The organism is Microbacterium sp. 20-116, from assembly GCF_041079415.1.
GTDB lineage: Bacteria > Actinomycetota > Actinomycetes > Actinomycetales > Microbacteriaceae > Microbacterium.
In genome coordinates, this window is the sequence record NZ_JBFYGP010000002.1 from 562,352 (window position 1) to 617,751 (window position 55,400).

54 protein-coding genes and 1 tRNA gene (2 of these 55 running past the window's edge) are annotated in these 55,400 nt (G+C 68.5%); 23 read left to right on the top strand and 32 right to left on the bottom strand.

The genetic code is table 11. The features are described 5' to 3' along the window. Positions 1-241 carry the 3' portion of a hypothetical protein gene (locus AB6V29_RS06720; RefSeq protein WP_369357676.1) on the top strand. It extends 479 nt beyond the left edge of the window, so the window shows 241 of its 720 coding nt (coding positions 480-720); its start codon lies off the left edge, out of view; the stop codon is at positions 239-241. Positions 242-389: 148 nt separating this feature from the next. On the opposite strand, the gene AB6V29_RS06725 is transcribed toward AB6V29_RS06720, so the two are convergent. Beyond that, entirely contained in the window at positions 390-674 is a 285-nt protein-coding gene (locus tag AB6V29_RS06725) for a Fe-S cluster assembly protein HesB (protein WP_103206273.1), read from the bottom strand. 115 nt (positions 675-789) lie between these two features. Further along, positions 790-1,641, bottom strand: a complete 852-nt coding sequence (locus AB6V29_RS06730) for a response regulator transcription factor (protein WP_369357678.1) — start codon at positions 1,639-1,641, stop codon at positions 790-792. Positions 1,642-1,781: 140 nt separating this feature from the next. Between AB6V29_RS06730 and AB6V29_RS06735 the strand changes: the two genes are divergently transcribed. Next, entirely contained in the window at positions 1,782-2,135 is a 354-nt protein-coding gene (locus tag AB6V29_RS06735) for a DUF485 domain-containing protein (protein WP_210073882.1), read from the top strand. Continuing rightward, positions 2,132-3,748, top strand: coding sequence for a cation acetate symporter (locus AB6V29_RS06740; RefSeq protein ID WP_369357680.1), 1,617 nt, complete (start codon positions 2,132-2,134; stop codon positions 3,746-3,748). The genes AB6V29_RS06735 and AB6V29_RS06740 overlap by 4 nt, the downstream gene beginning before the upstream one ends. A gap of 71 nt (positions 3,749-3,819) precedes the next feature. Here AB6V29_RS06740 and AB6V29_RS06745 read toward each other — a convergent pair whose 3' ends face one another. Continuing rightward, a complete protein-coding gene (locus AB6V29_RS06745) occupies positions 3,820-4,353 on the bottom strand; it encodes a methylated-DNA--[protein]-cysteine S-methyltransferase (RefSeq protein ID WP_369357681.1) in 534 nt (177 codons plus the stop codon). A gap of 202 nt (positions 4,354-4,555) precedes the next feature. Here AB6V29_RS06745 and AB6V29_RS06750 point away from each other — a divergent pair, with 202 nt between their 5' ends. Next, on the top strand, positions 4,556-8,260 hold the full coding sequence (locus tag AB6V29_RS06750; protein ID WP_369357683.1) for an AAA family ATPase: 3,705 nt from the start codon (positions 4,556-4,558) through the stop codon (positions 8,258-8,260). 7 nt (positions 8,261-8,267) lie between these two features. Next, positions 8,268-8,504, top strand: a complete 237-nt coding sequence (locus tag AB6V29_RS06755; protein WP_369357684.1) for a hypothetical protein — start codon at positions 8,268-8,270, stop codon at positions 8,502-8,504. Between the two features lie 82 nt (positions 8,505-8,586). Here the strand turns inward: AB6V29_RS06755 and mscL are convergent, their stop codons facing one another. The 3 genes from mscL to AB6V29_RS06770 are packed head-to-tail and all read right to left on the bottom strand — an operon-like array spanning position 8,587 to position 9,924. Next, entirely contained in the window at positions 8,587-9,006 is a 420-nt protein-coding gene (gene mscL / locus AB6V29_RS06760; protein ID WP_369357686.1) for a large conductance mechanosensitive channel protein MscL, read from the bottom strand. Between the two features lie 34 nt (positions 9,007-9,040). Then, positions 9,041-9,310, bottom strand: coding sequence for an FmdB family zinc ribbon protein (locus AB6V29_RS06765; RefSeq protein ID WP_210073893.1), 270 nt, complete (start codon positions 9,308-9,310; stop codon positions 9,041-9,043). Between the two features lie 17 nt (positions 9,311-9,327). Then, on the bottom strand, positions 9,328-9,924 hold the full coding sequence (locus AB6V29_RS06770) for a 5-formyltetrahydrofolate cyclo-ligase (RefSeq protein ID WP_210073895.1): 597 nt from the start codon (positions 9,922-9,924) through the stop codon (positions 9,328-9,330). 62 nt (positions 9,925-9,986) lie between these two features. On the opposite strand from AB6V29_RS06770, the gene galU reads away from it, so the two are divergent. The 4 genes from galU (at position 9,987) to AB6V29_RS06790 (ending at position 12,916) form a co-directional block, all read left to right on the top strand. Then, positions 9,987-10,880: a UTP--glucose-1-phosphate uridylyltransferase GalU gene (gene galU / locus AB6V29_RS06775; protein WP_210073896.1), complete on the top strand. Its 894-nt coding sequence runs from the start codon at positions 9,987-9,989 to the stop codon at positions 10,878-10,880. A 14-nt stretch (positions 10,881-10,894) separates the two neighbouring features. Next, positions 10,895-11,518, top strand: a complete 624-nt coding sequence (locus AB6V29_RS06780) for a GNAT family N-acetyltransferase (protein WP_103206281.1) — start codon at positions 10,895-10,897, stop codon at positions 11,516-11,518. Positions 11,519-11,618: 100 nt separating this feature from the next. Further along, complete coding sequence (locus AB6V29_RS06785; protein WP_369357689.1) at positions 11,619-12,680, top strand: large exoprotein; 1,062 nt, start codon at positions 11,619-11,621, stop codon at positions 12,678-12,680. A gap of 160 nt (positions 12,681-12,840) precedes the next feature. Next, positions 12,841-12,916 (top strand) — tRNA-Ala (locus AB6V29_RS06790). A gap of 531 nt (positions 12,917-13,447) precedes the next feature. Here the strand turns inward: AB6V29_RS06790 and AB6V29_RS06795 are convergent. Then, on the bottom strand, positions 13,448-14,311 hold the full coding sequence (locus AB6V29_RS06795; RefSeq protein ID WP_369357691.1) for an HNH endonuclease: 864 nt from the start codon (positions 14,309-14,311) through the stop codon (positions 13,448-13,450). After that, positions 14,304-15,782 (bottom strand): AAA family ATPase, encoded by a 1,479-nt coding sequence (locus tag AB6V29_RS06800; RefSeq protein ID WP_369357693.1) that lies wholly within the window; start codon positions 15,780-15,782, stop codon positions 14,304-14,306. The genes AB6V29_RS06795 and AB6V29_RS06800 overlap by 8 nt, the downstream gene beginning before the upstream one ends. A 483-nt stretch (positions 15,783-16,265) precedes the next feature. Between AB6V29_RS06800 and AB6V29_RS06805 the strand changes: the two genes are divergently transcribed. Further along, the gene (locus tag AB6V29_RS06805; protein WP_369357694.1) at positions 16,266-18,341 is read left to right on the top strand and encodes a P-loop NTPase fold protein; all 2,076 of its coding nucleotides are present in this window, start codon (positions 16,266-16,268) and stop codon (positions 18,339-18,341) included. A 109-nt stretch (positions 18,342-18,450) separates the two neighbouring features. On the opposite strand, the gene AB6V29_RS06810 is transcribed toward AB6V29_RS06805, so the two are convergent. The 3 genes from AB6V29_RS06810 to AB6V29_RS06820 form a co-directional block, all read right to left on the bottom strand. Then, positions 18,451-18,747, bottom strand: a complete 297-nt coding sequence (locus AB6V29_RS06810) for a hypothetical protein (protein WP_369357696.1) — start codon at positions 18,745-18,747, stop codon at positions 18,451-18,453. Positions 18,748-19,098: 351 nt separating this feature from the next. Beyond that, positions 19,099-19,488, bottom strand: a complete 390-nt coding sequence (locus AB6V29_RS06815; RefSeq protein ID WP_369357698.1) for a VOC family protein — start codon at positions 19,486-19,488, stop codon at positions 19,099-19,101. Beyond that, a complete protein-coding gene (locus tag AB6V29_RS06820; protein WP_369357700.1) occupies positions 19,485-19,925 on the bottom strand; it encodes a VOC family protein in 441 nt (146 codons plus the stop codon). Before AB6V29_RS06820 ends, AB6V29_RS06815 begins: the two co-directional genes overlap by 4 nt. A 142-nt stretch (positions 19,926-20,067) precedes the next feature. Here AB6V29_RS06820 and AB6V29_RS06825 point away from each other — a divergent pair, with 142 nt between their 5' ends. Next, on the top strand, positions 20,068-20,652 hold the full coding sequence (locus tag AB6V29_RS06825; protein ID WP_369357701.1) for a LysM peptidoglycan-binding domain-containing protein: 585 nt from the start codon (positions 20,068-20,070) through the stop codon (positions 20,650-20,652). A gap of 33 nt (positions 20,653-20,685) precedes the next feature. On the opposite strand, the gene AB6V29_RS06830 is transcribed toward AB6V29_RS06825, so the two are convergent. The 7 genes from AB6V29_RS06830 to AB6V29_RS06860 all read right to left on the bottom strand — a co-directional run bounded on the left by AB6V29_RS06830 (position 20,686) and on the right by AB6V29_RS06860 (position 28,759). Then, a complete protein-coding gene (locus AB6V29_RS06830) occupies positions 20,686-22,272 on the bottom strand; it encodes a hypothetical protein (protein WP_369357703.1) in 1,587 nt (528 codons plus the stop codon). Continuing rightward, complete coding sequence (locus tag AB6V29_RS06835; protein ID WP_103206462.1) at positions 22,254-22,997, bottom strand: ABC transporter ATP-binding protein; 744 nt, start codon at positions 22,995-22,997, stop codon at positions 22,254-22,256. Before AB6V29_RS06835 ends, AB6V29_RS06830 begins: the two co-directional genes overlap by 19 nt. A gap of 147 nt (positions 22,998-23,144) precedes the next feature. Next, positions 23,145-24,437, bottom strand: a complete 1,293-nt coding sequence (locus AB6V29_RS06840) for an ABC transporter permease (RefSeq protein WP_210073906.1) — start codon at positions 24,435-24,437, stop codon at positions 23,145-23,147. Continuing rightward, the gene (locus AB6V29_RS06845) at positions 24,437-25,237 is read right to left on the bottom strand and encodes an ABC transporter ATP-binding protein (protein ID WP_210073908.1); all 801 of its coding nucleotides are present in this window, start codon (positions 25,235-25,237) and stop codon (positions 24,437-24,439) included. Before AB6V29_RS06845 ends, AB6V29_RS06840 begins: the two co-directional genes overlap by 1 nt. After that, a complete protein-coding gene (locus AB6V29_RS06850) occupies positions 25,234-26,283 on the bottom strand; it encodes a hypothetical protein (RefSeq protein WP_115920970.1) in 1,050 nt (349 codons plus the stop codon). Before AB6V29_RS06850 ends, AB6V29_RS06845 begins: the two co-directional genes overlap by 4 nt. Before the next feature lie 83 nt (positions 26,284-26,366). Continuing rightward, positions 26,367-27,122, bottom strand: coding sequence for an SDR family oxidoreductase (locus AB6V29_RS06855; protein ID WP_369357705.1), 756 nt, complete (start codon positions 27,120-27,122; stop codon positions 26,367-26,369). A gap of 137 nt (positions 27,123-27,259) precedes the next feature. Beyond that, the gene (locus tag AB6V29_RS06860; protein WP_369357707.1) at positions 27,260-28,759 is read right to left on the bottom strand and encodes an amino acid permease; all 1,500 of its coding nucleotides are present in this window, start codon (positions 28,757-28,759) and stop codon (positions 27,260-27,262) included. Between the two features lie 169 nt (positions 28,760-28,928). On the opposite strand from AB6V29_RS06860, the gene AB6V29_RS06865 reads away from it, so the two are divergent. Beyond that, entirely contained in the window at positions 28,929-29,276 is a 348-nt protein-coding gene (locus tag AB6V29_RS06865) for an Lsr2 family protein (protein ID WP_144785634.1), read from the top strand. Positions 29,277-29,486: 210 nt separating this feature from the next. Then, positions 29,487-29,825, top strand: a complete 339-nt coding sequence (locus AB6V29_RS06870) for an Lsr2 family protein (protein ID WP_210073916.1) — start codon at positions 29,487-29,489, stop codon at positions 29,823-29,825. A gap of 67 nt (positions 29,826-29,892) precedes the next feature. Here the strand turns inward: AB6V29_RS06870 and AB6V29_RS06875 are convergent, their stop codons facing one another. Beyond that, the gene (locus AB6V29_RS06875; RefSeq protein ID WP_369357709.1) at positions 29,893-30,966 is read right to left on the bottom strand and encodes a Glu/Leu/Phe/Val dehydrogenase dimerization domain-containing protein; all 1,074 of its coding nucleotides are present in this window, start codon (positions 30,964-30,966) and stop codon (positions 29,893-29,895) included. Positions 30,967-31,173: 207 nt separating this feature from the next. Between AB6V29_RS06875 and AB6V29_RS06880 the strand changes: the two genes are divergently transcribed. Continuing rightward, positions 31,174-31,650, top strand: a complete 477-nt coding sequence (locus AB6V29_RS06880) for a YbaK/EbsC family protein (RefSeq protein ID WP_267787555.1) — start codon at positions 31,174-31,176, stop codon at positions 31,648-31,650. A gap of 202 nt (positions 31,651-31,852) precedes the next feature. Here AB6V29_RS06880 and AB6V29_RS06885 read toward each other — a convergent pair whose 3' ends face one another. The 4 genes from AB6V29_RS06885 to AB6V29_RS06900 all read right to left on the bottom strand — a co-directional run bounded on the left by AB6V29_RS06885 (position 31,853) and on the right by AB6V29_RS06900 (position 37,075). After that, on the bottom strand, positions 31,853-33,808 hold the full coding sequence (locus tag AB6V29_RS06885; protein ID WP_307317737.1) for a glycogen debranching N-terminal domain-containing protein: 1,956 nt from the start codon (positions 33,806-33,808) through the stop codon (positions 31,853-31,855). Further along, positions 33,805-34,638, bottom strand: a complete 834-nt coding sequence (locus tag AB6V29_RS06890; protein WP_246078022.1) for a carbohydrate ABC transporter permease — start codon at positions 34,636-34,638, stop codon at positions 33,805-33,807. Before AB6V29_RS06890 ends, AB6V29_RS06885 begins: the two co-directional genes overlap by 4 nt. Positions 34,639-34,715: 77 nt before the next feature. Next, positions 34,716-35,822, bottom strand: a complete 1,107-nt coding sequence (locus AB6V29_RS06895; protein ID WP_369357711.1) for a carbohydrate ABC transporter permease — start codon at positions 35,820-35,822, stop codon at positions 34,716-34,718. A 2-nt stretch (positions 35,823-35,824) separates the two neighbouring features. Beyond that, complete coding sequence (locus tag AB6V29_RS06900; protein ID WP_369357713.1) at positions 35,825-37,075, bottom strand: extracellular solute-binding protein; 1,251 nt, start codon at positions 37,073-37,075, stop codon at positions 35,825-35,827. A 205-nt stretch (positions 37,076-37,280) separates the two neighbouring features. Here AB6V29_RS06900 and AB6V29_RS06905 point away from each other — a divergent pair, with 205 nt between their 5' ends. Further along, positions 37,281-38,279 carry a LacI family DNA-binding transcriptional regulator gene (locus tag AB6V29_RS06905; RefSeq protein ID WP_141376001.1) on the top strand — a complete coding sequence of 333 codons (999 nt, stop codon included), beginning with the start codon at positions 37,281-37,283 and terminating at the stop codon, positions 38,277-38,279. A gap of 37 nt (positions 38,280-38,316) precedes the next feature. On the opposite strand, the gene AB6V29_RS06910 is transcribed toward AB6V29_RS06905, so the two are convergent. After that, complete coding sequence (locus AB6V29_RS06910) at positions 38,317-39,090, bottom strand: IclR family transcriptional regulator (RefSeq protein ID WP_369357715.1); 774 nt, start codon at positions 39,088-39,090, stop codon at positions 38,317-38,319. 61 nt (positions 39,091-39,151) lie between these two features. Between AB6V29_RS06910 and hutH the strand changes: the two genes are divergently transcribed. The 3 genes from hutH to hutI are packed head-to-tail and all read left to right on the top strand — an operon-like array spanning position 39,152 to position 43,713. Continuing rightward, a complete protein-coding gene (gene hutH, locus AB6V29_RS06915) occupies positions 39,152-40,690 on the top strand; it encodes a histidine ammonia-lyase (RefSeq protein ID WP_369357717.1) in 1,539 nt (512 codons plus the stop codon). A 39-nt stretch (positions 40,691-40,729) separates the two neighbouring features. Next, positions 40,730-42,499, top strand: a complete 1,770-nt coding sequence (gene hutU, locus AB6V29_RS06920; RefSeq protein ID WP_369357719.1) for a urocanate hydratase — start codon at positions 40,730-40,732, stop codon at positions 42,497-42,499. Next, positions 42,496-43,713 (top strand): imidazolonepropionase, encoded by a 1,218-nt coding sequence (gene hutI / locus AB6V29_RS06925; protein WP_369357721.1) that lies wholly within the window; start codon positions 42,496-42,498, stop codon positions 43,711-43,713. Before hutU ends, hutI begins: the two co-directional genes overlap by 4 nt. On the opposite strand, the gene AB6V29_RS06930 is transcribed toward hutI, so the two are convergent. The 6 genes from AB6V29_RS06930 to AB6V29_RS06955 all read right to left on the bottom strand — a co-directional run bounded on the left by AB6V29_RS06930 (position 43,703) and on the right by AB6V29_RS06955 (position 48,854). Beyond that, the gene (locus AB6V29_RS06930) at positions 43,703-44,167 is read right to left on the bottom strand and encodes a histidine phosphatase family protein (protein WP_307455603.1); all 465 of its coding nucleotides are present in this window, start codon (positions 44,165-44,167) and stop codon (positions 43,703-43,705) included. The two genes, hutI and AB6V29_RS06930, sit on opposite strands and share 11 nt — an antisense overlap. Next, the gene (locus tag AB6V29_RS06935) at positions 44,164-45,168 is read right to left on the bottom strand and encodes an arginase family protein (RefSeq protein WP_369357723.1); all 1,005 of its coding nucleotides are present in this window, start codon (positions 45,166-45,168) and stop codon (positions 44,164-44,166) included. The genes AB6V29_RS06930 and AB6V29_RS06935 overlap by 4 nt, the downstream gene beginning before the upstream one ends. Continuing rightward, on the bottom strand, positions 45,165-45,515 hold the full coding sequence (locus tag AB6V29_RS06940; RefSeq protein ID WP_369357725.1) for a gamma-glutamylcyclotransferase family protein: 351 nt from the start codon (positions 45,513-45,515) through the stop codon (positions 45,165-45,167). Before AB6V29_RS06940 ends, AB6V29_RS06935 begins: the two co-directional genes overlap by 4 nt. A gap of 76 nt (positions 45,516-45,591) precedes the next feature. Next, positions 45,592-46,866 carry a DUF445 domain-containing protein gene (locus tag AB6V29_RS06945; protein WP_210073934.1) on the bottom strand — a complete coding sequence of 425 codons (1,275 nt, stop codon included), beginning with the start codon at positions 46,864-46,866 and terminating at the stop codon, positions 45,592-45,594. Next, positions 46,866-48,026: an acyl-CoA dehydrogenase family protein gene (locus tag AB6V29_RS06950; RefSeq protein WP_369357727.1), complete on the bottom strand. Its 1,161-nt coding sequence runs from the start codon at positions 48,024-48,026 to the stop codon at positions 46,866-46,868. The genes AB6V29_RS06945 and AB6V29_RS06950 overlap by 1 nt, the downstream gene beginning before the upstream one ends. Before the next feature lie 75 nt (positions 48,027-48,101). After that, complete coding sequence (locus tag AB6V29_RS06955) at positions 48,102-48,854, bottom strand: alpha/beta fold hydrolase (RefSeq protein ID WP_369357729.1); 753 nt, start codon at positions 48,852-48,854, stop codon at positions 48,102-48,104. Between the two features lie 72 nt (positions 48,855-48,926). Here AB6V29_RS06955 and AB6V29_RS06960 point away from each other — a divergent pair, with 72 nt between their 5' ends. Then, the gene (locus tag AB6V29_RS06960; protein WP_307455591.1) at positions 48,927-49,331 is read left to right on the top strand and encodes a pilus assembly protein CpaE; all 405 of its coding nucleotides are present in this window, start codon (positions 48,927-48,929) and stop codon (positions 49,329-49,331) included. A gap of 51 nt (positions 49,332-49,382) precedes the next feature. Here AB6V29_RS06960 and AB6V29_RS06965 read toward each other — a convergent pair whose 3' ends face one another. Further along, positions 49,383-50,588: an MFS transporter gene (locus tag AB6V29_RS06965; protein ID WP_267787543.1), complete on the bottom strand. Its 1,206-nt coding sequence runs from the start codon at positions 50,586-50,588 to the stop codon at positions 49,383-49,385. Positions 50,589-50,974: 386 nt separating this feature from the next. On the opposite strand from AB6V29_RS06965, the gene nrdH reads away from it, so the two are divergent. The 4 genes from nrdH to nrdF are packed head-to-tail and all read left to right on the top strand — an operon-like array spanning position 50,975 to position 54,828. After that, positions 50,975-51,208 (top strand): glutaredoxin-like protein NrdH, encoded by a 234-nt coding sequence (gene nrdH, locus AB6V29_RS06970; protein WP_058625194.1) that lies wholly within the window; start codon positions 50,975-50,977, stop codon positions 51,206-51,208. 28 nt (positions 51,209-51,236) lie between these two features. After that, positions 51,237-51,677 carry a class Ib ribonucleoside-diphosphate reductase assembly flavoprotein NrdI gene (nrdI, locus tag AB6V29_RS06975; protein WP_115920929.1) on the top strand — a complete coding sequence of 147 codons (441 nt, stop codon included), beginning with the start codon at positions 51,237-51,239 and terminating at the stop codon, positions 51,675-51,677. Next, the gene (gene nrdE, locus AB6V29_RS06980) at positions 51,659-53,815 is read left to right on the top strand and encodes a class 1b ribonucleoside-diphosphate reductase subunit alpha (protein WP_369357732.1); all 2,157 of its coding nucleotides are present in this window, start codon (positions 51,659-51,661) and stop codon (positions 53,813-53,815) included. The genes nrdI and nrdE overlap by 19 nt, the downstream gene beginning before the upstream one ends. A gap of 38 nt (positions 53,816-53,853) precedes the next feature. Next, positions 53,854-54,828: a class 1b ribonucleoside-diphosphate reductase subunit beta gene (nrdF, locus tag AB6V29_RS06985; protein ID WP_074696716.1), complete on the top strand. Its 975-nt coding sequence runs from the start codon at positions 53,854-53,856 to the stop codon at positions 54,826-54,828. A 108-nt stretch (positions 54,829-54,936) separates the two neighbouring features. Here nrdF and AB6V29_RS06990 read toward each other — a convergent pair whose 3' ends face one another. Continuing rightward, positions 54,937-55,400, bottom strand: the 3' portion of a protein-coding gene (locus AB6V29_RS06990; RefSeq protein ID WP_369357735.1) for a S8 family serine peptidase. 718 nt of this gene lie beyond the right edge of the window; only the last 464 of its 1,182 coding nucleotides appear in the window; the start codon falls outside the window, past its right edge — the gene reads right to left on this strand; the stop codon is at positions 54,937-54,939.

Genomic DNA, 55,400 nt, shown 5'->3' on the forward strand with positions numbered 1-55,400 from the left:
CGATGCGGCGAAGTGCATGACGGTCTGGCAACCCGATCTGCTGGACATCTCCGGGGGCGGCTTCTCCTACGACGGCCGGTTCTTCCTGACCTCGTGCGGAGCCGGCGTCTTTCCCGCCAACACCATGCTCCAGCTCAGCGAGGACTCGGCGGAGATCCGCGCGACGGATCTGCCCGCGGGCACCTCTTTGCACTTCGTCTACGACAAGACGAACGACGAGATCGTCGTCTTCCGCGGCTGAGGGTGAGCGCGGGAGAGGTCGTGAACCGCGCAAGACCCCTCGTCGAGCTGAGACCGTTTCGCAGGCGGGAGCGACCCCGCGGCGGCCGCCGCCGGACGCGACGATGCCCCGGCACGAGGCCGGGGCATCGTCCACACAATGAAGCGCCTCAGGCGGCGCTGGTGACGGCGAACTGAACCGACCCCTGCGGGTCGATCTGCGCGTCGAGCACGCGGTCGTCGAGCACGGCCGCAGCATCGCTGTCGAGGAAGACGCGCGCTCCGGCGTTCTCGACGACGGCGTCGTCCGGCTGGGGGCCGTCGACGACCGACAGCGCGAACTGCGACTCGGGGGAGCCCGCACCTTCGATGCGGACGCCGCCCTGGGCGGCATCCGGGAACTGGGCGGTGATGGTCTTCACGGCGGTCGTGGCCTCTTCGGTGAGCGTCAGCATGGTGACTCTCCTTCTCTGATCGACGACAGGAATCAGCCACGATGCCGAGAATCCCGGTCGTCCTCAAGCTCACGCGACCATTGCCAGGGTTTTCCCACCGGCCCTTCGACGGCTCTCAGGGGAGGAGCCCGGCGCGCCGCGCGCGGGTCACCGCCGCGTGGCGGGTGGACGCGTCGAGCTTCGCCATAGCCGAGGCCAGGTACGACTTCACGGTGGTCTCCCGCAGGTGCAGCGACGCGGCGATCTCGCCGTTCGTCGACCCCACCGCGGCACAGGCGAGCACGTCGATCTCTCGCCGCGAGAGGTGGATATCGGGATCGGATGCCGTCTCACCGGCGTCCCCGGTCAGGGCGGCGAGACGCGCCTCGACGTTCTCGAGTCGGCGCCGCACCTCGTCGTCGGCGACGGTCGCCGCGATGCTGCGCAGCTGGGCATAGCTCTCGCGGATCTCTTCGCGGGCGCCGGCGCCGAGACCGCCTTCGGGCCCGGGGGTCGAGGCGAGGCGCCGGTCGACCTCGGCACGCACCCGCAGCTCGGTGCCGAGCTCGCCGGCCACATCGAACGCGGGGCGCGCCTCGATATCGCCGACCGGCGATTGCGCCCACGACCCGCAGTAGAGGACGCCGCGCGCAGCCCCGCTGACGAGCACGGGAACCGCGAACAGGGTCGCGATCCCCTCGCCGAGGATGGCGCGGTCGTAATCGTGGGTGATGGAGCGCGACGTGCGGTAGTCGAGGGTCATGCGCGGGCGCCGCTCGACGAGCGCGCGACCGCCGAGTCCGCGCGATGCGTGCACGACGAGCCCTTCGATGCTGCGCGTGCGCGCGCCGACGATGGTGGTGACGTGGACGGCGCCGTCGTGCTCCAGGCCGCCGAAAGCGACGGGAAAATGCGTGCGACGGGCGAGCTCGGTGACGGCGTGCGACACGAGCGTCGCTTCGTCTCGAAGTGTGGAGGGTGCAGTCACGCACTACCTACTTCCGGGGGTGACGGCTTCGTCGCCGCGTTTCGTAGCGTCGACCCTATCACCGGGGAAGCAGCGGCCGACCCGGACTTTTCCGCCGTTCGGCGCAGCGTTGCGCCGTACTCATGAGGCAAGGAGGCCACATGACGGACCGTCGCATCGACGAAGCCCACCAGGGCGGCGTCGACTACATCGCGGTCGAGGAGTCCGCCCCGTTCCGGGAGTTGAAGAAGCGCCAGCGCAGCTTCGTCTTCCCGCTCGCGGTGGCGTTCCTCGTCTGGTACTTCGTCTACGTTCTGCTGTCTTCGTTCGCGCCGGAGTTCATGGCGCAGCCGGTGTCGGGCGCCATCACCGTGGGGCTCGTGCTGGGCCTCGCGCAGTTCGTCACCACGTTCGCCATCACCATGGGCTACGTGGCCTACGCCAACCGGCGCCTCGACCCGGGCGCCGAGGCGCTGCGCGTCGAGCTCGAGCGCGCGGACGGGGGTCGTTCATGAACGACATCCTCGCGAGCGTCGAGGCGGCCGTGCAGACCGTCGAGAACAATCCCGTGCTGAACATCTCGATCTTCGGCGCCTTCGTGGCCGTGACGTTGTTCATCGTCATCCGGGCCAGTCGCAACAGCAAGACGGCGGCCGACTATTACGCGGCGGGCCGCTCGTTCACCGGTCCGCAGAACGGCTTCGCGATCGCCGGCGATTACCTTTCGGCGGCTTCGTTCCTCGGGATCGTCGGGGCCATCGCGATCAACGGCTACGACGGCTTCCTCTACTCGATCGGGTTCCTCGTCGCGTGGCTGGTCGCGCTTCTGCTGGTCGCCGAGCTCATGCGCAACACCGGCAAGTTCACGATGGCCGACGTGCTGTCGTTCCGCCTCAAGGAGCGGCCGGTCCGGATGGCCGCGGCCATCACCACGCTCGCGGTCTGCTTCTTCTACCTCCTCGCGCAGATGGCCGGAGCCGGTGGCCTCGTGTCGCTGTTGCTGGGCATCACGGAGCGCGTCGGTCAGTCGATCGTCGTCGCCGTGGTCGGCATCCTGATGATCGTGTACGTCCTCATCGGCGGCATGAAGGGAACCACCTGGGTGCAGATCGTCAAGGCGTTCCTGCTCATCGGCGGCGCGATCGTGATGACGGTCTGGGTGCTCGCGATCAACGGCTTCAACCTGAACACGCTGCTCGAGAGCGCCGTCGCGGCCTCTCCCAAGGGCGACGCGATCCTCGCGCCGGGCCTGCAATACGGCAAGAACCCGTGGGACTTCATCTCGCTCGCCCTCGCCCTCGTGCTGGGTACCGCGGGTCTTCCCCACGTGCTGATGCGCTTCTACACGGTGCCGACCGCCAAAGAGGCGCGTCGCTCGGTCGTGTGGGCCATCTGGCTGATCGGGCTGTTCTACATCCTCACCCTGGTGCTCGGCTACGGCGCCGGCACGATGGTCGGAGCCGAGACGATCCTCGGCGCCCCCGGCGGGGTGAACGCCGCAGCTCCGCTGCTCGCCCTGGCCCTCGGCGGACCGCTGCTTCTCGGCTTCATCTCGGCGGTGGCGTTCGCGACGATCCTCGCGGTGGTGGCGGGTCTCACGATCACCGCTGCCGCCTCTTTCGCTCACGACATCTACGCGAACGTCGTGAAGAAGGGGAACGTGCCCCCGGACGGCGAGGTCAAGGTCGCGCGGCGCACGGTCATCGTGATCGGTGTGCTCGCGATCCTCGGTGGCATCGGCGTGCAGGGGCAGAACGTCGCGTTCCTCGTCGCCCTGGCCTTCGCCGTGGCGGCGTCGGCCAACCTGCCGACGATCCTCTTCTCGCTGTTCTGGCGCCGCTTCACCACCCGCGGTGCGGTCTGGAGCATGTACGGCGGTCTCGGTTCGGCGCTCGTGCTGATCTTCCTCTCGCCGGTGTTCTGGGGAACCCCCACGAGCGTGTTCGCCGATACGGGGGTGGCGATCTGGCCGCTGAACAACCCCGGAATCGTGTCGATCCCGCTCGGGTTCTTCCTCGGCTGGCTCGGTTCGGTCACCTCCCGGACGCCGGAAGACCCGCGTAAAGCCGCGGAGATGGACGTCCGCTCCCTCACCGGCTACGGCGCCGAGAAGGCGTCGAGCCACTGACCGACCGATGCCCGGTCTCGCTGCGGCGGGGCCGGGCATCGTCGTGCCCGGGCACCGACGTCCACTCGGGCTCAGGTCGAGGTGAGCAGCGTCTCGGCGAGCATCGCGTCGCTCTCGAGCGAGAGCAGGTACTCCTTGACCTCGGGGCGTCCGCCGTACTCGCCGATCGAGCCATCCGCCCGCACGACGCGGTGCACCGGCACGACGATCGAGAAGGGCGTCGAGGCGCAGGCCGTTCCCACCGCCCGCGCCGCCCGCGGGGCTCCGGCCATCATCGACACCTCCCCGTACGACGCCACCTCCCCGTAGGGGATCTGCCGGGTCGCTTCGAGCGCCGCACGGGTGAAGCCGCGGACGAAGCGCCAGTCGAGGGAGACGTCGAACGCCCGCCGCGCGCCGTCGAAGTACTCGTCGAGCTGCGCGACGAGCCCCCGGCCGACCGAGGCATCGGGCTCGGGCACGATCCCCAGGCGCTGCGCGATCTCTGCGCGCGCGAGGTCGAGACCGTCGTGGGCGACGTGCAGCCGAACGAGGGCGTCATCGACGAAGGTCAGCAGGATCGGCCCGACGGGGCTGTCGTATGCGGTGCTGGTGACTCTGTTCATGCGCCCATCCTCGTGACCGTGCCGTGGCCGTGCTGGCGGATCGAACGCGAAGGGGGAGGATGCCGCGAAGTCTCGCCCTGGGGAGGAAGAGCCGATGACGCGGCGTGTCGCTGATTCCCGCGAAACTCGGGCCCGCTGCGCACGATCCCGCACTGCCCGGCTTAGTCTGACAGGTGTGTGGCGAGCTGAGGACGGTGCCGTGATGGGCACTGACGGAGACGAGACGGTGTCGTCCGTCGATCCCGGCGAGCTGCGATTGTCGGAACCCGGCATCGTGGTTCGCCACGTGGCCGACCCCGAACGCGATCGCATCCGCGCCGAGGCGGCGGCCCTGGGCGGGCGCTCGACCCTGTTGCGTTTCGACGATGCGCGCGACGCGGGCATCGACATCACCAAGGCCCACCCCGGTTCCCTCCCGCAGTTCATCACGGGCCGAGCGACCATGCTCTCCAATCTCTTCCGAGACGAGGTGGCTCTGCGCACCGCGCGCATGGCCGCCGAGCGCATCACGGCCAAGAACGTCGAGCTCCGCACCGCCCGTGGCCTCGAGCCCGTGCACCTCGCCGTGGGTCTTTCGGCGTGGAAGATCGGGGGAGTGGAGTGGTCTGCCCCCGTGCTCCTCCGCCCGCTGGCGATCCGCCGTCACCACGGCGACTTCGAGCTGAAGCTGCACGGCGCGTTCGTGATGAATCCCGAGCTCGCCCGGGCGTTCCGCACCCATCTCGGCATCCAGATCGACTCCGCCGCTCTCGCGGGACTGGCGTACGACCAGGGCGTGTTCAAGCCGCAGCCGGTCATCGACCACATCCGTCGCCTCACCTCGCACGTGCCGACCTTCGTCGTGCACCCGCGGTTGGTGATCTCGTCCTTCGCCGACGTCGGCTCGGGCATGGCCCGCGACACCCACGACCTCGATCACACGCTGCTGAACGCGCTCGCCGGCCACCCCGACGATCGCGCGCGCATCACGGTCCGCCGCGACGACCCGCAGGTGGTGAGCCCCGACGAGCGCACCCCCGCCGCCGACACCCTCCTGCTCGATGCGGATGCCGAGCAGGAGCGGGTCCTCGCGCGCATCGCCGCCGGTCACTCGCTCGCCGTGCACACGCTCCCGGGAACCGGTGGCACGCAGACGGTCATCAACGCGATCGGTCAGCTCGTCCACGACAACAAGCGCGTGCTGGTCGTGAGTGCTCGTCGGTCGACGCTCGACGGCATCCGTCACCGTCTCGCCGGGGTCGGTCTCACCGGGCTGGCCGTCTCGCCGAACCACGTCCGCCGCGACCTCATTCGCGCGATCGGCCGCAATGAGAAGGCCGAGCAGCCCAAGGTCGCCGAGATCGACGACGCGCTCGTGCGCCTGCGTACGGTCCTGCGCGACTATCGCTCCGCCGTGACCGAGCCGCATCTGGCCCTGGGCGTCTCGGCGCTCGACATCCTCCGCGCGCTCACGTCGTTGGCATCCACCTCTCCGGCTCCCTCGACCGAGGCCCGTTTCGATCTGGCGACCCTCGAGCGTCTGGCCGGGCGACGGGATGCCGCGGCCCGGGCTCTCGCGATGGCAGCACGCCTCGGCGAGTTCCGCTTCGGCCCCGACGACTCGCCCTGGTACGGCGTCAGCTTCTCGCGCACCGAAGACGCCCGCGCGGCGCACGACCTCGCCGGCAAGCTCCACACCAGCGATGTGCCGCGCCTGCTCGAGCGCGGCTACGAGCTCATCGCGCAGACGCGCATGCGACCGTTCCAGACGGTGTCGGAGCTCGGGTCGTATCTGAAGCTTCTGCAGGGCATCCGCGAGTCCCTCGACCGCTTCAGCCCGAGTGTCTTCGAGCGCCCCCTCGGCGAGCTGATCGACGCGCACTCGCCGCGCCGCGACGCGTCCGCGATGAGCGGTCCGAACCGTCGCCGACTCAAGCGTCTGTCGAAGGAATACGTGCGCCCGGGCGTCCACGTGCCCGACATGTACGAGGCGCTCGTGCGCATCCAGCAGCAGCGCACCGAGTGGCAGCGCGTGGTCGACGCCGGCGTGACCCCCGAGGTACCTCTCGGCCTCGCCGATGTGAACGTCGCATGGCAGCGCACCGATGCCCTGCTCGGCGAACTCGACCGGATCCTCGGCCGCCAGGGCTCGGAACGCCTGGCCACCCTCCCGGTGCAGCGTCTAGTGCGCACGCTCGCGGGCCTTGCGGCAGAATCCACCTTCTTCGACAACCTCGTCGAGCGCGCCCAGCTGCGCTCCGAGCTCGCCCGTCTGGGCCTCGAGCAGCTGCTCGTCGAGCTCTCGGTGCGCCACGTCCCCGAAGAGCGCGTCGGCGCCGAGCTCGAGTTCGCCTGGTGGCAGTCGGCCCTCGAGCACCTGCTCCGCACCGATCGTGCCCTGCTCGGGGCCAACACGAGCGTCGTCGACCGTCTCGAGCGCGACTTCCGGCTCGTCGACGAGGCGCACGCCGCCGCCGCGGGGCCCCTCCTGGCCGCGCAGCTCGCGACGCAGTGGCGTATCGGCATCGTCGACCACGCCGACGAAGCGGCCGCTCTCAAACGCGTTCTGAAAGACGGCCTGCACACGGCGCAGGAGATGTCGGATGCCGCGCCCACCCTGCTGCGCACGCTCGCGCCGGTGTGGCTCGCGTCGCCGTACGAGGTCCCCGACGTTCCGACCGACCTCGCGTTCGATGTCGTGATCATCGCGGATGCCGCGGCCCTGTGCCTCGCGGAGGCGGCCCCGGCGTTGCGCCGCGCTCGCCAGGTCGTGCTGTTCGGCGACCCCGTGGTGCAGAAGCCCACCCCCTTCCGGGTCAGCGCCTCGATCATCGGCGCGCCCGACGAGGCCGACGAAGTGCCCTTCGACGGCACCTCGGTCTTCGAGCGCATCGCGGAGCTCCTGCCCGTCGAGACCCTCACGCGCAGCTACCGCGCGGGCGGCGAGGACCTCTCGCAGCTGGTCAACGATGCCTTCTACGGCGGCGAGATCGTCTCGCTCCCGTGGGCAGGGTCGTACCTCGGTCGCGGCAGCCTCAGCGTCGACTACGTCGAGGGCGGCGTCGGCGCCCCCGACCCCGTCAGCGGCGCCGTCGAGAGCCCCGATGCCGAGGTCGCCCGCGTGGTCACCCTCGTGGTCGAGCACGCCGTCAACCGCGCCTCCGAGTCGCTCATGGTCGTCACCGCAAGCCGCAAGCATGCCGAGCGCGTGCGCGCCTCGGTCGTGGCGGCACTGGCCGGCCGGTCCGATGTCGCGGAGTTCATCTCCCGGGATGCCGCGGAGCCCTTCGCCGTCCTGACCCTCGAAGAGTCGGTGGCCGAGAGCCGGGACCGCGTGGTGTTCTCGCTCGGCTTCGGTCTCACGCGCCACGGTCGCGTCCTGAGTGACTTCGGCGACTTGTCGACGCCCGACGGCGAGCGGCTGCTCACCGTCGGTATGACGCGCGCGCGGCGCTCGATGGTGATCGTGTCGTCCATTCGCCCCTCGGCGTTCGACGACGGCCGTCTCGAGCACGGTGCCGCCACCCTCATGGGCATCCTCGGCAACGTGGCGTCGCGGAGCCGCGAGATGCGGCTCGAAGACCTCGCCGACCCGCTGACCCGCGCCCTGGCGCGCGAGCTTCGACGCCTCGGCGTCGAGGTCGACGTCGACTACCGCGGTCTGCTCCCCATCGTCGCCCGATACCAGGGCAAGGCCGTCGTCGCCGAGAGCGACCCCGAGACCATCGGCGAATCGCTCCGCGAGACGCTTCGCCTCCGCCCGCAGATCCTCCGTCGTCTCGGGTGGCACTACGTGCGGGTGCACGCTTTCGATCTCTACAGCGACCCTGCGGGCGTGGCCTCGCGGATCGGGGAGCTGCTCGGCATCGCGCCCGACGACGCGGCCGCTCCCGACGCGACCACAGAGTCGCTCGATCTCCCTGACTGACAAGCCGATGAGTGAGACGCCCGAGAGCACCGGGTCAGACGCCGCGGGCGCTCCCGATTCGCGTACGGAGCGGCAGCCGGTCGTCCGCGTGCGCGGCGCGCGGCGCGCGCGTTTGCTCGCCGCCCCGGGCACGACCGCGGAGCCCGCGCCCGCGGACGACCCGGCGCGTGGCACGGGCGCTCGGCCCACGGCATCCGGGCCCAACGACGAGCGCATGATGCGCGACGTCCCCCCGCACTACTGACCCGCAGGACGTACGCGAAACGGCGCCCGGTCCGGGACGTGGTCCCGGCGCGGGCGCCGTTTCGCGTGATCCGTCGGTCGGCTCAGAGCTTGTTCTGTCGCTCCAGCAGGTCGCGGATCTGCACGAGCAGTTCCTGCTCGGTCGGCAGCTTGGGTTCGTCCGAGGCGGGCTCGTTCACTCTCGCGCGAGCGGCGGCGATGGCCTTCCACCGGTTCATGGGGTAGACGAACACGAGGTACACCACGAGCGCGACGGCGAAGAAGCTGATGATCGCCGACAACAGGGTGGGCAGGGGGAAGACCACTTCCTGGCCGTAGATGCCGGTGATCGTGGGCCCGATTTCGCCGTTCTCGGCGGGCTTGTAGAACACCGAGATCAGCGGCGTGATCACCGCGGCGACGATGGCATTCACGACCGCGGTGAACGCGGCTCCGATGACCACCGCGACGGCGAGGTCGATGACATTCCCGCGGAGAATGAACTCCTTGAATCCCTTGATCATGCGCTGATTCCTCTCAGGCCGCGCCGACTCGGGCTCAAGAGGCCGAGGGCGAGGCGGACGACGTCGATTCCGACTTCGATGATGTCGAAGAAGTGGACGAGCCGCCACCGCTTGCGCCCGAGGACGAGCTGCGCGAGTCGGTGCGGTAGAAGCCCGACCCGTTGAAGGTCACACCGATCGACCCGTACTGCTTGCGCACCTCGCCGCCGCATTCGGGGCACTCGGTGAGAGCGGCATCCGAAAACGACTGCTGGGCGTCGAAACGATGGCCGCACTGCTTGCAGGCATAGGAATAGGTGGGCATGAGCGTCCTTCGGGTGTTCAGGAGGTGTGGGCGGCGAGCGGCAGGGTGCGCGTGGGGGTGACCACGCCCGTGACGGGCTGGTCGTGCACGTCGCGCGGCACGTCGTCGATGAGCTCGGTGTCGAAGATGACCGCGTAGACGGGCGGGCACTTCTCCATCGAGCCGAGGGTCTTGTCGAAGTAGCCGCGGCCCCATCCGAGGCGCATGCCGTGATGATCGACGGCGGCCGCGGGGATGATCAGCAGGTCGACGTCGTTGACCGCGATGGGCCCCAGCACATCGCCGACCGGCTCGGGAACACCGAACAGCCCCTCGGTGATCTCGGTGTCGGCCGTGGCGACGCTCCAGTCGAGCAGGCCGTCCTCGCGGGTGATCGGAAGAAGCACCCGGATGCCGCGATCCACGGCCGCGCGCACGAAGGCGTGGGTGCCGGGTTCGGTGGGTGTCGACAGGAAACACGAGATGCTGCGGGCTCCGAGACGCGCGACGAGGGCGTCGAGTTGCTCTGTGACGCCGGCCTCGGCCACCTCGCGGGCATGCGCGGAGATGGTCTGGCGGCGTTCGCGCAGATCGGCGCGGAGTGCGCGCTTGGCCTGCTCGATACGATCCGGCATGCGATAAGTCTAGGGGCGGGCGCGTTGCCGCCGGTGGCGCGGGACCCCGCTAGGGTATGCCCATGCCTCACAAGCCCTTCAAGGCCGTCATCCCGGCCGCCGGACTCGGTACGCGCTTCCTGCCCGCCACGAAGGCGATGCCCAAAGAGATGCTGCCCGTCGTCGACAAGCCGGCCATCCAGTACGTCGTCGAAGAGGCGACCGGTGCCGGTATCCAAGACGTGCTGATCATCATCGGCCGCAACAAGAACAACATCGCGAACCACTTCGACTCCATGCCCGAGCTCGAAGCGAAGCTGCGCGAGAAGGGCGACGACGACAAGCTCGCCAAGGTCGAGCACTCGTCCGACCTCGCCGACATCCACATGGTCCGTCAGGGTGAGCCCAAGGGCCTCGGTCACGCGGTGCTGCGCGCCCGCAGCCACGTGGGCGATCACCCCTTCGCCGTCCTTCTCGGCGATGACCTCATCGACGAGCGCGACCCGCTGCTCACCAAGATGATGGAGGAGTACGACAAGCGCGGCGGTGCCACCGTCATCGCGCTCATGGAGGTCGACCCCGCGCACATCCACCTCTACGGTGTGGCCGCTGTCGAGGCGACCGACGAAGAAGACGTCGTCAAGGTCACCCAGCTCGTCGAGAAGCCCAAGGCCGAAGACGCACCCTCGAACCTCGCGATCATCGGTCGCTACGTGCTCGGTCCCGACGTGTTCGACATCCTCGAGCGCACCGAGCCCGGCAAGGGTGGCGAGATCCAGCTGACCGATGCCCTCGAAGAGCTCGCGACGGGTGGTGGCGACGGCGGCGGCGTTTACGGCGTCGTGTTCCGCGGCCGCCGTTACGACACGGGCGACCGCGTCGATTACATCAAGGCGATCGTGCAGCTCGCCGCCGACCGCGACGACCTCGGCCCCGCCCTCCGCCCCTGGTTCAAGGAGTTCGCGCAGGGTCTCTGACCCGGCAGGATGCCATGGATCTGTCCGTCCCTCGGCGGCACGGCGACGTGTCGATCCGTCTCATCCGCAACCGCGACGCGCGAGTCCTTCAGCAGCAGCTGATCGACAACCGCTCGTGGCTGAAGCGGTGGGAGGCCACCAGTCCCGACGGCCCCGTGTCGTTCGACATGCGCCTCGGCATCCGTCGTCTTCTGCAGCAGTACCGTGACGGCGTCGGCGTCCCCTTCGTGATGGCGTGGGACGACGACGTCGCCGGGCAGCTGAACGTGTGGGGTGTCTCGCGAGGTTCGCTGGCCTCGGCGACGATCGGGTACTGGGTGGCAGAGGAGTTCGCCGGCCGCAACATCACGACGATCGGCGTGGCGATGGCGACCGACGTGTGTTTCACGGAGCTGAACCTGCATCGCGTCGAGATCTGCATCCGCCCCGAGAACCACGCCAGTCTGCGCGTCGTCGAGAAGCTCGGCTTCCGGTACGAGGGCCTGCGGCGCAAGTACATCCACATCGACGGCGATTGGCGTGACCACTACGCCTTCGCCCTGGTGCGCGAAGAGGTTCCTTACGGGGTGCTCGACCGGTTCGTGCGAGGACAGGTGCCGCCCGACGCGGCCCGCGTTCCGCCGGCCGACCGCAACTGAGCGACCCGGCTCCGGCCTTTCTCGCTCCATCGACGAAAGTCTCGCCACGACACGCCGGGGGATGCCGAGGTGTGATCTCTCGGTGACCTACCTTTATGGCATGGGTGGGCAGGTTCTCAGCGGCGGCGTGATCTTCTTCGTCGCGGTCGCGCTCTGGCTCGTGTACCTGCTTCCGTCGTGGCAGAGCCGTCATCGCTTCACCTCCGCCGAACGCAATGCCGTGCGCCTCAACCAGGCCCTTCGTGTGCTCGCCGAGACGGCCGAGACGCCGCGCGAGGTCCGGCTCGAGCTGACGGCACGTACCGCTCACCAACAGCAGAAGCTCGCGCGCCAGATCCAAGCCGAGAAGGCTCAGATCGAATTGGCCGCGGCGAAGGCACGGCTCGAGGTCGCTCGCGTCGAGAGCGCCCGCGATCGCGACGTCGTGAAGGAACAGCGCGCCGCCGCGGTCGATCTTGCTCGTGCGGAGCGCGCCGCCGCCGTCGAGGTCGCTCGGGCCGAACGTGCCGCCGCACTGGAGAAGACCCGCGCCGAGCGTGCCGCCGCCGTCGAGCGCGCACACGCGGAGCGTGCCGCAGCCGTGGCCCGACCCGAGGCACGTCGCGCGCGTGCCCGTCGTCGTTTCCGTCTCGGCGTCACCACGGTGGGCCTGGTCGGTCTCGCTGCTGCCCTGGTCGGTCTCGGGCCGGTCATCGCCGGGGGAGCACCCGCGCTTCTCCTCGCCGGGGTTGCTGTGGTTCTGGCATCCCTCATCGTTCTCCGCCGTATCTCGGTGGTCGCGGCACGCACGGCTTCGCCGGCGGTGGTCGCGACCACCGTGAAGCGCACCGTCGCCGTCGAGGTGCAGGATGTGGCTCTCGTGCCCGAGCCGCGTCCGACCTGGACTCCGCGCGAGCTGCCGCGCCCCCTGGTGGCATCGGCCGGCTCTCGCGCAGCAGCCGTCGTCGACGAGCAGCTCGCTCGCGAGGCGCTGCGTGCCGCCGCTCGCGAAGAGGCCGCTCGCGAGCTCGCCGCCGAGCAGGCGCCCACCCCCATCGAGACGGCTCGTCCGGCCGCTGTCGCCCCCGCTCCGTCGCCGTATGCCGCGATGGGGTACGTGGACGACTCCGAGATCCAGGATCACGTGCAGCGGCTTCTGGCGCGTCGCGCGTCGGGGGAGTAACCACCTCGCTGCGACCCCTGTGGGCCCCGTGCCTGGGGCTCGCCCCCTCCGGCTCTGGCGGCAATCCGTCGGCATACGTCTCGCGGTATACGACGGATGCCAGGTGCCCACCCCGCGTCAAGGTGGGCGCGTGCGACGTGATAGTGTTGTCGAGGTTTCCGGGCCTGTGGCGCAGTTGGTAGCGCGCCTCGTTCGCATCGAGGAGGTCAGGGGTTCGAATCCCCTCAGGTCCACCAAATCGGTCTCTTTAGAACAAATGACCTTGTAAGAGCCGCCTTCATACGGCGCTTCTCCTTCGGGAGAGGCGCCGTCTGTGGTTTCCGTCGCCGTGACGATGCAGGCGAACGGCTCGGCGAGTACCCCTTCGACGCTCTCGTCGCGGGTGACCAGAATGCGCGTGAAGAACGCCTGGTTGTAGGTGCGGCGGAGCGCATCAGGGGCGCGGCGGTATGCCTCGTAGCAGTTCTCTGCGAGGGTGATCGCATCGTCGAGGTTCTGCTCCAGTACTTCGAACTCGGTTTTGAGGGCGCTGAGGCGTTCGCGGGCCCGGCCCCACCGGCGTGATTCTTGAGGCCAGCTTCATCCTCGGTATCGTCCGCGCGGTCAACGCCCGTGACCGCCAACAATCGAAGCGGCCCCCGCCACAAGCACTGACGGGTGGCAAGACTGCCGTCTCACGACTTTCTGGCGTGCGGTTCGAAAAGTCTGGGTGGCGGCTCGAACGATCGAACAGTGACTCGACGCCGCCATGTCTCGGCACGCTGCAGCTAGCCGTTTGTATCAGGGAGGCCAAGCTTGTCGCGAAGATACCAGTCGCTCTGGGCCATGGCTGTGTAGGTGGCACGTTCCCAGGAGTTGACACGTCCACCCGAAAGGCTGATCGCGTTACGGCGCAGATGCTGTTCGGCTTGTTCGAGAGTCATTGACATCCCCTCGTTTGTGGTTAGGAGGATCTCGAAATTGTTGAGTGCCTGAGCCGCCCAGGCCCTGAACCGCTCCTGCAACTTGAAGACCTTCAGATGTCGATGAAGCCGAGCCGCCAGCAGGTCATCGGGTTGCGGGAGTTGAACGCCGAACGTGACCCTGGCAGTCTCCAACGCTCCCCGCTCCAGAGTTGCCACTAGCCACTGGACGTTGAAGGCGTCTACGTCAAAATACGGGTGCAGTACCGCAGGGTCTGCCTCTCCCGGTATGTACGCCCGCTTGGCGAAGTTGCAGTCGCTGCAGCAGGGGACGAGATTCGCGGGATGTACAGATGTACCCGCAAAGGACGTCTTGGGAAGATAGTGGTCGAGTTCAAAGACATAGCCCTGACCGCAGTACGGGCAAAGTGAGTTGGGGGCTGCGTTCTTGATCCCGTCTTTCAGGTCGGCAGTCGTGGCCCGGCTCGTGAACTGCTTGTCGTAGAGTTCGACCATCTTCGCGCCATCGAGGCCAGCAATGTCATACTCGCTGCCGACCGCGAGATGAAGGTCGTTCCGCTCGGCCAATAGGTCGAATGCGTCGCATTTTGCGGCAACTAAGTTCTTTGCGTTGTAGTAGGGGACGCGGGCGTCCTTCTTCTTGATGGCGCTGACCGCGAGGGCGTAAGCCTCAGAGGCGGAGACTATCGGACGGCTGAGGCTATACATCTCTGGTCTCGTCTGTGTTGTCCAGCGCGCTCAATAGGAACCGTCCTTCGCTTCCGAGCTGTCCATCGATCGCGCCCAGCGCGTGCTCGGCTGACCCACCGTGCTCCTCAAGAAGCGCGCGCAGGATGCGGAGATATCCGCTGCGATTGATATCAAGGTGGAAGACCTCTGAGGTGAGACGTGACACTGATTCTCCGAACGTTTCAGTTTCTATCTGAGACGCGCGCAGATCTTCGCCGCTGCGCTGCAGCATCCAAGTGCAGGTGCGGGGCACCTCCTGTAGGACCACGGGGGAGTGCGTTGCGAAGATCGCGACTCCGTTGCGGTCGTTCATGAGATCCGAGATAGCCCGCGTGAGTGCGGACAGAAGGGGAGGATGCAGGTGCGTCTCCGGCTCGTCGAGGAGGACCAGGGAACGCTCCTCTACGAGTTCTACGAGGCGGGTCATCGTCAACAGAACGATTTTGTGTCCTGAGCTCATCTGAGCGAACTCTTTTGCTGCGTCGACTGCCGAAATCAGAGCGTCCGGATCCGCGTCTGCAAGGATCCCGTCGGCGGCTGCAAGAGTTGCGACGGCTCGAAGCCAGCGAGTACGTCGAGGACCTTTCGAGCAGAGCACCAAACTCTTCGCAAACTGTGTGTCAAGGTCATCGCTGTGTTCGTTCGCGAGACCGACGGCATGAATAGCTACATCGTTGGTGCTTCGCGCCAGGGGTTGCCGGTCGAAGGCTGAGAACGCGACGTGGACGACGTTCGCGAACGGCACAGCGTTTGTGTCGGGTCGGAGGGGGGACACCATCTCGTCACGGAAGGAGCCGGCGGCCGCCGGGTGCCCGCCAGCGGCTTCTGTGAAGTCCCTCAGCAAGCTCGACTTACCTACACCATTTGCCCCGATGACCACGTGCACGTTGGTCGGTGGCATCACTCCGGGGTGCACGCCGAACTCCAGCCAAAGGGTGGGTGTCATCGACCCAAGCGCACGCGAGTAGCTGAACCGGTAGGGCGTAAGGACTGCTTGGCCAGCAATGATTCGTCGGAACTGCACCACCACGGTCTGCTTCGGAACGGATCGGAGCAATGAGGTCTGAAATGCCGGTTCACGCTCAACCTGCAACCAGTGCTCAGGATCCTCCGCAACGTCGCAAAGTGTCTGTAGTGCGCGCCGACCCACGCCGTCGGGGAGTTTCATTAGGCCCTCGTAGTACTCCCGGTCTTGTCCAAGGGAATAGAACTGTGGGGAGAGCTGAGTGAACGTCGAAGGCAGTTGCGTATGCGGACCGCCAGCCACCATTCCCAGCTGAGCGATCTTCACCATGCCGAGATCGATGGTGTCATCGCCGGTGCCGTAGTGGAGTGAGTACGCCGTTTTGTAGTGAAAGTCGTCCCACAGGTCGACAACGAGGGTGAACGTTCCGGCCGTCTCGGCAGGCCATTTGCCTCTGCTGACAACGTGGAAGCGGGGGCGACTCATGCATCAATACTTGCAGAGCGCGAACGGTCTTTGTGATGGTGCTTCGCATCACCGCGCCGGCATGGGTCAGGTGCTGCGCACCGAAGTGGCGGTGTGGAGTCCGTGCTTACGGCCGAGTTCCCAAATGCCGAGTCTTGCGTGTTAGTCCGCCACGAGTTACTCGCGCACAGCAGGTGCGACCTGATTCCTGCGCCGTGGACCAGACGTGGCGTGGCGCACCGGACCATGGAGGACTTCGGCTGCTTTACCCTTGTTCGATCTGAGAGGCCCACCGGTCCGCGCTGATCGGCAATTTTCAACCGCGCAGGTAGTGCTCGCGACCCCGGTTGGTCTGTTTCTATCCGATCGTAATCTTATGCGCCGGTATGTCCGATCGTGCAGAAACTCGCCCAGGTGTATGTACCGGTGGTATTGTTCCGCAAGTAATAATGTCGATGTTGAAGAGCTTGCAAAATGAGATCACAAGGCGCATAAATAGGTCATATGAGCGAGACAGAGCACCCGCGCGAGAAGCCACCAATTGATGCCCCGATCAAGTCGTCGGCTGATGATGACCTCGGGCGATCTCCAGTTGCGCACGACTTCGTTGAGTCGATCCGAGAGCTAGATGCCAGTGAAGGTCTGGTCGTTGGGGTGCTCGGCCCCTGGGGGCATGGCAAGAGTTCGTTCATCAATCTGATGCGCGAGCAGTTCGAGCAGGAACCGAAGCTGGCGGTCGTCGACTTCAATCCGTGGATGTTCTCCGGCTCGAACCAGCTCGTCAACTTCTTCTTCACGGAGATTGGCGCCGAGCTAAACGTGAAAAACAAGAGCAAATTCGGCCAGGCGGCCGACTGGCTCGCGAAGTACGCCAGCATACTCAAGCCGGTTTCGCAGTTCGTTCCGGTCCCTGGAGCAAGCATCGTCGGAGAGGCTGCTGCAGCAGCATTGGGCGGATTGGCGGACACTACCAATGCCGATCGGAGCGCGAAGAAGGTACGGGACCAGATAACCAAGGAGTTGAGAGCGCTTGCGGAGCCCATTGTTGTGGTGATCGACGACATCGATCGGCTTACGACTCCAGAGATACGTGAGATCTTCAAGCTTGTTCGCCTGACGGCCAGCTTCCCGAACATCGTCTACGTGCTCGCGTTCGACCGCGCGAGGGTAGAGCAGGCACTCACCGAGGATGGCGTCCCGGGTCGCGCCTATCTCGAGAAGATCGTTCAGCTGAGCTTCGACGTTCCGCAGGCTCCAGAGGTACTTCTTCGTTCCCAGGTCTTCAACGAGCTCAACCGTGTCCTCACGCCAGTCGCCGATGTCGAACTCGACGAGGATCGTTGGGGAGACGCTTACTTCGAGATTATTGACCCGCTGCTCTCAAACATGCGGGACGTCACCCGATACGCAATTTCGTCGAAGGCGACGATCAAGAGTCTCGGTGCGGAAATCGACCTCGTCGACCTCTTGGCGATGGAAGCCGCTCGCGTGTTCCGTCCTGACCTCATGCAGCGGCTGACGCAGCTCCGGACTGAGCTCACGAAGACGCGCGGCTACTCATCGGGTAAGGACGACGAAGCGCAGAAGGCGATAGATGCACTTCTAAAAGACTTTCCCGACGACGCACTGCTCATACGGGCGCTGTTCAACCGGCTCTTCCCGGTCGCGCTGCAGTACGTGGAGAACAGCACCTACGGCTCAGACTGGCTTGGCACCTGGCGCACCGCGCACCGGATGGCGCACGCCGACTACCTCAACCTCTACTTCGACCGAGTCGCACCCGACACCCTTGTCGCGTTCAGGAGCACCGAAGGCGCCTTTGCCGTGCTCGACGACGCAGAAGCGCTCAAAGCGCTCTTGTCGGAACTGGACCCAGACCAGCTGGACACAGTCCTCGAAGGCCTCACGTCATACGAGGCGAAGTTCACAACGGAGATGATCGTCCCGGCGGCAACGACCCTGTTGAACCTCATCGACAAGATCCCTGAGAAGAAGCATGCTGGGATGTTCGAGCTCAATCGTCCGGATCTCACGGTAGGACGAGTAGTTCTTCGCCTTCTTCGCAACGTTCAGGACGAAGCCGATCGGGAAGCGCTGGTTGCCGAGATCATGGCGGGCATCGAGACGTATTCGTCGCAGCTCGACTTCATTCACAGCATGGGCCACCGTGAAGGCTCCGGCCACAAGCTCGTGAGCGAGACCTTCGATCAGCAACTGCAAGACGAGTTTGTGAGTCGACTTCAGGCGTCGCCGCCAGCCGAGCCCGAACGCGAATGGGACGCGTGGCGCATCTACGACGCGGTGCGCGACGCGACTGGCGAGTCGCCGCTCACAGCCGCCTCGGACCCAGTCTTGGTCAGGTCGGTTCTCCGATCAGCGAAGTCGACGGCTCGATCTCAGTCGATGGGTTCAAGGAAAGTCCGGACTGAGGACCGCCTCGCGTGGGAGCTTGTAGTGGGGTTATTCGGCTCAGAGGACGAGGTCAAGCAGGCCGTGGCGGAAGTCCGGGAGAAGATCGGCGATGACGACATTCTCCGACTGGCCGACAAGTATCTTGAGGGTTGGCGACCTGAACGGTAATGCCGCGAAGCTCCGGTAACGCGCACCTCCGTCATCCGCGCTGCTTTGATCGTGAATCCTGAGCCGGACTACGAAAAGCTGGCCGGTGCGTTCTTCGAGCTGGCCCGACTCATCCTTGAGGGGAAGGATCGAGATCCTGGCTCTGGATCATCTTCTTGACTGTGGCTGGATCACGCTTCAGCTGCCGACTAATCTCCGCGTAGTTGGTACCACTTTCGAAGAGCTCTCGAGCTTTCGCTTTCTCGCTGTCTGTGATTGTTCGTCTCATCACAACGCCCGCAGCAGCAAGATGCTGCGACACGGTGTAGCGGTGAAGACCGTGCTTACGGGCGAGTTCGTAGATGCCAAGCCCAGCACGGTAGTCCGCCGCGAGCTGCTCGCGGACGAGGGGCGTGACCTGCTTCATCCGCCTCGTTCCGGAGGGCATAGACCTTGGTGGACGTGTGAGTGTTTCCGCAATCACACCCTGGCGAAGTGCGTCCCGGAGCGCCAACAGGGGCCGTGAATTACTTGCAAGCGCTTCACTTGGGGCCACCAGAACACCACGAGAAGGCCTCCGCCCAGCGGGGGCCTTCTTCGTTTTCGAACGGAATTGTTCAGGAATCGAGCGCCCACGGGGCGCGCCCGGAGAGCGTCGAAGTCGCCGCTCCAAGGAGTCGCCAACAATTCAAGGATGAAAGGCCGACGCGCGGGTGAACGGTGGGCGGCGCGGCATCCGGACCTCCCTCGAACTCGCCCCTGAAGGCGCGTCCGATGCCTACGACACGGGATCGGGAAGCCGCGCTCCCGGGCGGATCTCCTGCAGGGCCCAGGAGTTGCCGTCGGGATCTGCGAAGAATGCATAGCGCACCCCGCCGCCCATGTCCTGCACCGGTGACACCTCGAGGCCCTTCGCGGCGAGGTCGGCGCGAACGGCGTCCAGGTCGTCGACGACCAGGTGCAGGTTCGACACCGGCGTCCCAGCCCCCATTCCGACGCCGAAGGAGATCGAACAGGCGGAGCCGGGCGGGGTGAGCTGGACGACACGCATGCCGTTTCCGGGGGAGACGTCGTGGTCGAGGACGAAGCCTACGACGTCGCGGTAGAACGAGATGGCTCGGTCAACGTCGGACGCGGGCAGGGGGACTAGCTCGAGGCGCATGCTCACGAGCTCACGCTCCCGCTCTCGGCCCAGCCGCCCGGGGCAGCGATGTTGAACATCCAAGCCACGCCCCACGGATCGGTCACCTCGCCGTAGAGGTCGCCCCACAGCTGCTTCTCGAGCGGCTGCACGACCTCGGAGCCCCGCTCGACGAAGCGGTCGTAGAAGCCGCGCACGCGATCGAGTTGGTCGCTCATGAACGCGGCGTGCACGCGGTTCGCGCCCCAGCCGCCGGCGGGCTCGCCGAAGGCGTCGGCTCCCATCACGGTGAAGCCGTCGGCACGCAATTCGGAGTGCATCACACCGTCGGCGGGGGCGTCGGCCATTCCGAAGTCGCCGAACGTGCTGATCTTGAGCTCGCCGCCGAAGACCGATTCGTAGAAGGTCATCGCCTCTCGGGCGGCTCCGGCGAACGAGATGTAGACGACGAGCGAGGTGGCCATGAGGCATCCTTCCGGCGGCGGGCGGTGGCCCTCACCTTAGACCCGTGCGTGGGGACCGCGATGGCACGCCCGCTGTGAGCACCGAACGAACCACGCCCCGACACGATGGCGCCCGACGCCGCCGCCTGCCATGCTCGAGACCATGAAGCTGTCCGCCAAGGTCATCGCCGGCCTCGTGTGCGGCGCGGTGGTCGTGGGATTGGCGGCGTTGACGGTGCCGGCCTTTGCGCCGCTGGGGACGGTCGCCACGGTGGCCGCGGGCCTCACGTCGTCGCTGGAAGTTACTCCGAGCGACGCGACGACGCCCACGACATCCGCCCCCGTCGATCCCTACGGACCCCCGGAGGGGTACGTCGACGTCGGCAACGGTACGTACATCCCCGGGGGAGGGTTCGGCGACTGCGCGGAATCCGCTTACATCCACATGGGCAGTCAGGATGGACAGGCCCCCACCGCGAGTCTGTCGGGAAAGCTCGTCGACACGGGCGTCCGTGAGTTCGCGGCGGGAACCCCCACGTCAACGGAAGATGGACGCATCGCTACCTACACCGTGGCCCCCGGTGACACCCCCGCCGCGATCGGCGACCGGTTCTGCATCTGGAACGGTATGTCCCTCACCACACTCAACGGCATCCCGGGCAGCACCGCCATCCAACCCGGCCAGGTGTTGGTGCTCGATCCTGCGGCGGTCCCGGGGTTCGTCTTCGGCTACCCTTACGACGACTGAGCCGACGCCGGGACCGGCACGCGGCATCCGGTCTCAGGCGCCCTTGAACGTCCGCAACTGCGCGAGCAGCCTCGGCGCGCTCGCGTCGAAGCGCGCGCCGCCCATGAGTACGCCGCCCGCGAAGACGATGACGCCCCAGACGAGTCCGATCGCGAGGGAGACCCAGCCGGCGTCCGTCACCCCAAAGAAGATCGCCATCACGGCAGGGACGACAGCGGGCAGTGCCAGCACGGCGACGAGGGCCCAGCAGAGGAAGAACGCCAGGAACATCGTGAACGTCGAACCGGGCACCCGCTTGAAGGGCGAGTCGCCCGGGGCGGGTGTGGGTACGACGAGCAGGGCCGAACTGACGGCGCTCACGCCGAGCCCCACGAGCGTGAGTCCCATCGAGCCGCCGACGACGGCGGGAAGGAGCTGCCATTTGTCGGCGATCGCCAGTGTCACCACGTCGGCGAGCAGCACGAGCGGCACGCTCACGGTCGCGGAGCCCAGCATGCGGCCGAGGCGATCGGCACGCCCCCGGATGCCGGTCTGCAGCACCGTGGCGAAGGCGGTGCCGTCGTACGACACGTCGGTGTACGCCAGGATGCCGGCGAAGAAGCCCACCAGCAGGCCCGAGGCTGCGAAGAACGGCCCGTCGAGGTCACCGCGCGAGTAGACCAGCACGAGGACGGGAGCGAAGGGGATCAGCAGCAGCTGCCGCAGATAGCGGAAGTCGCGCGTCCACGAGGTGAGCGATCGCGCCCAGGTCGCGCCGACCGGGTTCGACGGCATGACGCCGAACCACCCGAGCGCCCCGGAACGGCGACGCGTGGTCGCGCGGGCGGGAGGACCGACGACGGATGCCGACAGGCTCCGCTGCCAGAGCCACCACAGCACCGCGAGGGTGACGACGGCGATCACGAGCTTCAGCACCCCCGTGATCCAGGCGCCCGCGGCGAGGTCTCCGGGCACGGCCCACGCGGCGGCGATCGGCGTCCACGACAGACCCGTGACGAGGGCCTGCAGCTGAACCCCCTGCTCGCTCGCCGAGACCAGAGCGCCGGTGATGCCGATGAAGATCGGGCTCGCGAAGATGACGAGGACGAAGCCGACGAGTCCGATGATCTCGCGGGTGCGGCGGCCTCCGCCGATGCCGGCGGCGAGGGCGGCCACCGCGCGCGAGGCGACGACGCAGATCACGACGCCAAGCGGAACGCACACGAGCGCGGCGACGGCCGCGACCGGGTACCGCGCCCACACGAGGAACACGGCGAGCGAACCGACCGCGGTCGTGATGCCCGGCACCCCCGTGAGCCCTCCCGCGGTGATCGCGACCATCATCTGCCGCGTCGTCATCGGGAAGGGCGCGAGCTTGGCGGGGTCGAGCGTCGTGTCGAGCCCCGCGGCGAAGATCGGGCCCACGACCCACCCGAGGGTGAGCAGCGCCCCCGCGGCAGTGATCACGGACCGCGCGATGTCGAGGTCGAGCGTGCCGACGAAGAAGAGCCCGACGCCGACGAGCAGCAGCATCCACAGCGCGCCGATCACTCCGAAGATGAAGCCGACCATCTGCATCGGGCTCCGCATCAGGGTGTTGCCCAGGACGCGGAACCGGATTTTCAGGACTGTCGCAACCACTGCGGCCCCTCCGCGTGGTGGCGTCCGCCGACCAGCTCGACGAAGCGGTCCTGCAGGGTCTGTCCACCTCGGACCTCGTCGACGGTCCCGGATGCCAGCAATCGGCCCTGCGCGATGATGGCGACGTGGTCGCACATGCGCTGCACGAGGTCCATCGAGTGGCTCGAGACGATGACCGTTCCGCCCGAGGCGGTGTAGCCGCGCAGGATGTCTTCGATGTTGGCAGCCGACACCGGGTCGACGGACTCGAAGGGCTCGTCGAGGACGAGCAGACGTGGAGCGTGCACGAGAGCGCAGGCGAGGGCGACCTTCTTGGTCATGCCCGCGGAGTAGTCGACGACGGGGGTGCCTGCGGCCTCGGTGAGGTCCATGATCTGCAGCAGGTCGGCCGTGCGGGCGCCGACCTCGTCACGCGTGAGGCCGAACATCATGCCGGTGTAGGTGACGAGCTGTTCGCCGGTGAGCCGGTCGAACAGACGCACGCCGTCGGCGAGGTTGCCGATGAGCTTCTTCGCCTCGACCGGGTGGGTCCAGACATCGACTCCGTGGATGCCGACCGTGCCGGCATCCGGCCTCAGAAGTCCGGTCGCCATCGACAGCGTGGTGGTCTTGCCCGCGCCGTTGGGACCGACCAGGCCGTAGAACGACCCGGTGGGGACGGTGAGGTCGAGACCGGCGACAGCGACCTTCTGACCGAAGTGCTTCGCCAGGCCCGCCAGCTGCATCGCCGGAAGCGAGTCGCTCGGGGTGGGCGGGGCGACCGCCTCGGGCAGAGCGGACGGCGTGGGGGCGTCACGGGGAATGTCGGTCACGTCCCGAACCTATCGGCGGGCGGCGGGGCATTCCCAGCCCCGCCGCGGAACTCTTCGTTCTCAGTACCGGATGGCGTCGATGACCTTCACCCGCACGGCGACGAGGGCGGGAAGAAGCCCCGCTATCGCTCCGACCGCGGTCGCCGCCACGAGGCCGGTGATCGCCGCGTCGACGGGGAACGGGGGAAAGTCGCTCACCATGCCCTGCCCGATGACCTCGCGCATCGCGGGGGACTGCACGACGAGGATCGAGACGATCACCCCGACCGCTCCGGCCACGACCGTCGCCACCACGCTCTCCATCATCACGGCGAAGAACACCCGGCCCGCCGTGGCGCCGAAACTGCGACGGATGCCGATCTCGCGCACGCGCTGCTTCACGGTGACCAGAGCGATGTTGACCAACCCCAGGGCGCCGAGCAGCAGCACCAGCACGGCGATGCCGGTGACGACCAGCTTCGTCACGAGGAACGGATCGTTCCCGTACGTCGCCCAGTCGTTGCGCGCGACATCGACGGACACGTTGTCGCCCAGGGCCGCCGCGAGGTCGCGTTTGACGACCGCCGTCAGCGCGTCGGAGATCTCGGGCGGCACCCACATCTCGTACTGCGTCTGAGGCGCCCCCTGCCCATACGGATCGGTGGCCGCGGCTCCCGCGCCGCGCTCGCCGGTGGCGGCGTCCTGCAACGCGGTGAGGTGATCCGCGAGCATGAACATCGTCGGCTGGGTCTCCCACGTCGACGCGGGAACCACGCCCACGACGACGGCTGTCGTGCCTCCCGCGGGGATCCCCGACGCCGCGTTCGGCACGCCCTGTCCGCCGAGCGCCACCACCGGGTTGCTCGAGAGGGGCGGATTCCCCATCCGGTCCCAGAACACGCTGTTGACGATGAGGCGCGGGGCGAGCTGCTGGGCATCGAGAGGGGTGAACCACCCGCCCTCGGCCATCTGCACCCGGTGCATCTCGCCGTAGGGCTGGTCGACCGCCTGCGTCATGACCTGCACGGCCCCGTCGGGGAACGGCACCAGCTGCGACACGTTCTGCACGCGGGTGGCGAAAGACACCTGGTACCTGTCGAGGACATCGGCCCAGGCGGCATCCACCGTCTTCGCATCGAGGGTCCCGCCGTCGGTGCGGTGGGCCGAGACGAGCAGAGTCGCGGGTCGGCCGGACGAACGCTCGCTGAGTTCCTGATTGGCCTGCTGCACGATGGCGCCGAGCGCGACCACCGTGGTGAGGGAGCACACGGCGACGGCGACCCCCACGAGCGAGAGGAGGACCCGGGTGCGGTGAACCCGGACCTCTTGCCAGGCCTCGAGCAGGGAGCCGACGAGAGCGGTCAGGGCGCGCATCAGGCGTCGCTCCGTTCGGCGTCGTCGATCCCCAGCTCAGCCAGGACGCCGGTGGGCTCCTGCTCCGGCGGCGCCGCCTCGCGGCGGTCGCGACGCGTGATCGGCTCGAGCGTCGGGTCGTCCACGGCCGTGAGGACCCCGCGATCGAGGCGGAAATGACGGCGGGCGCGGCGGGCGATCGTGGGGTCGTGCGTGATGATCACCTGGGCGGCCCCGGTGCGCTCGGCGACGTCGTCGATGAGTTCCATGACGCTCTGGCCCGTGTCGAGGTCGAGAGCGCCGGTCGGTTCGTCGGCGAGGATGAGCCGAGGGCCGCGGACGAGGGAGCGGGCGATCGCCACGCGCTGCTGCTCACCGCCCGACAGGCGGTCGGGCAGGCTGTTCATCCGATGCTCGAGACCCACGAGGGCGAGCATCTCGGCGGCGATACTCCTGCGTCGCCAGAAGGTGCGTCCCGTGGCGTACAGCAGGGGCATGGTGACGTTCTCGAGCGCCGTGCGCCCGGGCAGCAGGTTGAACTGCTGGAAGACGAAGCCGATCGCCGCGCCGCGCAGCCGGTCGCGCTGGGCCGCGGAGTACTCCTTCACGGGGCGGTCGTCGAAGGTGATCTCCCCGCTCGTGGGCTTATCGAGCAGGCCGAGCATGTTCAGCAGGGTCGACTTCCCCGACCCCGAGCGCCCGACGATGGAGACGTGGTCGCCGGGCTCGATCACGAGCTCCACACCGTTCAGAATCGTCAGGGCGGGCTGGTCCTGCGGGAGCACCGTCCGGGTGACCTCGCGAAGAGCGAGCAGGCTCACGAGGCCGCGGCCGGATCGCAGAACATGGAGCCGTCGGGGTACACGGTGCACCCCTCGTCGACCGTCGCCATCGCCCCGGGCGCGAACTCGAGGATCTCTTCGCCCTCGGCCAGGCCGTCGGTGATCTGCACCTGCGTGCCGTCGGTGAGACCGAGGGCGACCGCGCGCTCGGCGGTGGTGCCGTCGGGGCTCGACACCCACACGGTGCCGCTCTGCGCCGCACCGCGGACGGCGGTGGTCGGGACGAGGAGGACGCCCTCGGCGCGACCGCCGGCGAGGGTCATCTCGGCCGCGAGGCCCGAGAAGACGGTGACGTCGCCCGGAACCGTGCAGGTCGCCGTCGTACCGGATGCGGTGGTCCCGGCGCCGCTCGTGCCCGCGCCGCCGCCGGTCGCGGGGGAGTCTCCGCCGGTGCTGCCGGCCAGGGGCGTCGTGATGCGGAGGTTGGTGCAGGTGAAGGCGGCGGGGCCGCCCGTGATGGTGACCGAGGCCTCGGTCGGCCGGTTCAGCAGACGGTACTGCTGCGCCGGCTCGAGAGTGCCGCTCACCGAGAACGTCGGCGGTGCCACGGCGCCGGCGGTGGCTCCGATCGTGACGTCCTGCCCCGCGATCACCGCGAGCGAGCTCAGTGTTCCCGCCGCGGGCGCCGTGACGTCAACGTAGCGGAAGATCGCCGGCTTCGGCTTGCCCTCGGCATCCACGCTGTCGGCGGGATCGCGCTCGATCGGCACCTTGACGTTGAAGACGATGTCGCCCTCGGCGACGCTCGCACCCTCGGCGACGAAGATCTTGTTCACGGTTCCGGCCGCCGTCGACTTCATCGGCAGGGCCGCATCGGCGGTCACCGTCGCCTTGATGACCACGTCGTTCGTGATGGTGCCGAGGGTGGCGACCGTGCGCGGCTCCACGATCGCGCCGGTGGGTTGCGCCGGCGCCGCATCGGCCGGCCGATCCGGGAAGAACGCCAGCTTGATCAGCGCCGCCGCCACGAGGGCGACCAGAAGAATGCGCAGAATCGGAAAGACCCACGTGCGTGCGATCCCCATGAAACCCCCCGGAACAGAATCGTCGTCGAACGTCCTCACCCTAGGGGGTGGGGTGTATCGCCGAGATATCGTCCGGGCGCAGTTCAGTGCGGGTCTGCGGCGTTGAGCTGTCGCACCGTCTCGGCGTAGCGCCCCTCGGCTTCGGCCCGGCGCAGGAACGCGAGACGCTCCACCTGCACCTCGGTCGCGTCGGGCTGATCGCGCAGGATCGACATGACCTCATCCGCGAATTCATCCAAATTCATGGCGAACGAGCTCTCGCGCTGCCCGGGCAGCAGGTCGGTGGCGACCGACGGCGGTTCCAGTTCGAGCACCGAGACGCTCGTCCCCTCGAGCTGCAGTCGGAGCGACTCGCTGAAGAGGTGGATCGCGGCCTTCGTCGCGTTGTAGGTGGGGGTCGCACGCAGCGGCACGAACGCCAGACCCGACGAGACGGTCATGATCGTGGCATCCGGTCGGCTCTGCAGGTGGGGGAGCAGGTGCGCGATCAGCCGCAGGGGACCGAGCACGTTGGTGACGACGGTCTCTTCGGCGGATGCCAGGACCCCGGCGCCCGCGGTCCAGTCCTCGACGCGCATGATCCCCGCCATGGCGATGACCACGTTCAGGTCGGGGTGACGACGAACGACCTCGGCGCTCGCCGCGCGGATGGACTCGGCGTCGGCGGTGTCTATGAGCACGGTGTCGAACCCGCCCGCGGCTGCGACCTCGTCGAGACGCTCCCGGCGTCGGCCGCCGACGATGACGGTGTTGCCGGCGTCGCGGAGTCGTTCGGCCAGGGCCAGGCCGATCCCGCTCGTGGCGCCGGGGAGGAAGACGGTGTTGCCGGTGATGTCCATGAGCCCAGTCTCGGACGCCGCGTGCGCGATGACCAGGGCGTGGCCATCGGGGGATCGCGAGTACCTGGATAACGACGGATGCCACGACCCCGAGCGTTCTGAGAACGACGGGGACGTGGCATCCGGTGCCTGCTCTCTTACTCCTTCGGCGGCGAGACCACGTTCGGCTTCGTCCCCTCGAGCGGGGCGCCCGTGCCGACGCGCGCGTGGCTCCGCGAGTAGGCGAAGTAGATCGCGAAGCCCAGGGCCAGCCAGATGAGGAAGCGCAGCCACGTCTCGACCGACAGGTTGAGCATGAGGTAGGTGCAGATGAGTGCCGAGAGGATCGGCAGCACCGGGCTCCACGGCACGCGGAAACCGCGCTTGAGGTCGGGGCGCTTCCGGCGGAGCACGATCACGCCGATCGAAACCAGGACGAACGCGGAGAGCGTTCCGATGTTGACCATCTCTTCCAGCACGCCGATGGGCGTGACGCCGGCCACGATCGCGACGATCACGGTGACGAGGATCGAGATGACCCACGGAGTGCGGAAGCGCGGGTGCACCTTCGCGAGCGCCCCGGGGAGCAGGCGGTCCCGCGACATGGCGAAGATGATGCGGGTCGCACCGATCATCAGCGTCAGCACCACGGTGGTGAGACCGGCGACGGCGCCCGCGGCGATGACGGTGGCCATCCACGTCTGACCGTGGAACGCGAAAGCGTTGGCGAGGGCTGCCGAGGGGTTCAGTTCGGAGTAGGGCACCATGCCCGTGACGACGATCGCCACGGCGCAGTACAGGATCGTGCAGATGATGAGCGAGGCAATGATGCCGATCGGCAGGTCGCGCTGGGGGCGCTTGGTCTCTTCTGCCGTGGTCGCCACGACGTCGAAGCCGATGTAGGCGAAGAACACCAGGGCTGCACCGGCCAGGATGCCGCCGACACCGAAGGTGGCGGGCTGCAGGCCCGACAGGAACTGCAGGAGCGGCTGGGTGAGACCCGACGCCGACTCGGTCGGCACGGAGTCCGGCACGAAGGGGCTGTAGTTGGCCGGGTTGATGAACATGATGCCCGCGATGATCACGAAGAGCACGATGAAGAGCTTGACGGCCACGAGAACGAGGTTCACCCGCAGGGATTCCTTGATGCCGAGGGTCATCAGCCCACCGAGCACCAGGACGAGCAGGATCGCCGGAAGGTCGACGACACCGCCGTACGAGATCTCCGCCGGAAGGATGATTCCCAGCTGCTGGAGGAAGGTGCCGAGGTAAGCACTCCACCCCTGGGCGACGACGCTCGCGCCGAGGAACATCTCGAGAATGAGGTCCCACCCGATGATCCAGGCGAACAGCTCACCGAGAGAGGCATACGAAAAGGTGTACGCCGATCCCGAAACGGGGACGGTCGAGGCGAACTCGGCATAACACATGGCCGCCAGACCACAGGCGATCGCCGCGATGATGAAGCTGATCACCACGGCGGGACCGGCGACGTCATGGGCGGCTCGACCGGTCAGCGTGAAGATGCCCGCACCGATCACGACGCCGACGCCGAAGACGGTCAGGTCGACGGCGCTGAGGGATTTCTTGAGGCGGAACTCGGGCTCATCGGTGTCGGCGATGGATTGCTCCACCGACTTGGTACGGAAAAGACTCACGCGACGCATCCTCTGTCTCGAGTGGGTCCTGGGAGCGAACACCACCCGTGGAGGATAGTCCCCCGACGGCGGTCGTGCCTATCTCGCGGCGCGCTGGACACCCGGTGCTATTACCGGAGAGGACTTATGCGGGAAATTCATTGAATGCGGGTGTAAGGTTTTTCGTATTATGGCTATGAAGCACATCACGCACCTCGTCGACGACCTCGACGGCTCCGTTCTCGAAGACGGGCAGGGAAAGCAGATCACCTTCTCCGTCGAAGGTCGCGCCTACGAGATCGACCTCTCCGACCGCAATGCCGACAAGTTCTACTCGGCGATCGCTCCGTTCGTGGATGCCGCTCGCTCGGTGTCCCGTGGCAATTCGGCCGCGCGTCGGCCCCGGGCCGCTCGCCGTTCGAATGACGTCGACCTCGGAGCCGTCCGGGAATGGGCGCGCGCGAATGGCCACACGGTCAGCGACCGCGGCCGCGTTCCCGCCACCATTCTCGACGCGTACGCCGAGGCGAATTCCTGATCTTCGGTCCCGATCCTCTCGGCCGGATGTGAGAGCACCGGCCGAGAGGATTCCTACGTTCGCCAGACCGTCTCGACCAAAGCCGCCGAACCCGCAGGGAATCGCGGAACGGCCGGTCGGCGGTCGGGGCCGGTGAAAGCAGGCGAGCTGACGGGTGAAATTTGAAAGCGCGGCCCGGAATGCGCCTCGTCGGCGGCATATGGTCGCGGCATGGCGAAAAAGCACATCACGCAGACGATCGATGATCTCGACGGATCGGTCATCGAAGACGGAACCACTCTGACCTTCTCTCTGGAAGGGCGTTCCTACGAGATCGATCTGTCTCCCCAGAATGCCGAGATACTGCGCGACGCGTTTCGGCCGTTCATTTCCGCCGCACGACCGATCGGGTCGTCTCCGGCCACCCCTCGACGCACTCCCCGGGGACGCGCCATTCCCACCCGCGATTTGATCGACGTGCGATCGTGGGCGCAGAAGAATGGTTTCCCCATCAATGATCGGGGACGCATCTCCGCTACCGTTCTCGCGGCCTACGACGCCGCTCACTGACGTTCTCGAACAAAAGAACCGGATGCCGCGCGAGCGGCATCCGGTTCTTCTTCTTTCCCGCCGCGATCTAGACGAGCGCGGTGCGACCTGCGCCCGCGGCGAGTCGCTCGGCGGCGAGCCCCTCCGCAGCGGCGAGCGGGGTCACGCCCCGGCTCGCGGCTTCGTCGAACACGCGACGGACGGTGTCGCCGATCCCGGCGACGCGACCCATGATCTCGTCGAGAGTGCCGCGCTGCTTGGCCACCAGGTCGAGATAGATGACCCCTCCGGCGTTGACCACGAAGTCGGGGGCGTAGAGGATGCCGCGGGCCGCGAGCCGGTCGGCACCGGAGCGGTCGGCCAGCGGGTTGTTCGCGGGGCCGCACACGGCGCGGGCGTCGAGGGCGTCGATCACCTCGTCGGTAAGGACGCCGCCGATGCCCGCGGGGACGAAGACGTCGGCGGGGATGAGGTGCGCCTCGCTCGGCTCGACCCATGACGCGCCCAGCTCGGCGGCGAGGGCGCGCTTGGCGGGGTTCACGTCGGTGACGGTGAGGACGGCGTTCTCGGCGGCGAGGCGCTCGGCGAGGCGTCCGCCGACCTGCCCGAGGCCGGCGATCGTGATGCGGCGATCGGCGACGTCACGCGTGCCGACGGCGCGTTCGAGGGTCGCGATGAGAGAGGCGTAGACGCCGAGGCTCGTCGGGCCCGCGGGCTCGCCCGAGCCGCCCACGGTGTCGGGCAGGCCGACGACGTGCGGGGTGCGCTCGCTCACGACGAGCATGTCCTCGGTCGTCGAGCCCACGTCTTCGGCGGTGCGGTACAGGCCACCGAGACTGTCGACGGCGTCACCGAGGTCGAGGAAGGCGGCTCGCCGCCGGTCGGGGTCGAGCACCGTGCCCTCGGGAAGACCGATCACGGACTTGCCGCCTCCCGCGTCGAGGCCGGCGGCGGCGTTCTTGAGCGTCATCGCCGCCGAGAGGCGGAGAGCGTCGCCGAGCGCGTCGGTCCACGAGGGGTACGTCCACAGTCGTGCACCGCCGAGAGCGGGGCCGAGGACCGAGGAGTGGAGCGCCACGGCGACGAGCAGACCGCTGCGTCGCCCCGTGATCACCTCCACGCGTTCGTGCGTGAAATCGGGCAGGGGCAGAGCGTTGGTCATCGCGTTCCTTGTCGTCGGCCGCCTTGTGGGCAGCGCTTGTCGGGGGCCGCGGCGTTGCGGCATCCGGCATCCATTCTGACGGGTGAGGCGGTCGGATGCGAGTGCAGCGACGGGGAGCCCGGACGGCGCCACACCATACGACCTCGAGCGGATCGTGTGACGGCGGGCGGGGGAGGGGGACACGCAGACGGACCTAGGCTGGGCGGCATGTCCGACGCCCTCCCCACCCGCAGTCGTCTTGTCGCCGCGTCCCTGCAGGCCGCGGAAATCGACGGTCAGATCGTCGTACTCCCCGATGCCGCATCCACCGCGGCCCTCGCGGCCGCCGCCCTGGGGGTGGACGTCGGGGCCATCGCGAACAGCCTTGTGTTCTGGAGTGACGACGAACCCCTGCTCGTCATGACCAGCGGTGCGCACCGCGTCGACACGGGGGCTCTGGCCCAGCGGCTCGGGCGCGGCGGCATCCGTCGTGCCAGTCCCGCACAGGTGCTGGCCGCCACCGGGCAGCCCATCGGGGGAGTCGCGCCGACCGGGCACCCGCATCCACTGACCACGATCGTCGACGAGGACCTCGCCGCTTTTCCCGAGATCTGGGCCGCGGGCGGCACCCCGCACACCGTGTTCCCGTTGACGTTCGCCGAGCTCGTGCGGCTGACCGGCGGTACGGTCACGCGGGTGGCGTGAGGTCGCGCGGCGGTCGGCTGTGGCCCCGGGGCCATGGGGGATGCCCCGGGGCCATTTCTGGTGCCCCGGCGCGTGGGAGGGCCGGGCGGGGGTGGCCGCGGTGTGTACCCAAAGCCACGGGGGTGGCCCGGGGCCACTTCTGGCGCCCCACCGTGGAGGGGGCGCCGGGCGGTGGCGCTCGGGCCACCACCGCCCGGCGGGCTCACTCCCCGGGGGCGGGCGCGAGCGCGGTCAGGCACACCACCGCGGCGGCTGCCGACCACGCCTGGGGCCGGCACGCGGCCGGGTAGGGCGTCGGCACGGACGAGTGTGACCGCGGATCGCCGGCGTGCAGCTCGGGAACGCGGTACCCGAAGCCCTCGGCGGCATCCAGCAGCCCCTCCACCACCGCCCGCGCCGACTCGACGAGTCCCGCGCGCAGCATGCCGTGCGCCGCGATCGCGGTGTCGTGCACCCAGACACTGCCCCCGTGGTAGGACAGGGGCCAATACCCCGCGGCGTCCGTCGACAATGTGCGGATGCCGAAACCGCTCGACATGGTCTCACCGAGCAGCAGCGAGGCGACGTGCACCTCTTCGTCGGAGGAGAGGATGCCGGTGCCGAGAAGATGCCCGATGTTGCTGGTGAGGGAGTCGACGGGGCGCTTGTCGCGGTCGAGCGCGATCGCCGGGTACCGCCCCTCGGGCGTCTCGACCCAGTACGTCGAGGCGAAACGCGTCTTGAGATCGGCAGCCCAGACGCGCCAGAACGAGATGTCGTCGGCATCGGTGGTGTCTCCGAAACGCTCGAGCAGGTCGGCGCCGGCGAGAGCGGCCTCATAGGCGTAGGCCTGCACCTCGCAGAGGGCGATCGGTCCCTCGGCGAGGCTGCCGTCGCGCCATTGGACCGAGTCGCCGGAGTCTTTCCACCCCTGATTCGACAGGCCCGTGCCGAGCCGGTCGATGTAGTCGAGGAAGCCGTCGCCGTCGCTGTCGCCGTAGTCGCGGATCCAGCCGAGCGCCCGGCGGAGCGAGGGCAGCAGCTCGCGCACCTCGCCGTCGGGCATGCCGGCACGGTGGGCATCGGCCAGCAGACAGATCCACAGCGGAGTGGAGTCGACGCTGCCGTAGTACTTCGGGGGCAGCACGATCCCCTCACCCGGCATCTCGAGCGCGGAAGCACGCAGTTCGTGCAGGATCTTGCCGGGCTCCTGCGCCGTCTGCGCGTCGTCATCGGTCCCCTGCAGGCGCGCGAGCACGCGGAGGGTGGATGCCGCGATCTCACGGTCCACCGGCAGGGTGAGGCGCGCGGCCCAGATGGAGTCGCGTCCGAACAGGGTGAAGAACCACGGCGCCCCGGCGGCGAAGAATTCATCGAGCGGGTGGTCGGGAAGCGCCAGACGCAGAGCGTCCAGATCGTCGAGGGCCGTCCGCAGCCACCGGGACAGGCGCGCGTCGGGAGCTCCGGCGGCGACGCCCGCGGCATCCCACCGGGCGGGCGCGGTGGCGGAGTCCACAACGAGGGTGTCATCGCGCAGCCTGAGCGACCAGCCGATCTCGACCTCGCCGAACGCGGGCACCTCGACGCTCCAGACGGCGACCACGCCGTCGACGCCGGATGCCACCCGGGCCCCGGGAGCGATCAGTTCGAGCCCCAGAGCGCCGGCGTTGACGCGCGCGCCACCACCGTCGACCGTCACGTCGGTGCTGCGAGCGAGCGCGTGACCGGACTTCACCTCGTGCAACTGCGCGAACTCGGGCTCGACCCGCAGATGCAATGCGGCGCGAACGGGCCGGTCGAGACGCGAGCGCAGGGTCCACGACTCGCTGACGACGCCGTCGGCAACCCGCCGATCGCGCAGAAGCCGCACCTTGGGGTCGGGGGTCGTGTCGTCGATCCCGCGCAGGAGCCCGCCGAAGACCACGCGCGACGCTCCGTCGGGAGCGGCCGAGATCCACTCGATCGTGGAATCGTCGCACGACACGGTCAGTGCCCGGACGTGTCGCACGTCGCCGTGGTAGACCCCGTGCACGGCAGCGGAGCCGATGTCGCCCGTGGTGTCGGACCAGACCTGGGTCGGGGCGCGCAGCACGATCAGGGCGTCGTTCAGCAGCGGTTGCAGAGCAGCCGGGGCGACGGCGGTTGCGGCGGGCGGGGTGATCGTGGGGGCGGTGGTCATTCTTTGACGGCTCCTTCGCTGGCGTTCATGATGCGGCGCTGGAAGATGAAGAACACCACGGCGACGGGAATCGTCATGATGGCCGCGGCCGCGAGTTTGAGGGGGAATTGGCTGCCCTGGCTGAGCTGCCCGCTGGCCAGAGAGGCCACGCCCTTGGTCAGGGTGGTCAGCTCGGGGGACTGGGTGGAGATGACGAAGTGGCTCAGCTCGTTCCACGATCCCTGGAACGACAGGATGACGATCGTGATGAGCGCGGGTCGAGCCATCGGAAGGACGACCGACCAGAAGATGCGAAAGGTCCCCGCCCCGTCGATGCGCGCTTGCTCCTCGACGGACGGTGGGATCGACTCGAAGAAGTTCTTCATGATGAAGACGCCCGCGGCATCAACGAGCAGCGGGAGAATCATGCCGGCGTAGGAGTCGTAGATGCCGAGCTGGTTGATCACGAGGAACTTCGGGATGAGCAGCACGACGGTAGGAACAGCCATGACCGCGATGAGTCCGGCGAAGACGAGACCGCGCCCCCGAAACTGCAGCCGCGCGAGCGCGTATCCGGCGAGCGAATTGAAGAACACGCGCCCCGCGGTGACGAAGACGGTGACCACGACGGAATTGCCGAACCATACAGGGAAGTCGGAGTTGAGGAACAACCGTTCGTACGCCGCCCACGTGAAAGGCTGCGGCGCGAGCGAGATCGGGTCGGCCGCCGCCGAGGCATCCGTCTTGAACGACGTCGCCACCTGTACGAGGAAGGGGTAGATGTAGATGACGGCGAGCACGACCAGAAGGGCGTAGAGGCCGATCTGCCAGCCGAGGGCTTTGCGCGACATGCGGTGCTTCGTCGGCTTCTCGGGTCCGCCGAGGCGCTGTTCGGCGAGGACCGTGATCTGTGGGGATGCGGTCGCGGTCATCGTCGGGCTGCTTTCGTGTGCACGTCGTATTGGCGGAGGCGCCGCTTCGACACGGGACGATCGCGCAGCACGAACCGCTGCAGGATCGTCAGCGCCACGATGATCACGAACAGCACGAAAGCGATCGCCGCGCCCTGGCCCCACTGCTGCGACAGGAACGCCGAGGAGTAGCTGAGGTAGGCGGGGGTGAGTGTCGTCTTGCCCGGGCCGCCCTGGGTGCCCGTGTAGATCTGGTCGAACACCTGCCAGGTGCCGATGAGGCCGAGGGTCAGCACCGTGAACAGCACTGACTTGAGCTGCGGAAGGGTGACGCGCCAGAACCGCTCCCAGCCGTTCGCGCCGTCCATCATGGCGGCCTCCTGCACATCGGCACCGATGTTCTGCAGGCCCGCGATGAACAACAGCATGAACGTGCCCGAGGTGGTGAAGACCGCCATGAGGATGAACGCCGACATCGCGACAGACGGACCGGCGAGCCAGTCCCACCACGAGACGCCGAGCAGCGTATTGCCGGTCAGAAACGCGGGGCCGCTGGTCACCCCCACGGCGCCGAGCAGGTTGTGCACGACGCCCGAGGGATCGCTGAACCAGTTCGGTCCATTGATGCCGAGCCACGACAGTACTTCGTTGACGGCTCCGGATGCCGAGAAGAGGAAGAGCCACAGCACGGTGATGGCCACCGAGCTCGTGACCGAGGGGAAGTAGAAGGCCGTGCGGAAGAGCCCCCGGCCGCGGAGGATCGCGCGGTTGACCAGCACCGCGAGAAACAGTGACAGCGCCGTCTGAAGGGGGACGACCAGCAGCACGTACCAGGCGTTGTTGCGCAGCGCCGTGCCGAAGTCGCGCTCGGCGAGACCGCCGCCTGTGGTGACGGCGGCGTAGTTGTCGAGACCGACGAAGCCGACGTTGGGCGAGAAGGGGCTGCCGCGCCCGGTCCAGTCAGAGAAGCTCACCCACAGCGCCATGAGCACGGGGACGAGCAGGAACACGCCCAGGATGATCAGCACGGGGGCGGTGAACAGCCAGCCGGCGGCGGCCTCGCCGCGCCGGATTCCCGGGGAGGAGGATCCGGCGCGACGCGGCGCTGAGGTGAGAGCACTCATGGCTACTTCGTGATGGCCTCGAGGTTGGATTGCGCCGTCTGCAGCAGCGCCTGCGGGTCACCCGTCTTCAGCGACTCCAGCTGGGCGTTGAAGTCGGTGATGACGTCGGCGGCGCCGGCCATGTTCGGCGGGAACTGCGCGTTCTCGGCACCGGAGAGGAACGCCGTGAGATCGGGGTTCGCCGCGCTCCACGCGTCGGCGGCCGACTGGATCGAGGGCATCGGGCCGAAGGCTTTCGAGAACGCCAGCTGCTGGTCGGTGGAGGTCAAGTACTCGACGAGCGAGCGCGCCTGATCCTGGTTGCCGCTGTCGGCGGCCATGCCCCAGCAGTTGGTGAACTGCAGCGTGCCCTTGCCACCGGGACCCGCGGGCAGTTCGGCGACCTGGTAGTTCACGCCCGGGTAATCGGCCGACATGGCGCCGGTGATCCAGTTGCCTTCGATGACCATCGCGGCCTTCTGGGTGCCGAACGCCTCGCCGCCCCACCCGGCGCCCACGTCGGACGCGAACGCGAACGTGCCGTCATTCAGGTGCGTCTTGACGTAATTCAGCGCCTCGACGTTCGCGGAGCTGTCCGCCGTGGCCTTGCCGTCGGTGACGAGTCCGCCGCCGGCCTCGGCCATGAAGGCTCCGATGCGCTGGTACTCGGCGCCGAACGCCAGGCCCACGCGGCCGTCGGTGGTGAGCTTCTGGGCGACGGATGCCAACTGGTCCCAGGTCGTGGGGACATCGGCATCCGTCAGCCCTGCCGCCGACCAGAGGTCGGTGTTGATGATGAGGGCCAGGGTCGAGAAATCCTTGGGTGCGCAGTAGAACTTCCCGTCGACGGTGAAGTTGTCGACGAGCGATGGATAGAAATCGTCCTTGTTCGCCAGGTCGTCGCCGTAGGCGGCGATCGAGCCGTTTGCGGCGTAGCCGGCGAGGGCCTCGGGGGCGAGGTAGAAGAGGTCGGGCGGAGACCCGGCCGCGAAGCCCTGAGAGAGCTGCTGGGGGAGGTCGTTGGCGGTCTGGACCTCGGCCTGCACGCCCGACTGCTCGCTCCAGGCGGCGACGGCGTCGGTGACGGCCTTCGTCTCGGCGTCGCCCGACGAGCCGATGAGGAGCCTGAGCGTGCCGCCGCCGGAGGCCTGACCTTCGCCGGGGGTGTCGTTGAAGCCCGACCCGCAGGCCGTCAGGGCCAGGGCGCCTGTGGTCAGCAGTGCGCCGGCTCCGAGCCAGGTTCGCGCGCGGCGGTTGGGGGTGTGCCGTGTCATTGTCTCTCTCCTTCGATGAGGCATGCGACCCCTCCGCAGGTGCTCGGAGGGCCATCTTTTGAACGTTCAAATGACGGTTTGACAACGGTAAAGAACGGCGGGCCTGGCTGTCAAGAGGGTGCCCGGCGTCCTAGGCTGACGATCTGGCCGGACTCGTGGCGGCCCGGTCGGATCTCTCCGGAGCGGACTGAGGGGGAGGGCAGACATGGCGAAGGCGCCCACCGTCGACGACGTCGCGCGTGTCGCGGGGGTCTCCCGGCAGACCGTCTCGAACGTCGTCAACACGCCGGATATCGTCCGCGAAGCGACGCGCCTGAGGGTCGAGGCGGCGATCGCCGAGCTCGGCTATCGGCCGCACGCCGCCGCCCGTCGGCTTCGCACGCGACGCAGCTCGACCATCGGCATCCATCTCGATCCCTACGCCGGTGGTATCTCAGGCGTCGTCCTGGACCGCTTCGTGCACGCCCTCACCGAACGTGCGGGAGAACGTGACATGCGCGTCTTGCTCTACGCCGCGCGCACGCCCGAAGAAGAGATCGCCCGCCTCGGCGACCTTCTCGAGGGGGGAGAGGTGGATGCCGTGGTGGTGACCGGAACCTTCCACGGCGACCCCCGCACCGGCTGGCTCGTTGACCGCGGGCTGCCGTTCGTCTCGTTCGGTCGCCCGTGGGGCGAGAACGACGTCGAGGCGCCCGCGCATCTGTGGGTCGATGTCGACGGGGCCGCGGGAACTCGCGCGGCGACGATACACCTGCAGGAGCGGGGCGTACCGCGCATCGCGTTCCTCGGGTGGCCCTCCGGCTCGGGCACGGGTGACGATCGTGAGCGCGGCTGGCGCGAGAGCTCAGCTTCGGGGCCGCGATGGGTCGTCGAAGAGAACGTCGCCGCCGCGCGCGACGTGGTCACAGCGGGCCTGGCGGCCGACCCCGGCGTGCGCGGCATCGTCTGCGCGAGTGATTCGCTCGCGATCGGCGCGCATCTCGCCGTGACCTTGGCTGGTCGCCCCGATGTCGCCGTGATCGGTTTCGACAACACCCCCGCCGTCGAAGCGCTCGGGCTCTCGAGCGTGGAGCAGTTGCCCGAGAGGGTGGCATCCGGCGCTCTCGATCTGCTCATGGGCGAGAACGGCACGGTCGTCGCGCCGCGCGCCGCGACGGCCGGGGCCGCCCACGTGCTCGTGGAGCCGCGGCTGGTGGTGCGCTGAGGCGCCACGGTCCTTCCCGGTACTGAGCGGCGCGCGACTAGGCGGGGTGGCCGATGCGTCGGGCGAGCTCGGCGGCAGTCGCGGATGCCGCGGACGCCAGTGCTTCCGCATCACGCTCGGCCCCGTCGGCGGGCCACGTGATCGCCACGGCCGCGGCGGGCCACCCGGCGTGATCGAGCACCGCGGCGGCGACGGAGCGGAATCCGGGGGTGATCTCGCCGTCCTCGCTCGCGTGACCCGCTGCACGAACCTCGCGGAGCAGCTCGCGCAGGTCACGCGGCGTGGCGGGGCCCGCGTCGTGGCGCAGCGTGAGGGCGGTGGCATCCGGGAACAGCGCCCGAACCTGCTCGCGGGGGAGCGTGGCGAGCATGGCCCGGCCCGTCGCGGTGAGGTGCGCGGGGAGGCGGACGCCCACATCGGTCACGAGTGCGGGGCGGCGCGGGGCGCGTTCCTCGACGATGTAGAGCACGTCTCGCCCGGCCAGCACGGCGAGGTGCGCCGATTCGCCGACGCGGTCCGACAGCCCCGCGAGCAGCGGCCGACCGAGGCGGGCGAGCGGCTGTTGCCGGGCGTAACCGCCGCCGAGCTCGAAAGCCGCCGTCCCCAGGCCCCAGCGCCGGTCGCCCGGAAGGTGCACGACGTAGCCGTGCTGCTCGAGAGTCGCGAGCAGGTGGTAGGTGCTGGAACGGGGGATCCCGAGCGCGGTCGCCATCGACTGCGCGGCCATCGGCCCCGGTTGCCGCGCGAGCAGAGAGAGGATCCGCAACGTCTGGTCGGCGGCGGGGACTTGAGGGCGGGGTTTGTCTGGCATGACAGACACAGGATGCCAGATCCCCCGCATTCCGTATCGCCCGAGGCGATGGAATCGGCGTATGAACGCACGCGTCACCGTCGGAGCCAGTCCCCTCACCCCGCGCGAGGTCGTCGACGTCGCCCGCCACGATGCCCGGGTCGACGTGGACGCCGACGCTCTGCAGCGGGTGGCCGACACACGGGCGCTCATCGAGGGGCTCGCCGACGACCCGCAGCCGCACTACGGCATCTCGACGGGCTTCGGCGCCCTCGCGACGACCTTCATCGCCGAGGACCGCCGGGCGCAGCTGCAGGCGAGCCTCATCCGCTCGCACGCCGCCGGAACCGGCGCCGAGGTCGAGCGCGAGGTAATCCGCGCCCTCATGCTGCTGCGCTTGCAGACCCTCGCCACCGGGCGCACCGGCGTCCGCCCCGTCGTCGTCGAGACCTACGCCGCCCTGCTGAATGCGGGGATCACCCCCGTCGTGCGCGAGTACGGCTCGCTCGGCTGCTCGGGCGATCTGGCTCCGCTGTCGCACGTCGCCCTGGCCGTCATGGGTGAGGGCGAGGTGCGCGACGGTTCCGGGAACCTCCGGCCGGCCGCCGAAGCCCTCGCCACCTCTGGGATCGAACCCGTCGCCCTGCGCGAGAAAGAGGGCCTCGCCCTCATCAACGGCACCGACGGCATGCTCGGCATGCTGCTGCTGGCGCTGCACGACCTCGAGATGCTGCTGACCACGGCCGATGTCTCGGCGGCGATCTCGATCGAATCGCAGCTCGGAACGGATGCCGTGTTCGCCGCCGACCTCATGGCGCTGCGTCCGCAGTTCGGTCAGGCCCACTCGGCGGCGAACCTCCGCGCCTTCCTCGCCGACTCGCCGATCGTCGCGAGCCATCGTGGCCCCGAGTGCACGCGCGTTCAGGACGCGTACTCGCTGCGCTGCACTCCCCAGGTGCACGGCGCCGCCCGCGACACGATGACGCACGCCGCCCTGGTCGCCGATCGCGAGTTGGCATCGGCCGTCGACAATCCCGTCGTCACGCTCGACGGACGCGTCGAGTCCAACGGCAACTTCCACGGCGCACCCGTCGCCTACGTGCTCGACTTCCTCGCCATCGCGGTGGCCGACGTGGCGTCGATGTCGGAGCGCCGCACCGATCGCGCCCTCGACGTCTCGCGCAGCAACGGGCTTCCCCCTTTCCTCGCCGATGAGGTCGGGGTCGACTCGGGCTTGATGATCGCGCAGTACGCCGCCGCGGGCATCGTGTCGGAGCTCAAACGTCTCGCCGCCCCCGCGTCGGTCGACTCGATCCCCTCGAGCGCCATGCAGGAAGACCACGTGTCGATGGGCTGGGCCGGCGCCCGCAAGCTCCGCCGGGCGATCGACGGACTCGCTCGGGTGCTCGCGATCGAAGTGCTCACCGGATGCCGTGCCCTCGACCTGCGCGCCCCGCTCCAGCCCGCGCCGGTCACCGGAGCCGTTCGCGACCTCGTCCGCGAGCGCGTGCAGGGCCCCGGTCCCGACCGGTTCGTCTCGCCCGAGATCGAGGCCGTGACCGAGCTCGTCGCCTCGGGAGCGGTGGCTCGCACCGCTCTCGCCGTCGCCCCTCGCGCGTAGAGCGCGATTGTTCCCGCCCCGATCGAAGGAGATCACGCCATGACCGACACGACAGCATCGCCCTCGACGGCCTCCGGCGCCCACGCCTCGGAGCGAGACGCGTCGGCCGTCGTCTCGACCCCCGACGCCGCGACCGCGCCGCGGGCCGGGGCCTCGGCATCCGGCTCCCGCCCTCCGATCCGGGCGCCGCGCGGCGCCCAGCGCACCGCGAAGAGCTGGGGCGCCGAGGCGGCCAAGCGCATGCTCATGAACAACCTCGATCCCGAGGTCGCCGAGCGGCCCGACGACCTCGTCGTCTACGGCGGCACCGGAAAGGCTGCGCGGTCGTGGGCGGCATACGACGCGATCGTGCGCACCCTCGACGAGATCGAGCCCGACGAGACCCTGCTCGTGCAATCGGGCAAGCCCGTCGGCGTCTTCCGCACGCACGAGTGGGCACCGCGCGTGCTCATCGCCAACTCGAACCTCGTGGGTGACTGGGCGACGTGGCCCGAGTTCCGCCGCCTCGAGGAACTCGGGCTGACGATGTACGGACAGATGACCGCGGGCTCGTGGATCTACATCGGCACCCAGGGGATTCTGCAGGGCACGTACGAGACCTTCGCGGCGGTGGCTCGCTCCCTCGGTCGCGAGTCGCTCGCGGGGACCGTGACCCTCACCGCCGGATGCGGCGGGATGGGCGGGGCACAGCCTCTGGCGGTGACGATGAACGGCGGGGCGGTGCTCATCGTCGACGTCGACCGCGCGCGGCTCGACCGACGCGTCGCCCACGGCTACCTCGACGAGGTCGCTCTCGATCTCGACTCCGCGATCGAGCGGGTGACCGCGGCGCGTGAGGCGGGTGAAGCGCTGTCGGTCGGCGTCGAAGGGAACGCGGCCGAGGTCTTCCCGGAGGTGCGGGCCCGCGGCATCCGGATCGACATCGTCACCGACCAGACGAGCGCGCACGACCCCCTGTCGTACCTGCCCGTCGGGACGCCGGTCGACCAGTGGCAGGCCGAGGCCGCGCGCGACCCCGAGGATTTCACCCGCCGCTCGCGCGAGAGCATGGCGGCGCACGTGAAGGCGATGGTGGAGTTCCAGGATGCGGGAGCCGCGGTCTTCGACTACGGCAACTCGATCCGCCGCGAGGCCGAGCTCGGCGGGTACGATCGGGCCTTCGCCTTTCCGGGGTTCGTGCCGGCGTACATCCGTCCGCTCTTCGCCGAGGGCAAGGGGCCCTTCCGGTGGGTCGCGCTGTCCGGGGATCCCGAGGACATCGCCAAGACCGACCGCGCGGTGGCCGAGCTCTTCCCCGAAGATGCCGCCCTGCACCGCTGGCTCGAGAAGGCCGGCGAGCAGGTGCACTTCGAGGGGCTGCCGGCGCGGATCTGCTGGCTCGGCTACCAGGAGCGCCACCTCGCGGGGCTGAAGTTCAACGAGATGGTGGCCTCCGGCGAGCTCTCGGGGCCCATCGTGATCGGTCGCGATCACCTCGACGCGGGCTCCGTCGCCTCGCCCTACCGCGAGACCGAGGCAATGGCCGACGGCTCGGATGCAATCGCCGACTGGCCGCTGCTGAACGCCCTGCTCAACACGGCGAGCGGTGCCTCATGGGTGTCGCTGCATCACGGAGGGGGCGTCGGGATCGGCCGGAGCATCCACGCGGGGCAGGTGTGCGTCGCGGACGGCACGGAGCTGGCGGCCGAGAAGCTCGCGCGCGTGCTCGTGAACGACCCCGGAACGGGCGTCATGCGACACGTGGATGCCGGATACGACCGCGCCCGCGAGGTGGCGGCCGACCGCGGGCTCACGGTGCCGATGCCATGAGCGCTCCGGCACCGGGTGGTATCAGCCCCGCGGGCGACCTCTTGCTGACGAACATCGGGGAGCTGACGACGAACGTCGCCGTCGACGGTGATCCGTGCGGGACGGTGCAGGGTGCGGCCGTGCTCGTCCGCGGCGGGCACGTGGTGTGGGCGGGTCCTTCGGACCGGGTTCCGGACGCCGGCGGAGGGGTCGACGTCGTCGACGCCGGGGGGCGCGCGGTGATCCCGGGCTTCGTCGACAGCCACACGCACCTCGTCTTCGGCGGCGACCGCGCGGCGGAGTTCGCCGCACGCATGGCGGGGGAGCCGTACGCGGCGGGCGGCATCCGCACGACGGTGGCGGCAACCCGAGCGGCATCCGAAGACGAACTTCGCCAGCGGCTCCGGGCGTTCGTCGGAGAGTGCCGGTCCCAGGGGACGACGACGCTCGAGATCAAGACCGGGTACGGCCTCGACGTTGCGACCGAGACGCGTCTTGCGCGGCTGGCCGCGGAGGTGACGGACGAGGTCACCTTCCTCGGCGCACACGTCGTCGCACCGGAGTTCGCGGGGCGGGCTGACGACTACGTCGATCTCGTCGTGGGACCGATGCTCGACGCCGTCGCGCCGCACGCGCGGTGGGTCGATGTCTTCTGCGAGGCCGGGGCCTTCACGCCCGCACAGAGTCGGCGTGTGCTCGAGGCGGGGAGGGCGAAGGGGCTCGGGATCCGGGTGCACGGGAACCAGCTCGGCTACGGCGCGGGGGCGGCACTGGCCGTCGCGATGGGTGCGGCCGCGGTCGATCACTGCACCTTCTTGACGGACGACGACGTCATCGCGCTCGCCGGCTCTGAAACCGTCGCGACCCTGTTGCCGGGCGTGGAGTTCTCGACCCGGCAGCCCTACCCCGATGCGCGTCGTCTGCTCGCAGCCGGCGTGACGCTCGCCCTCGCGAGCGACTGCAACCCGGGGTCGAGCTTCACCAGCTCGATGCCCCTCATGATCGCCCTCGCCGTCCGCGAGATGGGGATGACACCGGCCGAGGCCGTGTGGGCAGCCACGGCCGGCGGAGCGCGCGCGTTGCGTCGTACCGACGTCGGCGTGATCGAGCCCGGCGCCAAGGCGGATCTCGTGCTGCTCGACGCGCCGTCGCGGGTGCACCTGGCCTACCGGCCGGGGGTACCGCTCGTGCGGCGGGTGTGGAAGGACGGGCTGATCGCCGGGCCTACGGGGTGACGAGCTCGAACTCGTCGGGAGGGGTGGCGTCGACGTCGTCCCAGGTGCCCTCGTGCCAGGTGAAGATCGCCACGGCGCACGTGACCATGCGCTCGTCGCGATCGGCCAGGCGTGAGACCAGCGCGCTCATCCCGGGGTCGTGCGCCACGACCATGACCTCGTCGACTCCGGCGGCGCGCGCCGCGGCCAGCACCTGTGCGGGATCGGCGAGGTAGAGCTCCGCCTGCTCGGTGATCTCGGCGTCGAAGACGCGGGCGAACGCCTCAGCCGTCTGCCGAGCACGCAGCGCGGTGCTGGAGAGGATCGCCTCGGGTCGGACGCCCTTGCGCGCGATCGTCCGGGCCATCGCCGGGGCATCGCGCAGGCCGCGGTGGTTCAGGGGGCGGTCGTGGTCGGCGAGGCCTTCATCGGCCCAGTCCGATTTCGCGTGTCGCGCGAGGACGAGTTGGATCATCGTCTTTCCGCCAATCCTGCCAAGAGCTCGAGTACGCACAGTGCGGCGAGTCGCACGGTGCGGGAATCGGGGGCGTCCGCCGTGGCATCCACTTCGACGACGTCGGCGCTGATGACGCCGGGGTCTTGAGCGAGCGCGCGGACGAGGGCCCGCAGCTCCCAGGCGGCGAGACCGCCGGGAACGCTCGCGGGGCAGCCGGGGGCGACCGAGCGGTCGCACACATCGACGTCGATGTCGAGGTGGATGCCGGGGGACGAGGCTCCGACCCCCGGGAACGCGAACCGGCCGGCGGCCGGTCCGTCGGGGGGAGAGGCGGCCGACTCGCTGCCGACGACGGTGAGGGGGCCGTCGCCCGGCCGATCGACCGGCCGGCCCGCCGCGACTCTCAGCGCCTCGGCGACGACCTCGGCGATGCCGCGTCGGCGCACCTCGTCGAGCGTGATGACGGTAATGCCGGCGTCGAGAGCGCGCTGGGCGTAGGCAGCCGAGTTGGCGAAGTCGGCGATGCCGATCTGCACGATGCGTCGGGGGTCGAGGCCGTCGGCGATCAGCCGTCGCACGGGGGAGCCGTTGGATTCCCCGTCGCGGAGGTCGAAGTGCGCGTCGAGGGTGATCAGGCCACCCGCTCCGCGCCCCTGGGCCACCGCGTAGGTGGCGGAGTTGTCGCCACCGAGAGCGACGACGAGCCGGGCCGCGGACAGCTCCGCCACGGCGGCGCGCACGCGCGCTTCTCCCTCGCGGCCGTCGGGGTCGTGCACGTCACCGGCGTCGGCGATGCGGAGCGCGGCGTTCAGGTCGACGGGCGGCGGTCCGAGCAGAGTCGGCGAGAAGCGGCGGAGCGCCTCGCGGACGGCGGCGGGGGTCGCCGCTGCTCCGGTGGGAGAGAGCGACGTGCGCCAGGCGGGAACGCCGAGCAGGACGGCATCCGGGATCGTCGTGCCGTGGGGTGCGGGCCAGTCCCCGGCACGGGGCCACAGAGGATCGACGGACAGGGCGCTCATGCGGCCAGGTACACCCAGGCGCGGACACCGCTGACGAGAACGACCGAGGCGCGGCGGTAGAGCGACACCTCGTACTCGTCGGCGGCGTCGAGTTCTTCCGGCGTCAGGAGCAGCACGCGACCGAAGACGCGATCTCGCGCGTCGTCGGTGCGACGGAGGATTGGATGACGGTCGTGACCCGAGAGCTGGGCGACGTGGTCGTCGGCGATGTCGGTCCACTCGAGCCGGTACCCGGCCAGGGCGTCCTCGGCACCCTCGACACGGTGGCCGAAGGTGTCGAGCTGCACGTCGGGCAGCTGGAGCGTCCCATACGTGAAGAGGGACTCCATGTCCGAACCGTCGCTCACGCGCACCAGGCTACTCACGCACCGAGGGCGCCGGGCGGCGCGAGCGTGATGATTCGGCCAGCGATTGCGCGAATCGTCATGATCCCCACACCAGATGCGCGACGGTGAAGATCACCAGGCCTGCGAGAGCGCCGACGATCGTGCCGTTCAAGCGGATGTACTGCAGGTCGCGGCCGACCATGAGCTCGATCTTCTCGGTGGTCTCTTCGGCATCCCACCGCTCCACGGTGTCGGTGATGATCGAGGCGATGTCATGCCGATAACGACCGACGACGAAGACCGCCGCGTCGGTGACCCATCCGTCGACGCGCTTCTGCAGCGCAGCGTCGCGTTGCAGTCGTCCGCCGACCTCGGCCAGGGCGGCGGCGGCGCGGCGACGCAGAGCGCTCTCGGGGTCGGCGAGCGACCGCAACAGGCCGGCCTTGGCGGTGTTCCAGGCATCGGCGGCGAGCTGCCGTACGCGCGGGCTGTCGAACACCGCGGCCTTGGCCTCTTCGAGGCGCACCATCGTCGCGGGATCGTGCTGCAGGCTATCGGCGAGGCGGCCGAGGTAGCCGTCTATCGCCCCGCGTGCCTGGTGGCTGGGGTCGGCCCGCACGGCGTCGACGAACTGCACGGCCTCCCGATAGACGGTGTCGTCGACGAGGCGCGCCGCCATGCTCGGGACCCACGACGGGAGCCGCCGCGAGACGAGCCCCTGGAACGTGTCGCGGTTGTTGCCGAGCCATACCGCGATGTTGTCGAGGGCGAGGTCGACGGCGCCGTGGTGGGCGCCCGAGCCGACGACGCGTTCGAGCCAGCCGCCGAGGGAGGGACCCCAGTCGGGCGAGAGCAGGTGCTCGCGGGCGAGGTCTTCGATCAAGCCCTGCACGTCGTCGTCGCTGAGCGCGGTGAGGACGCTCGAGGCGAGCGTCGCCCCCTCGGCCGCGACACGATCGGCGTGAGCGGGGACGGCCAGCCAGGCTCCGGCGCGAGCCGACAGAGGCGTCGATTCGAGCTTGGTCCGTACGACGTCGCCCTCGAGGAAGTTCGTCTCGACGAACTCGCCCAACTGCCGCCCGATCTCGTCTTTGCGTCGGGGGATGATCGCCGTGTGGGGGATCGGCAGCCCGAGCGGGTGGCGGAAGAGTGCGGTGACCGCGAACCAGTCGGCGAGGGCACCGACCATGCCGCCCTCGGCCGCGGCCCGGACGTACTGCAACCACTCGACCTCGCGCTGCAACGAGAACGAGACGGCGAAGACGATGGCCATCGCGAGGAGCGCGCCGAGTGCCACGCCCTTCATCACGCGGAGGGCGCGGCGGCGCTCCTGATCGGCCGGGCTCAGCGCGCGGGTGGGCGTGCGCGCCATCACGCGGTCACCGGCCCGAGCCAGGCGGCCGCGGCGGTCGAGTGGGCGGACTCGGAGTCGGAGGGGTGGAACATGCCGGCGAGCACGTCGCGGTACAGGCGGCTCAGTTCGTTGTGCGAGAAGTACGCCGAGCCGCCGCCGACGAGGATCGCGTCGTCGACGACCTCTTTCGCCATGGCGACCGCGCGGTACTTCACGCCGGAGAGCAGGGCGAACCACCGACCACCGTGGTCGACCAGGGTGTCCACGTCGGAGGCCAGCGAGGCGAGCTGCGGCGGAAGCGCGTCGTAAGCGAGCGCCATGTCGGCCACACGCCACCGGATGTCGGGGTCGTTGGCGTAGGTCGTGCCCGTCTTCTTCGACCGCCGCGAGGTCGCGGCCGCGACGGCCAGGTCGAGCGCACGTCGCGCGATGCCGGTGTACACCGAGGCCAAGAGGATCTCGAAGACGGCGAAGATGCCGAACACGAGCGGATCGGGCTGAGGGCCCGGGTCGATGCGACGCACGATGCGGTCGGCGGGAGCGTGGGCCCCGCGCAGTTCGGTCGTGCGGCTCTGCGTGCCGCGCATGCCCAGGGTGTCCCAGTCGTCGTGGGCGACGACGTCGTCGCTGCGGTCCAGGAACGCGAACACCATCTTCGGTCCGTCGGCCGATGTCTCGTCGAGCCCGTGCACGCCCAAGTGGTCCCACACGGGGGAGAGCGAGGTGAAGATCTTGGTCCCCGTGAACGTGTAGCCGCCGTCGCCGTCGGGGCGGGCCTCGGTGTCGCTGCCGAAGAGCACGAGGTCGTTGCCGGCTTCGCTGATGCCGAAGGCGAAGACCTCTCCTGCCGCAGCGCCCCGCTGGACGTGCTCGAGATCGTTCAGGCCGCGGTCGCTCAAGACCTTCGCGACCCCCGTCCACACCAGATGCATGTTGACGGCCAGGGCGGTCGCCGGGGCCGCGCCCGCGAGACGCTGCTGCAGGAGCGACGCCTCGGCGAGGCTCAGCCCCGCGCCACCGAGGTCGGATGGCACCAGGATGCCGAGGTACCCGGCCGCTCTGAGCTCGTCGAGGTCGTCGTGCGGGAAGGTGTTCTCGCGGTCGTGCACGACGGCGCGCTCACGGATGCGCGCGAGCAGGTCGTCGGGGAGGTACCGAGCCGGGTCGAACGAGGTCATGGCATCCATTCTGCTCGGCACCGCCGACATTGCGTGCGGGGGTGGCATCGCGCCGCACATCGCGTATGCGCGGCGTCAGCGGAGGGCGTGCAGGACCACCGCGACGGCGGCCTCGGGGCGATCGCGATGCGGGGAGTGCCCGGCGCCCTCGATCACGCTCATCGTCACGAACGGGTTCCGGAGCACCTCGGCCGCGAGCTCGCCCGTGAAGATCGAGTGCACGGCCGGGTCGGCGCCCACCACGTGCGTCGGCACCGTGAGAGAGGCCGCGGCGGAGCGCACGTCCCACATGGCGTTCTGCAGACTCGTCTGCTCGACCGCCCAGCGGCTCGCGCGCTGCGTCGCCCGCGCCTTCAACTCGACGTCGATCGGATGCCATCCGGGATGCGCCGCACGCACGGCCTCGATGCTCGGGTCGGCGAACGACTGCTCCTGACCCATGCGTACGACCTCGCGGTCGTCTTCCGACAGGGCGATGGCCGGGTCGATGAGCACGAGCCGGCGGGTCCAAGCGGGACGCTGAGCCGCGGCGAGCGTCGACGACGCACCGCCGAGCGAGTGACCGACGACCGCGTCCCACGCTCCGCCGCTCGCGGGCGTCGTGCCGATCAGATCCGCCGCGTACGACGACAGGCGGTAGTCGAGGGTGCGCGGGGCGTCACCGTGGCCGCGGAGGTCCACCGCGACCGCGTGCCACCCGGCGTCGGCCAGCGCCACGCCGTAGCGCCACATGAGTGCGCCGTCGGAACCGAGTCCGTGGGCGAGCAGCGCCTGCGGTCCGTGCGGGTCGCCCCACGACAATCGGGGGAGGGTCACGGGTGTCGACATGGCATCCATCTTGCTCCGTCCACGCGCACGACAGGAGACCGGTCGTCACAGAACGCCCCCAGAATGGATGCCATGATCTCGACCGAGTTGGCCCAGGCCCTGCGCGAGGCGGGATTGGTGTGGCATCCGCTCTCCGGTGACCGCTTTCAGCTCGACGAGCCGGAGTTCGAGGCCGACATCTTCACCGTGAGCGACATGACGGTGGAGCCGCGCGATTACCCCACCGGTCGGATCCTCGCTTTCAACGGCACGACGGAGTGGGCGCTCGACTCCGTCGCCACCGAAGACGCGTTGTGGCTGCCCTCCGAGTCGCAACTGCGCGAGATGCTGCGCTCGACCTTCCGCTCTCTGCGACGTCTCTCCGACACCTACGAGGTCGAGATCTCGGTCGGCGGCTCGACCCTGGTGTTCGACCACCCGGCACCGGCGGACGCGTACGCGCTCGCGGTGCTCGAGCTCTTGCGGCGCACGCACTGACCCACGGCTCGGGCGGTTCGGGCGCGGGATGCCGATCGCCCCGGCATCCGCTCAGGTGATGGTGTGCACCGGCTCGGTGTCGGGGATGGGGCTCGCGTCGCGGTGCCGCAGATCCGGGAAGCCGCGCACGAACACCGCGGCGACCACGAAGCCGACCAGGGCGAAGCCTGCGGCGGCGATGTACGCACCGGTGGGGCCGACGCCGTCGACGAGGAAGCCGGCCACCGCGGAGCCCGCGGCGGCACCGATGAGCTGGCCGGTGCCGATCCAGCCGTAGGCCTCGGCGGTCTCGCTGAAGCGGACGCTGGCAGAGGTCATCGCGAACATCACCGCGAGGGCCGGCGCGATACCGGCGCCGGCGACGAGGAGGGTGGCGCCGATCCACCACGCGTTGAGCGAGAAGATCGTGAGCGAGAGACCGAGGGCCACGATCGCGAAGCGGCGCGCCATGGCCCAGGGGCCGATGGGGATGTGACCGAACGACAGTCCGCCGGCGAGGCTGCCGACGGCGAAGACGGCGAGGATGAGGCCGGCCTCGAGGCCGCCGTGGTCGAAGGTGGCCACGACGCCCGCTTCGACGGCCGAGCAGGCGCCGATGAGGAGGAAGCCGGTCGCGGTGGCGAGGATGACCGGCGGCTTGGCGAGCACGCGGCCGAGGCCGCGGCGGCTGCGCGGGATGCGCACGCGGCCGACCTCGGGACTGAGGATGAACCACGCCCCGCCCCCGAGAAGGATGATCACGACGAGGAGCAGACCCGGGACGGTGCCGACCTGCGTCGCGACCAGGGTGATGAGCACGGGCGCGAGGACCCAGATGATCTCTTGCAGCGACGCGTCGAGCGAGTACAGCGGGGTGAGCCGCTGGGAGTTGACCATCTTGGGATAGATGGTGCGGACGGCCGACTGCACCGGAGGGGTCGACAAGCCGGCGATGAGGCCGAGCACCATGTAGAGGGGCAGCGGCATCTCGATGAGGGCGAGGGTTGCGATCGCGGCCGCGCACACGAGAAGCGTCACGGTGAGAACGCGCCGCATACCCCAGATGCCCATCCAGCGACTGGTGACCGGGCCCGCGACGGCCTGGCCGATGCTCGTGGCGGCCAGCACCAGCCCCGCCGCTCCATAGGAACCCGTGACGTGTTCGATGTGGAGGAGCACCGCGAGGCTGGTCATGCCGTTGGGGAAACGCGCCGTCAACTGTGCGGCGATGATGCGCCCCACGCCAGGGGTTTTGAGGAGTTCGCGGTAGCCGGCCACCGGATAACGCTACAGCCGACCTCCGACATGCGCCGAGGCGTCCTCGTACCGGCTCGCCGCGACACGCCGCGACACGCCCTCGGGCGAATTCGCTCGCCTGTGCAATGTCGGACCCCCCGTCTACCGTCCGACCTGTGGACAGACATCGACCGGTCCCGCCAAATCCGCGGAATCGCGCCCGTCGACAACGTTCCGGAAGGGGTGCGATCTGTGGATGAAATCGTGGACAACCTGTGTTGTACATGGGGAGAGACGGTGGAAAATCACATCGCTGTAACTACTACCCCTTGTGGTGCCTTCCGATGTCCGTCCCCATATGTAGTATTGAGGTCCCGGCTGGCCCTGCCCGGCCGGACACAGATTTTCCAGGGGAGAGAGAGAACGACATGGCGATCACGGTCTACACCAAGCCGTCCTGCGTCCAGTGCACCGCGACCTACCGTGCGCTCGACTCGAAGGGCATCGAGTACAACGTGCTCGACCTGTCCGAAGACCCGTCGGCGCTCGAGCAGGTCAAGTCGCTCGGGTACCTTCAGGCACCCGTCGTCGTCACCGACGAGGACCACTGGTCGGGCTTCCGTCCCGACAAGATCGACGAGCTCGCTTCGCGCCTCGCCTGATCCGGCGACAGGCTCTCAGACCTCCGTCATGAGCACTGTCTTGTCGGCGACCGAAGCTCCGCTGCTGGTCTACTTCTCGAGCGTGTCAGGCAACACCGCACGTTTCATCGAGAAGCTCGGCAAGCGGGCCGTGCGCATTCCGCTCCGGCCGACCGATCCGCCCCTTCATATCGACGAACCCTTCGTGCTGGTCACCCCCACTTACGGTGGGGGTGCCGGTCGGGGCGTCGAGAAGGGCGCGGTCCCCAAGCAGGTCATCCGATTCCTCAACGAGGAGCGGAACCGACGCAACATCCGCGGTGTCATCGCCGCGGGAAACACGAACTTCGGCGACGCGTTCTGCCTCGCCGGCGACATCATCGCGCGCAAATGCGGGGTGCCGCACCTGTACCGGCTGGAAGTTTTCGGCACCCCCGACGATGTCGAGCGGGTCAACGAGGGATTGGAACGATGGTGGAAGTTGAGCTGACCGACGTGGACTTCAAGACCGAAGCGCGGTTCGAGGGGCTGGATTACCACGCCCTCAACGCGATGCTGAATCTGTACGACGCGGACGGCAAGATCCAGTTCGACGCCGACAAGCGTGCCGCACGCGAGTACTTCCTGCAGCACGTGAACCAGAACACGGTGTTCTTCCACTCGCTCAAGGAACGTCTCGACTACCTCGTCGAGAAGGAGTACTACGAGCCGACCGTGCTCGAGAAGTACTCGATGGACTTCATCCAGGAGCTCAACGACCGCGCCTACGGCGCGAAGTTCCGCTTCGAGACCTTCCTCGGCGCGTTCAAGTACTACACGAGCTACACGCTCAAGACCTTCGACGGAAAGCGCTACCTCGAGCGCTTCGAGGACCGCGTCGTCATGACCGCCCTCGCCCTCGCCGACGGCGACCCCCGTCTCGCCGTCCAGCTGGTCGACGAGATCATCTCGGGCCGCTTCCAGCCGGCCACCCCCACCTTCCTCAACGCGGGCAAGGCGCAGCGCGGTGAGCTCGTGTCGTGCTTCCTGCTTCGCATCGAAGACAACATGGAGTCGATCGCCCGCGGCATCAACTCCGCTCTGCAGCTGTCGAAGCGCGGCGGCGGCGTGGCCCTGCTGCTGTCGAACATCCGCGAGGCGGGTGCTCCGATCAAGCAGATCGAGAACCAGTCTTCCGGCATCATCCCCGTCATGAAGCTGCTCGAAGACAGCTTCAGCTACGCCAACCAGCTCGGCGCGCGTCAGGGTGCCGGCGCGGTGTACCTCAACGCCCACCACCCCGACATCCTGCGCTTCCTCGACACAAAGCGCGAGAACGCCGACGAGAAGATCCGCATCAAGACGCTGTCGCTGGGTGTCGTCATCCCCGACATCACGTTCGAGCTCGCCAAGAACGGCGAGGACATGTACCTCTTCTCGCCGTACGACGTCGAGAAGGTCTACGGCAAGCCGTTCGGCGACATCTCGGTCACCGAGAAGTACCGCGAGATGGTCGACGACCCGCGCATCAAGAAGACGAAGATCAACGCGCGCGAGTTCTTCCAGACCCTCGCCGAGATCCAGTTCGAGTCGGGCTACCCGTACATCATGTTCGAGGACACGGTGAACAAGGCCAACCCGATCGCCGGTCGCATCAACATGTCGAACCTGTGCTCGGAGATCCTCCAGGTCAACACCCCGACCACGTACAACGAGGACCTCTCGTACGACACCATCGGCAAGGACATCTCCTGCAACCTCGGCTCGATGAACATCGCTCTCGCGATGGACGGCGGCGACCTCGGCCTCACGGTCGAGACCGCGATCCGCGCCCTCACCGCCGTCAGCGTGCAGAGCCACATCGCCTCGGTCCGCTCGATCGAAGACGGCAACGACCGCTCGCACGCCATCGGCCTCGGCCAGATGAACCTGCACGGCTACCTCGCTCGTGAGCACGTCTACTACGGCTCCGAAGAGGGCATCGACTTCACGAACATCTACTTCTACACGGTGCTGTTCCACGCGCTGCGTGCGTCGAACCGCCTTGCGATCGAGCGCGGCACCGCCTTCGACGGCTTCGAGAACTCCACCTACGCGTCGGGCGAGTTCTTCGACAAGTACATCGACCAGGTGTGGGCGCCCGAGACGGCCAAGGCCAAGGAGCTGTTCGCGAACGTCCAGATCCCCACGCAGGACGACTGGCGCGAGCTCAAGGCGTCGGTGCAGGCGCACGGTATCTACAACCAGAACCTGCAGGCGGTGCCCCCGACCGGCTCGATCTCGTACATCAACAACTCCACGAGCTCGATCCACCCGATCGCCTCGAAGATCGAGATCCGCAAGGAAGGCAAGCTCGGTCGCGTCTACTACCCGGCTCCGTTCATGACGAACGAGAACCTGGAGTACTACCAGGACGCCTACGAGATCGGCTACGAGAAGGTCATCGACACGTACGCCGCCGCGACGCAGCACGTCGACCAGGGCCTGTCGCTGACGCTGTTCTTCAAGGACACCGTCACCACCCGCGACATCAACAAGGCCCAGATCTACGCGTGGCGCAAGGGCATCAAGACCATCTACTACATCCGTCTGCGTCAGCTGGCGCTCGAGGGCACCGACATGACCGAGTGCGTCTCGTGCATGCTCTGAGCCACTGACACCTCATCGATCAAGGACACAGGAACGACATGGCTGAGAAGCTGCAGTTGCTGAACCACGTGCAGGCCATCAACTGGAACCGCATCCAGGACGACAAGGACCTCGAGGTCTGGAACCGTCTCGTGAACAACTTCTGGCTGCCCGAGAAGGTGCCGCTGTCGAACGACATCCAGTCGTGGAACACGCTCACCCCCGAGGAGCAGACGCTGACGATGCGCGTGTTCACGGGGCTCACGCTCCTCGACACGATCCAGGGCACGGTCGGCGCCGTCTCGCTCATCCCCGACGCGATCACCCCGCACGAGGAAGCCGTCTACACGAACATCGCGTTCATGGAGTCGGTGCACGCGAAGAGCTACTCGTCGATCTTCTCGACGCTGTGCTCGACGAAGGAGATCGACGAGGCCTTCCGCTGGTCGACCGAGAACGAGTTCCTTCAGAAGAAGGCGCGCATCGTCATGGACTACTACCGTGGCGATGACCCGCTCAAGCGCAAGGTCGCCTCGACCCTGCTCGAGTCGTTCCTGTTCTACTCGGGCTTCTACCTGCCGATGCACTGGTCGAGCCGCGCGAAGCTCACCAACACGGCCGACCTGATCCGCCTCATCATCCGCGACGAGGCCGTTCACGGGTACTACATCGGCTACAAGTTCCAGCGCGGTCTCGAGACGGTCGACCAGGCCCGTCGCGACGACATCAAGGACTACACGTTCTCGCTGATGTACGAGCTCTACGACAACGAGGTGGGCTACACGCAGAGCCTGTACGACTCGGTCGGACTGAGCGAAGACGTGAAGAAGTTCCTTCACTACAACGCGAACAAGGCGCTCATGAACCTCGGCTACGAGGCGATGTTCCCCGCGTCGGTCACGAACGTGAACCCCGCGATCCTCTCGGCCCTGTCGCCGAACGCCGACGAGAACCACGACTTCTTCAGTGGCTCGGGTTCGTCGTACGTCATCGGCAAGGCCGAGGCGACCGAGGACGACGACTGGGACTTCTGAGTTCTGTCGGCGCCCTAGCTGCCATCCCCGAGGAGGGCCCCGCGAACACGCCGGGGCCCTCCTGCACGTGAGGGGCCGGACACAGGGCGTGTCGAAGAGAAGCGTCCATCACCCGCGAGAGGGGCGACGGACAGCCCGCGCGGCGACGAGGGGCCCCAGGACGGCGGCCGCCGCTCCCAGCAGGCCGAGGCCCAGAACCAGCGCGAGACCGCCGGGGCGCTCGTCGGCCGGCGGGGGAACCTTCAGCGTCAGCGCCTCGTCGGGCGCGGCCACGATCTGCCCGGGGGCGAGGCGCGAGATCGCGGCGACGGGGTCGACCACGCCGGCACCGAGCGATGGGTCGGTGCTCGCTCCCTCCGGCAGGGGTCGAGTCGGCGCATCGGCCGTGACCATCAGGCGCTGGATGACGGCTTCGACGGTGAGCGTGGGATCGTCGGCTCGGACGAGGGCCGCGGCACCGGCGGCGTAGGCCACGGCGAGGCCGGGCTCGTCGCCGACCACGTGCCCTGCGCCGTCCGGCACGGCGCCCACGAGACCGGCGGAGGGAGCCGCGATATCCGGCGCGGCTCCGA

Coding starts and splice junctions, on each gene's coding strand:
- AB6V29_RS06725 (WP_103206273.1), bottom strand. CDS start 674: ATGCTGACGCTCACCGAAGAGGCCACGACCGCCGTGAAGACCATCACC.
- AB6V29_RS06735 (WP_210073882.1), top strand. CDS start 1,782: ATGACGGACCGTCGCATCGACGAAGCCCACCAGGGCGGCGTCGACTAC.
- AB6V29_RS06740 (WP_369357680.1), top strand. CDS start 2,132: ATGAACGACATCCTCGCGAGCGTCGAGGCGGCCGTGCAGACCGTCGAG.
- AB6V29_RS06745 (WP_369357681.1), bottom strand. CDS start 4,353: ATGAACAGAGTCACCAGCACCGCATACGACAGCCCCGTCGGGCCGATC.
- AB6V29_RS06750 (WP_369357683.1), top strand. CDS start 4,556: ATGGGCACTGACGGAGACGAGACGGTGTCGTCCGTCGATCCCGGCGAG.
- AB6V29_RS06755 (WP_369357684.1), top strand. CDS start 8,268: ATGAGTGAGACGCCCGAGAGCACCGGGTCAGACGCCGCGGGCGCTCCC.
- mscL (WP_369357686.1), bottom strand. CDS start 9,006: ATGATCAAGGGATTCAAGGAGTTCATTCTCCGCGGGAATGTCATCGAC.
- AB6V29_RS06765 (WP_210073893.1), bottom strand. CDS start 9,310: ATGCCCACCTATTCCTATGCCTGCAAGCAGTGCGGCCATCGTTTCGAC.
- AB6V29_RS06770 (WP_210073895.1), bottom strand. CDS start 9,924: ATGCCGGATCGTATCGAGCAGGCCAAGCGCGCACTCCGCGCCGATCTG.
- galU (WP_210073896.1), top strand. CDS start 9,987: ATGCCTCACAAGCCCTTCAAGGCCGTCATCCCGGCCGCCGGACTCGGT.
- AB6V29_RS06780 (WP_103206281.1), top strand. CDS start 10,895: ATGGATCTGTCCGTCCCTCGGCGGCACGGCGACGTGTCGATCCGTCTC.
- AB6V29_RS06785 (WP_369357689.1), top strand. CDS start 11,619: ATGGGTGGGCAGGTTCTCAGCGGCGGCGTGATCTTCTTCGTCGCGGTC.
- AB6V29_RS06795 (WP_369357691.1), bottom strand. CDS start 14,311: ATGTATAGCCTCAGCCGTCCGATAGTCTCCGCCTCTGAGGCTTACGCC.
- AB6V29_RS06800 (WP_369357693.1), bottom strand. CDS start 15,782: ATGAGTCGCCCCCGCTTCCACGTTGTCAGCAGAGGCAAATGGCCTGCC.
- AB6V29_RS06805 (WP_369357694.1), top strand. CDS start 16,266: ATGAGCGAGACAGAGCACCCGCGCGAGAAGCCACCAATTGATGCCCCG.
- AB6V29_RS06810 (WP_369357696.1), bottom strand. CDS start 18,747: ATGAAGCAGGTCACGCCCCTCGTCCGCGAGCAGCTCGCGGCGGACTAC.
- AB6V29_RS06820 (WP_369357700.1), bottom strand. CDS start 19,925: ATGGCCACCTCGCTCGTCGTCTACATCTCGTTCGCCGGAGCCGCCCGA.
- AB6V29_RS06825 (WP_369357701.1), top strand. CDS start 20,068: ATGAAGCTGTCCGCCAAGGTCATCGCCGGCCTCGTGTGCGGCGCGGTG.
- AB6V29_RS06835 (WP_103206462.1), bottom strand. CDS start 22,997: ATGCAGCTGGCGGGCCTGGCGAAGCACTTCGGTCAGAAGGTCGCTGTC.
- AB6V29_RS06840 (WP_210073906.1), bottom strand. CDS start 24,437: ATGCGCGCCCTGACCGCTCTCGTCGGCTCCCTGCTCGAGGCCTGGCAA.
- AB6V29_RS06850 (WP_115920970.1), bottom strand. CDS start 26,283: ATGGGGATCGCACGCACGTGGGTCTTTCCGATTCTGCGCATTCTTCTG.
- AB6V29_RS06855 (WP_369357705.1), bottom strand. CDS start 27,122: ATGGACATCACCGGCAACACCGTCTTCCTCCCCGGCGCCACGAGCGGG.
- AB6V29_RS06865 (WP_144785634.1), top strand. CDS start 28,929: ATGGCTATGAAGCACATCACGCACCTCGTCGACGACCTCGACGGCTCC.
- AB6V29_RS06870 (WP_210073916.1), top strand. CDS start 29,487: ATGGCGAAAAAGCACATCACGCAGACGATCGATGATCTCGACGGATCG.
- AB6V29_RS06875 (WP_369357709.1), bottom strand. CDS start 30,966: ATGACCAACGCTCTGCCCCTGCCCGATTTCACGCACGAACGCGTGGAG.
- AB6V29_RS06880 (WP_267787555.1), top strand. CDS start 31,174: ATGTCCGACGCCCTCCCCACCCGCAGTCGTCTTGTCGCCGCGTCCCTG.
- AB6V29_RS06885 (WP_307317737.1), bottom strand. CDS start 33,808: ATGACCACCGCCCCCACGATCACCCCGCCCGCCGCAACCGCCGTCGCC.
- AB6V29_RS06890 (WP_246078022.1), bottom strand. CDS start 34,638: ATGTCGCGCAAAGCCCTCGGCTGGCAGATCGGCCTCTACGCCCTTCTG.
- AB6V29_RS06895 (WP_369357711.1), bottom strand. CDS start 35,822: ATGAGTGCTCTCACCTCAGCGCCGCGTCGCGCCGGATCCTCCTCCCCG.
- AB6V29_RS06900 (WP_369357713.1), bottom strand. CDS start 37,075: ATGACACGGCACACCCCCAACCGCCGCGCGCGAACCTGGCTCGGAGCC.
- AB6V29_RS06905 (WP_141376001.1), top strand. CDS start 37,281: ATGGCGAAGGCGCCCACCGTCGACGACGTCGCGCGTGTCGCGGGGGTC.
- AB6V29_RS06910 (WP_369357715.1), bottom strand. CDS start 39,090: ATGCCAGACAAACCCCGCCCTCAAGTCCCCGCCGCCGACCAGACGTTG.
- hutH (WP_369357717.1), top strand. CDS start 39,152: ATGAACGCACGCGTCACCGTCGGAGCCAGTCCCCTCACCCCGCGCGAG.
- hutU (WP_369357719.1), top strand. CDS start 40,730: ATGACCGACACGACAGCATCGCCCTCGACGGCCTCCGGCGCCCACGCC.
- hutI (WP_369357721.1), top strand. CDS start 42,496: ATGAGCGCTCCGGCACCGGGTGGTATCAGCCCCGCGGGCGACCTCTTG.
- AB6V29_RS06930 (WP_307455603.1), bottom strand. CDS start 44,167: ATGATCCAACTCGTCCTCGCGCGACACGCGAAATCGGACTGGGCCGAT.
- AB6V29_RS06935 (WP_369357723.1), bottom strand. CDS start 45,168: ATGAGCGCCCTGTCCGTCGATCCTCTGTGGCCCCGTGCCGGGGACTGG.
- AB6V29_RS06945 (WP_210073934.1), bottom strand. CDS start 46,866: ATGGCGCGCACGCCCACCCGCGCGCTGAGCCCGGCCGATCAGGAGCGC.
- AB6V29_RS06950 (WP_369357727.1), bottom strand. CDS start 48,026: ATGACCTCGTTCGACCCGGCTCGGTACCTCCCCGACGACCTGCTCGCG.
- AB6V29_RS06955 (WP_369357729.1), bottom strand. CDS start 48,854: ATGTCGACACCCGTGACCCTCCCCCGATTGTCGTGGGGCGACCCGCAC.
- AB6V29_RS06960 (WP_307455591.1), top strand. CDS start 48,927: ATGATCTCGACCGAGTTGGCCCAGGCCCTGCGCGAGGCGGGATTGGTG.
- nrdH (WP_058625194.1), top strand. CDS start 50,975: ATGGCGATCACGGTCTACACCAAGCCGTCCTGCGTCCAGTGCACCGCG.
- nrdI (WP_115920929.1), top strand. CDS start 51,237: ATGAGCACTGTCTTGTCGGCGACCGAAGCTCCGCTGCTGGTCTACTTC.
- nrdE (WP_369357732.1), top strand. CDS start 51,659: ATGGTGGAAGTTGAGCTGACCGACGTGGACTTCAAGACCGAAGCGCGG.
- nrdF (WP_074696716.1), top strand. CDS start 53,854: ATGGCTGAGAAGCTGCAGTTGCTGAACCACGTGCAGGCCATCAACTGG.